The 54,482-nt window shown below is 63.3% G+C and carries 59 protein-coding genes and 2 tRNA genes (1 of these 61 running past the window's edge); 36 read left to right on the plus strand and 25 right to left on the minus strand.

What is annotated here, in order from left to right; translation table 11 throughout:
• Window positions 1-196: DUF84 family protein (locus tag RH858_RS08425; protein ID WP_310561581.1), on the plus strand; the 196-nt coding region annotated here is incomplete at its 5' end.
• Window positions 197-495: 299 nt separating this feature from the next.
• Here the strand turns inward: RH858_RS08425 and RH858_RS08430 are convergent.
• The 4 genes from RH858_RS08430 to RH858_RS08445 form a co-directional block, all read right to left on the minus strand.
• Complete coding sequence (locus RH858_RS08430) at window positions 496-972, minus strand: GIY-YIG nuclease family protein (RefSeq protein ID WP_259534020.1); 477 nt, start codon at window positions 970-972, stop codon at window positions 496-498.
• A gap of 20 nt (window positions 973-992) precedes the next feature.
• Window positions 993-1,448, minus strand: a complete 456-nt coding sequence (locus tag RH858_RS08435) for a DUF393 domain-containing protein (protein WP_259534019.1) — start codon at window positions 1,446-1,448, stop codon at window positions 993-995.
• Between the two features lie 65 nt (window positions 1,449-1,513).
• On the minus strand, window positions 1,514-1,978 hold the full coding sequence (locus tag RH858_RS08440; RefSeq protein WP_259534018.1) for a hypothetical protein: 465 nt from the start codon (window positions 1,976-1,978) through the stop codon (window positions 1,514-1,516).
• Window positions 1,979-1,995: 17 nt separating this feature from the next.
• Entirely contained in the window at window positions 1,996-2,535 is a 540-nt protein-coding gene (locus RH858_RS08445) for a CBS domain-containing protein (protein ID WP_259534017.1), read from the minus strand.
• 98 nt (window positions 2,536-2,633) lie between these two features.
• Here RH858_RS08445 and RH858_RS08450 point away from each other — a divergent pair, with 98 nt between their 5' ends.
• The 5 genes from RH858_RS08450 (at window position 2,634) to RH858_RS08470 (ending at window position 6,552) form a co-directional block, all read left to right on the plus strand.
• Window positions 2,634-3,155, plus strand: coding sequence for a multiprotein-bridging factor 1 family protein (locus RH858_RS08450; RefSeq protein WP_259534016.1), 522 nt, complete (start codon window positions 2,634-2,636; stop codon window positions 3,153-3,155).
• A 99-nt stretch (window positions 3,156-3,254) separates the two neighbouring features.
• On the plus strand, window positions 3,255-4,544 hold the full coding sequence (locus tag RH858_RS08455) for an alanine--tRNA ligase-related protein (RefSeq protein ID WP_310561582.1): 1,290 nt from the start codon (window positions 3,255-3,257) through the stop codon (window positions 4,542-4,544).
• Window positions 4,545-4,606: 62 nt separating this feature from the next.
• Window positions 4,607-5,755 carry an acyl-CoA dehydrogenase family protein gene (locus RH858_RS08460; RefSeq protein WP_259534014.1) on the plus strand — a complete coding sequence of 383 codons (1,149 nt, stop codon included), beginning with the start codon at window positions 4,607-4,609 and terminating at the stop codon, window positions 5,753-5,755.
• Window positions 5,756-5,834: 79 nt separating this feature from the next.
• Window positions 5,835-6,413, plus strand: coding sequence for a GNAT family N-acetyltransferase (locus tag RH858_RS08465; protein WP_259534013.1), 579 nt, complete (start codon window positions 5,835-5,837; stop codon window positions 6,411-6,413).
• Between the two features lie 68 nt (window positions 6,414-6,481).
• Window positions 6,482-6,552: transfer RNA gene (locus RH858_RS08470), tRNA-Gly, on the plus strand.
• Window positions 6,553-6,873: 321 nt separating this feature from the next.
• Here the strand turns inward: RH858_RS08470 and RH858_RS08475 are convergent.
• Window positions 6,874-7,704: an LLM class flavin-dependent oxidoreductase gene (locus tag RH858_RS08475; protein WP_310561583.1), complete on the minus strand. Its 831-nt coding sequence runs from the start codon at window positions 7,702-7,704 to the stop codon at window positions 6,874-6,876.
• A 452-nt stretch (window positions 7,705-8,156) separates the two neighbouring features.
• On the opposite strand from RH858_RS08475, the gene RH858_RS08480 reads away from it, so the two are divergent.
• Both RH858_RS08480 and RH858_RS08485 read left to right on the plus strand, forming a co-directional pair.
• Complete coding sequence (locus RH858_RS08480; RefSeq protein ID WP_310561584.1) at window positions 8,157-9,989, plus strand: acyl-CoA dehydrogenase family protein; 1,833 nt, start codon at window positions 8,157-8,159, stop codon at window positions 9,987-9,989.
• A 203-nt stretch (window positions 9,990-10,192) separates the two neighbouring features.
• A complete protein-coding gene (locus RH858_RS08485) occupies window positions 10,193-10,387 on the plus strand; it encodes a cold-shock protein (RefSeq protein WP_259534011.1) in 195 nt (64 codons plus the stop codon).
• Between the two features lie 8 nt (window positions 10,388-10,395).
• Here RH858_RS08485 and RH858_RS08490 read toward each other — a convergent pair whose 3' ends face one another.
• Together RH858_RS08490 and RH858_RS08495 are read right to left on the minus strand one after the other, a co-directional pair.
• The gene (locus RH858_RS08490) at window positions 10,396-10,785 is read right to left on the minus strand and encodes a helix-turn-helix domain-containing protein (protein WP_259534010.1); all 390 of its coding nucleotides are present in this window, start codon (window positions 10,783-10,785) and stop codon (window positions 10,396-10,398) included.
• A 201-nt stretch (window positions 10,786-10,986) separates the two neighbouring features.
• Entirely contained in the window at window positions 10,987-11,670 is a 684-nt protein-coding gene (locus RH858_RS08495) for a helix-turn-helix domain-containing protein (protein WP_310561585.1), read from the minus strand.
• A 124-nt stretch (window positions 11,671-11,794) separates the two neighbouring features.
• Between RH858_RS08495 and RH858_RS08500 the strand changes: the two genes are divergently transcribed.
• The gene (locus RH858_RS08500) at window positions 11,795-11,941 is read left to right on the plus strand and encodes a hypothetical protein (protein ID WP_259534008.1); all 147 of its coding nucleotides are present in this window, start codon (window positions 11,795-11,797) and stop codon (window positions 11,939-11,941) included.
• 260 nt (window positions 11,942-12,201) lie between these two features.
• On the opposite strand, the gene RH858_RS08505 is transcribed toward RH858_RS08500, so the two are convergent.
• Window positions 12,202-12,477 carry an amphi-Trp domain-containing protein gene (locus RH858_RS08505; RefSeq protein ID WP_259534007.1) on the minus strand — a complete coding sequence of 92 codons (276 nt, stop codon included), beginning with the start codon at window positions 12,475-12,477 and terminating at the stop codon, window positions 12,202-12,204.
• Between the two features lie 219 nt (window positions 12,478-12,696).
• Between RH858_RS08505 and RH858_RS08510 the strand changes: the two genes are divergently transcribed.
• Complete coding sequence (locus tag RH858_RS08510) at window positions 12,697-12,969, plus strand: PadR family transcriptional regulator (protein WP_259534006.1); 273 nt, start codon at window positions 12,697-12,699, stop codon at window positions 12,967-12,969.
• Between the two features lie 53 nt (window positions 12,970-13,022).
• On the opposite strand, the gene RH858_RS08515 is transcribed toward RH858_RS08510, so the two are convergent.
• Window positions 13,023-14,297, minus strand: coding sequence for an AI-2E family transporter (locus RH858_RS08515; protein ID WP_259534005.1), 1,275 nt, complete (start codon window positions 14,295-14,297; stop codon window positions 13,023-13,025).
• Between the two features lie 133 nt (window positions 14,298-14,430).
• Between RH858_RS08515 and RH858_RS08520 the strand changes: the two genes are divergently transcribed.
• The 3 genes from RH858_RS08520 to RH858_RS08530 all read left to right on the plus strand — a co-directional run bounded on the left by RH858_RS08520 (window position 14,431) and on the right by RH858_RS08530 (window position 18,318).
• Window positions 14,431-15,732 carry an MgtC/SapB family protein gene (locus tag RH858_RS08520; protein ID WP_310561586.1) on the plus strand — a complete coding sequence of 434 codons (1,302 nt, stop codon included), beginning with the start codon at window positions 14,431-14,433 and terminating at the stop codon, window positions 15,730-15,732.
• Between the two features lie 109 nt (window positions 15,733-15,841).
• Window positions 15,842-17,182, plus strand: coding sequence for an aminotransferase class III-fold pyridoxal phosphate-dependent enzyme (locus RH858_RS08525; protein ID WP_310561587.1), 1,341 nt, complete (start codon window positions 15,842-15,844; stop codon window positions 17,180-17,182).
• A gap of 155 nt (window positions 17,183-17,337) precedes the next feature.
• A complete protein-coding gene (locus RH858_RS08530) occupies window positions 17,338-18,318 on the plus strand; it encodes an AIR synthase family protein (RefSeq protein ID WP_310561588.1) in 981 nt (326 codons plus the stop codon).
• A 190-nt stretch (window positions 18,319-18,508) separates the two neighbouring features.
• On the opposite strand, the gene RH858_RS08535 is transcribed toward RH858_RS08530, so the two are convergent.
• The 4 genes from RH858_RS08535 to RH858_RS08550 form a co-directional block, all read right to left on the minus strand.
• Entirely contained in the window at window positions 18,509-18,904 is a 396-nt protein-coding gene (locus RH858_RS08535) for a PIN domain-containing protein (protein WP_310561589.1), read from the minus strand.
• Entirely contained in the window at window positions 18,901-19,149 is a 249-nt protein-coding gene (locus RH858_RS08540) for a hypothetical protein (RefSeq protein ID WP_310561590.1), read from the minus strand. Before RH858_RS08540 ends, RH858_RS08535 begins: the two co-directional genes overlap by 4 nt.
• 216 nt (window positions 19,150-19,365) lie before the next feature.
• On the minus strand, window positions 19,366-19,689 hold the full coding sequence (locus tag RH858_RS08545) for a hypothetical protein (protein WP_310561591.1): 324 nt from the start codon (window positions 19,687-19,689) through the stop codon (window positions 19,366-19,368).
• Window positions 19,690-19,782: 93 nt separating this feature from the next.
• Window positions 19,783-21,378: a S8 family serine peptidase gene (locus RH858_RS08550; protein ID WP_310561592.1), complete on the minus strand. Its 1,596-nt coding sequence runs from the start codon at window positions 21,376-21,378 to the stop codon at window positions 19,783-19,785.
• Window positions 21,379-21,980: 602 nt separating this feature from the next.
• On the opposite strand from RH858_RS08550, the gene RH858_RS08555 reads away from it, so the two are divergent.
• Both RH858_RS08555 and RH858_RS08560 read left to right on the plus strand, forming a co-directional pair.
• Complete coding sequence (locus RH858_RS08555; protein WP_310561593.1) at window positions 21,981-22,838, plus strand: hypothetical protein; 858 nt, start codon at window positions 21,981-21,983, stop codon at window positions 22,836-22,838.
• Window positions 22,839-22,979: 141 nt separating this feature from the next.
• Window positions 22,980-23,132, plus strand: coding sequence for a hypothetical protein (locus RH858_RS08560; protein ID WP_259533995.1), 153 nt, complete (start codon window positions 22,980-22,982; stop codon window positions 23,130-23,132).
• A gap of 671 nt (window positions 23,133-23,803) precedes the next feature.
• On the opposite strand, the gene RH858_RS08565 is transcribed toward RH858_RS08560, so the two are convergent.
• Entirely contained in the window at window positions 23,804-24,346 is a 543-nt protein-coding gene (locus tag RH858_RS08565; protein ID WP_310561594.1) for a DUF3368 domain-containing protein, read from the minus strand.
• The gene (locus RH858_RS08570; protein ID WP_310561595.1) at window positions 24,343-24,633 is read right to left on the minus strand and encodes a UPF0175 family protein; all 291 of its coding nucleotides are present in this window, start codon (window positions 24,631-24,633) and stop codon (window positions 24,343-24,345) included. Before RH858_RS08570 ends, RH858_RS08565 begins: the two co-directional genes overlap by 4 nt.
• A gap of 487 nt (window positions 24,634-25,120) precedes the next feature.
• Between RH858_RS08570 and RH858_RS08575 the strand changes: the two genes are divergently transcribed.
• From RH858_RS08575 to RH858_RS08610, 8 genes are all read left to right on the plus strand, one after another.
• Entirely contained in the window at window positions 25,121-25,684 is a 564-nt protein-coding gene (locus tag RH858_RS08575; RefSeq protein ID WP_310561596.1) for a hypothetical protein, read from the plus strand.
• Between the two features lie 96 nt (window positions 25,685-25,780).
• A complete protein-coding gene (locus RH858_RS08580; protein ID WP_310561597.1) occupies window positions 25,781-26,281 on the plus strand; it encodes a hypothetical protein in 501 nt (166 codons plus the stop codon).
• A gap of 138 nt (window positions 26,282-26,419) precedes the next feature.
• Entirely contained in the window at window positions 26,420-27,616 is a 1,197-nt protein-coding gene (locus tag RH858_RS08585) for a LamG domain-containing protein (protein ID WP_310561598.1), read from the plus strand.
• Between the two features lie 132 nt (window positions 27,617-27,748).
• Window positions 27,749-28,258, plus strand: a complete 510-nt coding sequence (locus tag RH858_RS08590) for a zinc finger AN1 domain-containing stress-associated protein (protein WP_310561599.1) — start codon at window positions 27,749-27,751, stop codon at window positions 28,256-28,258.
• Window positions 28,259-28,575: 317 nt separating this feature from the next.
• The gene (locus RH858_RS08595; RefSeq protein WP_310561600.1) at window positions 28,576-29,196 is read left to right on the plus strand and encodes a DUF6338 family protein; all 621 of its coding nucleotides are present in this window, start codon (window positions 28,576-28,578) and stop codon (window positions 29,194-29,196) included.
• Window positions 29,197-29,482: 286 nt separating this feature from the next.
• Window positions 29,483-30,820, plus strand: coding sequence for a S8 family serine peptidase (locus tag RH858_RS08600; RefSeq protein ID WP_310561601.1), 1,338 nt, complete (start codon window positions 29,483-29,485; stop codon window positions 30,818-30,820).
• Between the two features lie 78 nt (window positions 30,821-30,898).
• Window positions 30,899-31,330, plus strand: coding sequence for a nucleotidyltransferase domain-containing protein (locus tag RH858_RS08605; RefSeq protein WP_310561602.1), 432 nt, complete (start codon window positions 30,899-30,901; stop codon window positions 31,328-31,330).
• A complete protein-coding gene (locus tag RH858_RS08610; RefSeq protein WP_310561603.1) occupies window positions 31,323-31,751 on the plus strand; it encodes a DUF86 domain-containing protein in 429 nt (142 codons plus the stop codon). Before RH858_RS08605 ends, RH858_RS08610 begins: the two co-directional genes overlap by 8 nt.
• 55 nt (window positions 31,752-31,806) lie before the next feature.
• Here RH858_RS08610 and RH858_RS08615 read toward each other — a convergent pair whose 3' ends face one another.
• Window positions 31,807-32,868: a zinc-dependent alcohol dehydrogenase family protein gene (locus RH858_RS08615; protein WP_310561604.1), complete on the minus strand. Its 1,062-nt coding sequence runs from the start codon at window positions 32,866-32,868 to the stop codon at window positions 31,807-31,809.
• Between the two features lie 64 nt (window positions 32,869-32,932).
• Window positions 32,933-33,367 carry a universal stress protein gene (locus RH858_RS08620; protein WP_310561605.1) on the minus strand — a complete coding sequence of 145 codons (435 nt, stop codon included), beginning with the start codon at window positions 33,365-33,367 and terminating at the stop codon, window positions 32,933-32,935.
• A gap of 122 nt (window positions 33,368-33,489) precedes the next feature.
• On the opposite strand from RH858_RS08620, the gene RH858_RS08625 reads away from it, so the two are divergent.
• A complete protein-coding gene (locus RH858_RS08625) occupies window positions 33,490-33,936 on the plus strand; it encodes a universal stress protein (RefSeq protein WP_310561606.1) in 447 nt (148 codons plus the stop codon).
• 20 nt (window positions 33,937-33,956) lie between these two features.
• On the opposite strand, the gene RH858_RS08630 is transcribed toward RH858_RS08625, so the two are convergent.
• The 4 genes from RH858_RS08630 to RH858_RS08645 form a co-directional block, all read right to left on the minus strand.
• Window positions 33,957-34,502: a GNAT family N-acetyltransferase gene (locus RH858_RS08630; protein ID WP_310561607.1), complete on the minus strand. Its 546-nt coding sequence runs from the start codon at window positions 34,500-34,502 to the stop codon at window positions 33,957-33,959.
• Window positions 34,499-34,870 carry a universal stress protein gene (locus tag RH858_RS08635; RefSeq protein ID WP_259533975.1) on the minus strand — a complete coding sequence of 124 codons (372 nt, stop codon included), beginning with the start codon at window positions 34,868-34,870 and terminating at the stop codon, window positions 34,499-34,501. Before RH858_RS08635 ends, RH858_RS08630 begins: the two co-directional genes overlap by 4 nt.
• Before the next feature lie 95 nt (window positions 34,871-34,965).
• Window positions 34,966-35,529 carry a GMP synthase subunit A gene (locus RH858_RS08640; RefSeq protein WP_310561608.1) on the minus strand — a complete coding sequence of 188 codons (564 nt, stop codon included), beginning with the start codon at window positions 35,527-35,529 and terminating at the stop codon, window positions 34,966-34,968.
• A gap of 98 nt (window positions 35,530-35,627) precedes the next feature.
• On the minus strand, window positions 35,628-36,971 hold the full coding sequence (locus RH858_RS08645) for an alkaline phosphatase family protein (RefSeq protein ID WP_310561609.1): 1,344 nt from the start codon (window positions 36,969-36,971) through the stop codon (window positions 35,628-35,630).
• Window positions 36,972-37,071: 100 nt separating this feature from the next.
• Here RH858_RS08645 and RH858_RS08650 point away from each other — a divergent pair, with 100 nt between their 5' ends.
• Window positions 37,072-37,974 carry a PhzF family phenazine biosynthesis protein gene (locus RH858_RS08650; protein ID WP_310561610.1) on the plus strand — a complete coding sequence of 301 codons (903 nt, stop codon included), beginning with the start codon at window positions 37,072-37,074 and terminating at the stop codon, window positions 37,972-37,974.
• Between the two features lie 36 nt (window positions 37,975-38,010).
• Here RH858_RS08650 and RH858_RS08655 read toward each other — a convergent pair whose 3' ends face one another.
• A complete protein-coding gene (locus RH858_RS08655) occupies window positions 38,011-38,553 on the minus strand; it encodes a KH domain-containing protein (protein WP_310561611.1) in 543 nt (180 codons plus the stop codon).
• 228 nt (window positions 38,554-38,781) lie between these two features.
• Between RH858_RS08655 and RH858_RS08660 the strand changes: the two genes are divergently transcribed.
• A complete protein-coding gene (locus tag RH858_RS08660; RefSeq protein WP_310561612.1) occupies window positions 38,782-41,262 on the plus strand; it encodes a histidine kinase N-terminal 7TM domain-containing protein in 2,481 nt (826 codons plus the stop codon).
• 22 nt (window positions 41,263-41,284) lie between these two features.
• Here the strand turns inward: RH858_RS08660 and rio1 are convergent, their stop codons facing one another.
• Together rio1 and RH858_RS08670 are read right to left on the minus strand one after the other, a co-directional pair.
• Complete coding sequence (gene rio1, locus RH858_RS08665) at window positions 41,285-42,154, minus strand: serine/threonine-protein kinase Rio1 (protein ID WP_310561613.1); 870 nt, start codon at window positions 42,152-42,154, stop codon at window positions 41,285-41,287.
• A 160-nt stretch (window positions 42,155-42,314) separates the two neighbouring features.
• Entirely contained in the window at window positions 42,315-44,669 is a 2,355-nt protein-coding gene (locus tag RH858_RS08670) for an amino acid permease (RefSeq protein ID WP_310561614.1), read from the minus strand.
• 213 nt (window positions 44,670-44,882) lie between these two features.
• On the opposite strand from RH858_RS08670, the gene RH858_RS08675 reads away from it, so the two are divergent.
• From RH858_RS08675 to RH858_RS08715, 9 genes are all read left to right on the plus strand, one after another.
• A complete protein-coding gene (locus RH858_RS08675) occupies window positions 44,883-45,221 on the plus strand; it encodes a hypothetical protein (RefSeq protein WP_310561615.1) in 339 nt (112 codons plus the stop codon).
• A 223-nt stretch (window positions 45,222-45,444) separates the two neighbouring features.
• A complete protein-coding gene (locus RH858_RS08680) occupies window positions 45,445-45,891 on the plus strand; it encodes a universal stress protein (protein ID WP_310561616.1) in 447 nt (148 codons plus the stop codon).
• A gap of 136 nt (window positions 45,892-46,027) precedes the next feature.
• Window positions 46,028-48,367: a DEAD/DEAH box helicase gene (locus tag RH858_RS08685; RefSeq protein ID WP_259533968.1), complete on the plus strand. Its 2,340-nt coding sequence runs from the start codon at window positions 46,028-46,030 to the stop codon at window positions 48,365-48,367.
• Window positions 48,368-48,534: 167 nt separating this feature from the next.
• The gene (locus RH858_RS08690; protein WP_310561617.1) at window positions 48,535-49,110 is read left to right on the plus strand and encodes an amino acid-binding protein; all 576 of its coding nucleotides are present in this window, start codon (window positions 48,535-48,537) and stop codon (window positions 49,108-49,110) included.
• Window positions 49,107-50,084 (plus strand): homoserine dehydrogenase, encoded by a 978-nt coding sequence (locus RH858_RS08695; RefSeq protein ID WP_259533966.1) that lies wholly within the window; start codon window positions 49,107-49,109, stop codon window positions 50,082-50,084. Before RH858_RS08690 ends, RH858_RS08695 begins: the two co-directional genes overlap by 4 nt.
• Before the next feature lie 176 nt (window positions 50,085-50,260).
• Complete coding sequence (gene tuf / locus RH858_RS08700) at window positions 50,261-51,526, plus strand: translation elongation factor EF-1 subunit alpha (protein WP_259533965.1); 1,266 nt, start codon at window positions 50,261-50,263, stop codon at window positions 51,524-51,526.
• A gap of 3 nt (window positions 51,527-51,529) precedes the next feature.
• Window positions 51,530-51,838, plus strand: coding sequence for a 30S ribosomal protein S10 (rpsJ, locus tag RH858_RS08705; RefSeq protein WP_259533964.1), 309 nt, complete (start codon window positions 51,530-51,532; stop codon window positions 51,836-51,838).
• 197 nt (window positions 51,839-52,035) lie between these two features.
• On the plus strand, window positions 52,036-52,578 hold the full coding sequence (locus RH858_RS08710; RefSeq protein WP_310561651.1) for a rhomboid family intramembrane serine protease: 543 nt from the start codon (window positions 52,036-52,038) through the stop codon (window positions 52,576-52,578).
• 23 nt (window positions 52,579-52,601) lie between these two features.
• Window positions 52,602-52,673 (plus strand) — tRNA-Ala (locus tag RH858_RS08715).
• A gap of 334 nt (window positions 52,674-53,007) precedes the next feature.
• On the opposite strand, the gene RH858_RS08720 is transcribed toward RH858_RS08715, so the two are convergent.
• Window positions 53,008-53,130 (minus strand): hypothetical protein, encoded by a 123-nt coding sequence (locus RH858_RS08720; RefSeq protein WP_310561618.1) that lies wholly within the window; start codon window positions 53,128-53,130, stop codon window positions 53,008-53,010.
• Between the two features lie 118 nt (window positions 53,131-53,248).
• Here RH858_RS08720 and RH858_RS08725 point away from each other — a divergent pair, with 118 nt between their 5' ends.
• A protein-coding gene (locus RH858_RS08725) for a RimK family alpha-L-glutamate ligase (RefSeq protein WP_310561619.1) crosses the window boundary here: on the plus strand, window positions 53,249-54,482 show its 5' portion. It continues 116 nt past the right edge of the window; only the first 1,234 of its 1,350 coding nucleotides appear in the window; its start codon is at window positions 53,249-53,251; its stop codon lies beyond the right edge, outside the window.

A 54,482-nucleotide genomic window follows, 5' to 3' on the forward strand; every position in this document is an offset into this window, starting at 1 on the left:
GACGCGGATCGCCGACCGGATCGACGCCGGCGAGGAGCTGGGGCCGGTGATGGACGACGTCCTGGGAACCAGCGAAATCGCCAAAAAGCAGGGCGCTGCGGGTGTGTTCACCGGCGGCAGGGTCGACCGCGCCGAGGCGCTCTCGCAGGCGGTCGCCGGGGCGCTGGGACCGTTCGTCTGTTCGCTGTACGAGTAGCGCCCGGACGTGTGGTATATATCTACCCTTGAATACGGCTACTAAACATAAATAAAAGGGAACAGTTTAGTAGTAGTTTCACAGCCTGATACGATTTGCAACAGATAACGTAAATACGAAGAATACCATGTTCACCGATGCCGGGGTGCCTCTGACATCCGGCAGTCGACGACGGGACGTTCTTCCCGACCGCCCTGTCGTTCCCGGCGTGCGATCGTTTGCCCGGACGATCGCGTCTCCAAGCGCCGACCGGCCGGGCTGTGTGCCCGACACCCGGTCGCGTCGGTAGTTTTCAGGTATCACTCGAATCGCTCGACAGTGACGGCTGCAGCATCGACGGCTTCGGCGTGGACTGTTTGCACTTCTCGGCGCGCGGCGTCGAAATCCTCCCGGGAGACGAGGTGGCTCGGGCAGTCGCAGTCGGACGCCCCGAACCCGGGAATCGGTCCGTCGCCGAGCCGGCCGGCGACGGTGCACTCGACGTCCTCGCCGTGGGCTTTGACGACTGCCGAAAGCGACGTCGCGGGATGGCCGAGCAGGTAATCGACGTGCCAGTGCCGTGCGTCGCTCTCGCCCTCGGCGAGCCGTCGATGTCTGTCGATCCGGCTGAACCCGCCCGTGCCGAACGCGCTTCCCGTGTAACAGTAGACGGGCGCGTCGAACCGCTGCTCGCCCAGCGCGCCGACGTCGGTCTCGAACCGATCGTCGACGTCGACGAGGAGCGTGTACGTTCCGTTCGACGGAAGTTTCCCCTCCGTCCGACTCCGTCCGGTCATCGTCGACGGTCGGTCCCGCGCTACCGTAGTTCCTCCGGCATCGCCTCGCGTGCGGCGGCCGCGAGCGCGTCGAACTGCTGCGCCGCCGGCTCCTCGATCCGGTACTCCTCGTGATACGGATCCGCCTCGCGGTCGCGGCCGCTGGCGCGACCGACAGCGGAGGCGATCCGCTCGTAGTTGTCCCGAAGCAGCGATCCGACCAGGTTGGGGGTGCCCGCCCGGTCGGCGAGCTCCCGGGCCGCAGCCCGGCCCGCGTAGACGCGGCCCTCGTCGGCGTCGACGAGCACCATCGCGAAGGGCGCCTCCCCGAACTGCGCCGCCAGGAACTCTTGGGCGTCATCGTCGTACCACGAGACCACCGCGACGTCATCGAGCCGGCGGACTGCCGTCGCCGCGATCGAACAGTACGGACACTCGCCGTCGTAGATGAGGACTGTCCGTTCCTCGGATCTCTCCTCTGCCCCCGGATCGTCCATGCGGAAACTACGGGCGCTGGACGGATAAGTCGCTCAGGTGATCGACCGCTCGTCCGGGCCGTCACTCAGGTAATTGCCTCGTACGTCTCCGGGTCCTCTCCGGACGTCAGCGACAGCGCGGTGATCGCCACTACGTCCCGGACCGTCCGGGCGGAGTCGATGTCGGGTGCGAGCAGCCGGGGGGTATCCTGCCAGTCGTCGTCGAACTCGTCGTCGTGGCCTCGATCGATCTCCGCACAGACGAAGCCGACCAGACCGTCCAGCGTCGGCCCGATCTCGATGCACGCCCGGTGGCCGTCCCCTCCTGTCGCCAGCACGTGTGTCGTGTCGTCCGGGAACCCTGCCGCCTCGATTACGGGTCCGAGCGGAACGCCGGCCCAGCGGCCGGTGACGATCCGGCCGGTGTGACAGTGGATCGTAAACCGTCGGGACTCCCAGCCGTACTTCTCGCGCACTGTGGGCGTGTTCGAAAGCAGTATCGTCCGGTCGCCCCGGACCGTCACCGTCGCAGTCGGGCTGTCGCGTGTCATTGGTCTCGAGGAGTCGCTCACGAGAGGTGGGCGGCAATGTCGGCCTCGGTGATGATTCCGACGGCTTCGCCCCCCTCGGTGACGACGACCGCCTTGTAGTGGTCCAGCAGGTTGCGAATCTCGTCGACGGTCACGTCCTGTGACACCGTCGGGAACGATTCGCTCATAATCTCGCTTACGGGTTCGTTTCCGACGTTCCCGCCGGCGTGGATGACGTCGCTCTGGCTGATCGAACCGACCGGCACGCCGTTTTGCAACACCGGCAGCTGGGAGTACGCCTCCCGCTCCATCAGGTCGACTGCCTCGCTTACGGCGTCGTCCGGCTCGACGCTCACCACGGACTCGTGCATCAGGTCCTTTGCACGAACGACCTCCCCTTCCGCCTCGTCGAGGGCGGCCACGATCCGTCGGAGCGTCGACAGTCGTGGGTCGACGTCTCCGCCTTCGATCCGGGCGATGAGCGGCTGTGAAACTCCGGCGGCGTCTGCGAGTTCGCTCTGGGTGAGTTCGAGCTCGGTCCGCCGCTCGCGCAAGTCCTGCGGCGTCGGCAGTTCCATGTCCGTAAATAACCAGGAGTTATTGATAAGGGTTTGGGCTGCGGTGTCGCCGTGTCCGGCGACCGACCCTTTAAAAGGACGGGCGCGTACCCCGACACATGGCCAAGTATTCCACGGGCGGGGGTGGCGGCGGCGGCGACGGCGACGCCTGCGAACTGTGCGGGCGGGAGACGGGGAATCTCCGACTCGCCAACGTCGCCGGCGCGGAGCTTCTGGTGTGTCGCGACTGTGAACCGCACGGCAGCAACCGCAAGCAGACCGAAAAGAAACACGAGCGGGAAGGCTCTCGGGACGACGACGGGCCCAGCCGGAAGAAGCGGGCGGCCCAGCGGGCGGCCAAAATGTACGACGCCGGCAAGGGCGATTCGAGCCACTGGGAAAAGGAGGGCACTGATTACGAGAAAGACCGGCTGCCGTATCTCCTCTCCGACTACGGCGAGCGCGCCGAGCGCGCCAGGCAGGACGCCGGGCTCCGCATCGAAGAACTCGCCGCAGAGCTCGACGTCGACGAGGACGACCTCCTGGCGATCGAACAGGGCCGTGCCGCCCGCGCGAACGTCGGCGGGTCCGTCGTCCGCGCGGTCGAAGAACACCTCGACGTGGAACTGGTCGACGAGTAGCCGTCTCGTCCCGCCGGGTCCCGTCGGAAGCAGCGCCGGGCTCCGGCAGGTACCGCCATCGCGGACAGTTTTATCGAACCGGACCACGTTCCGACGGACATGACCGGCTCTCGCGCACCCGAAGACCCGTCGGTTCGATCGTTCTCCGCCACCGTCGACCGCGTCACCGACGACGCGGTCGTGCTGGACGAGACGTACTTTTATGCCGCCTCCGGCGGCCAGCCCGCCGACCGGGGCTTCATCGACGGAACCGAAGTGACCGACGTCCGGGACGTCGACGGCGAGGTTCACCACGGTGTCGCCTCACCGGAGGACGGTCTCGCATCCACCTTCGAGCCCGGCCAGGAGGTCGAATGTATCGTCGACGACACGTTCCGCACGTACTGTATGCGCGCCCACACGGCGAGTCACGTGCTGTACGGCGCCGGGCGGCGGCTGTTTGACGACCTGGGATACGGTGGCTTCGACATCGACGACAGGAAGGTTCGGGTCGACTTCGCGACGCCCTCCGACGTCGACGACGAGGCGCTCGTCGAACTCGAGCGGTTGACCAACCGGGCGGTGTGGGACTCGCTTCCGGTGTCGTGGGGTGAAGTCGACGTGGAGACCGCCCGCGACCACGAGTCGGTGGCGTTCAACACCAAAACCGAGGAGGGTGTCATGGCCGGTGCCGACACCGTCCGGATCGTCACCGTCGGCGGCGACACGCAGGGGAACCTCGGCGATGTCGACCCCGAGGAGGCAGTCGAGGCGCTCGCGCTCGACGGCTCGGCGTGGGACGCCGCCGCCTGTGGAGGGACCCACGTGTCGAACACAGCCGAAATCGGGCCAGTAGAGGTGCTCTCGCGGTCGAACCCCGGCGAGGGGCTCACACGAATCGAGTTCGCGGTCGGGCCCGTTGGGATCCAGCGGGACGCGACGGTCCACCGGGCAGCGCTGTCTGCCGCCCGGGAGGTCGACGTCGGGGTCGAGGAACTGCCGGAGGCGGTCGCCCGGCTGGCGGACGAAAACGAGGAGCTGTCCGCAGAGCTCGAGTCGCTGAAAGGGGACGTACTCGACGCCCGGCTCTCGTCGCTCGAGACGATCGATCGGGACGGCGACCGGTGGCGAATCGGCGCGGTCGACGGGTTCGGTCCCAACGAGGTCGGCGACCGGCTCCAGGCACGGATCACAGGCGGGGACGACGCCCCGGACGTCGCGGCGGTCGTCGGCGACGGCGACGCGCCGTTCGTCGTGGTGGCGACCGACGGCACTCCCGCAGCTGGCGACGTCGTCGAGGAGATCACCGATCGGTTCGGCGGGGGCGGGGGTGGCGGTCCGACGTTCGCTCAGGGGGGCGGCCTCGACGCCGACCCGGAGGACGTCCTCGCCTGGCTGCGCGGCGAGTGACCTGAGATCGGAGTCTGCGTTCGGGGAGTGAGTTTTTTCTTCGCCGGAGCGAAACGGCGCCCATGTCACTGCCACCCAGCGACTCGGCGCTCACCGACGAACAGCGGGCGATCCGGGACCTGGTTTTCGAGTTCGCGTCCGAGGAGATCCGGCCGGGCGCCCGGGAGGCCGACGCGACCGAGACGTTTCCCGAGGACGTCTGGGACGGGCTCGCCGAGCTGGATCTCACCGGGTTGACAGTCCCCGAGGAGTACGGCGGATTCGACGCCGACCGCCTCACCTACAGCGTCGTCAACGAGGGCGTGGCCTACGGGCAGCTGGCGGTCGCGACCGCACTGTCGGTTCACTGTCTGGCGACCTCCTGTATCGCGACGTTCGGCACCGAGGCCCAGCGCGAGCGGTGGCTCCCCGAGATGGTCGACGGCCGGCCGGTCGGCGCGTTCGCGCTCTCGGAGCCCCACGCCGGCTCCAACCCCGCCGAGATGTCGACAGTCGCCCGACGAGACGGTGACGAGTACGTCCTCGACGGCGAGAAGATGTGGATCACCAACGGCGAGCGGGCGGGGGTGTACGTCGTCTTCGCGAAGACCGACCGGGACGACCCCGGAAGCGTCACGCAGTTCCTGGTCCCCGGCGACACGCCGGGGGTGACCGTCGGCAAGAAAGAGGAGAAGCTCGGGTTGCGCGCTTCGGACACGACATCGCTGGGGTTCGACGGGGCGCGGATCCCGGCCGAGAACCGCCTCACAGAAGAGGGGAAGGGGCTGTCGGCGGCGTTCCGGATTCTCACGGGCGGTCGGATCGGCATCGCCGCCCAGTCGGTGGGGCTGGCACAGGCGGCGTTCGACGAAGCGCAGGAGTACGCGGGGGAACGCGAGCAGTTCGGCGGTCCGATCGCGGACATCCAGGCGATCCGGCACAAGTTCTCCGAGATGGCGACCCGGATCGCCGCCTCGCGGCTGCTGGTCCGGGAGGCGGCCCGGCAGGCGGACGCCGGCGAGGACAACCGGGTCGCGGCGTCGATGGCGAAGTACCACGCCAGCGAGACCGCGATGGCAGTCACGAACGAGGCGGTCCAGATCCACGGCGGCTACGGCTACACCACCGAATTCGACGTCGAGCGCCTCTATCGCGACGCCAAAATCACCGAAATATACGAGGGAACCACGGAGATTCAAAAGGAAATCATCGCCCGGGGCGTGCTCGAGTAGCCTCGGCCGGGGTGGGACGGCGGGGGTCGACGGTTCGAGTCCCACAAACGATTTCTCCCGTGGGGGAGTTAGGTGTACCATGTACGTCCGCGATGCGCGAAACCGGGAGGAGGTCTGGCTTCTGGACCACATCGAGGCGATGGGCCTGGACGACGCCGCGTTCCGGTCGCGCGATTACGTCATCGCGGTCGACGAGGAGTCCAACGACAGGGCGGGGTTCGGGCGGATCCGGATCCACAAGGAACCCGACGCCTGCGAGATCACGGGGATCGGCGTACTCGACGGCTGGCGCGACCAGGGCGTCGGCGCCCACGTGATCGAGCGGCTCCTCCAGAAAGCCGGCGACGAAGGGTTCGAGGAAGTCTACTCGCTCACGGATCAGCCGGAGTATCTCGTCCAGTTCGGCTTCGAGTTCGCGGATCCCGGGGAGCTCCCGGCGCCGATCGCCGAGCGAATCAGCGAAAAGCGCGAGACGGTGAGCGACGAGGTGCAGCCGCTCCGGATCGACGTCGACGGGTTCGAGATGCCCGACCGGCTCCGCGAGCGGTTCAAGTCGGCTGCAGAGCGCGACGCCGAGGATGAGGGTCCCGAAGAGACCCCGGAAGACTTCGGCATCGACCCCGACGAGGCCACTTATAAGTACGATCCACGCGGTTGACGCCCGTTATCGGGGGCGGAACCGGAAAGAGTAACACCCTTAAACCGCGACCGGCTGGTTGTACGTGAGCGCCGGTGGTCTAGTGGTAGGACCTGAGCCTTCCAAGCTCATGGCCCGGGTTCAAATCCCGGCCGGCGCATTCCTGCGGCGAGCAACACCGCGAGCCGCAGGAATGCGCCGGCCGTAGTCCCACTCGCACTGCTCGCGGGACTCCCGGCCGGCGCATACGACGGCTACCCGTCGAATTGTTTTTTTTTTTCGGTGCTCTCGGGAGTGACCAAACATGAGAGTCGACGCTTAGGATCCCGGTCCAAGAGCGGATCCCGACGTCATCGTGGGACGCGTAATCGGCTTCAACAACTCGAAGAAGGTGGTGAACTCGCGAGGAAGGAGATCGGAGGACGTATTCGAGTGTGGTGGATTATACAGCCGCTGTATCGAAGGCGAAGCTCAGGGAACCTCAGTCCTTACGCGGCCCCTCGCGGATGCGCTCCGCAACGGCATTTAGGTCCCCGCCGAGATCGGTCGCCAGCTGCCAGGTCGCCCCCAATTCCGCTGCGGTCTCGGCGAAGGCCGTAGGGTCCTCGCTGGGGACTGTCGGCAACACGACCTCACCCGGTTCGTCGGCGACATCGCGGTAGAACGCCAAGGCGTCCCGCACCTCCTCCTCGGGGGACCCCGTCTCCTCCTCGCCGTGGGGTCCCGCTTCGGCATCGATGAGCGATGGGAAGAACGGCATGATGCCGTCCCAGCGAGCTCCGCGGTGGATGGGTTTCTTGTTCGGCCACCAGCACCCCAGCAAGATGGGCACGTGTGGTTCCTGGAGTGGAGTTGGGTGAACCTCCGCATCGTCAAGTTGGAAGTACTTCCCATCGTAGCTGAACGGTTCCCCGGTCCAGAGACCGGTAACGATGTCGAGCGTCTCGTCAAGCCGCTCGCCGCGCTCGCGGGGCTCGTAGGGCATTCCGTAGTCGTCGTAATCGTCGCTGTTCCCGATTCCGGCACCGAGAATGATGCGGCCTCCCGAGAGCCGGTCGAGGGTTCCAACCTCCTGTGCGACCTGCCAGGGTTGGCGCCGGGGCAACGGAACGACCCACGTGCCCAAGCGGATCGTTTCGGTCTGTGCGGCAATGCCCGCCAGTACAATCCACGGATCAGGGTGCTCCGTAAAAGGAAGCGAGTCGCTGACGAACACTCCGTCCCAGCCAGACTCCTCGGCGAGAACTCCGAGTTCGACCATCCGCGCCGTGTCTATCTCGTCACTTGCCGTTATCCAGACACCGTTTTGCATACTACGAGCTACTCTTTGTGAGTATATACGTCTCGTGGGCCGTTTATACGGTTTCACGAGGATTTGGACGTATCCTCCACTACCGATCAGATCATCCTCGCCACCACTCCACCAGAGAGAAACCCGTGCTGCATAGATCCTCTATATTGGTCACTTCAGTTTCAATGGTCTTGCAATATGCTCCCCCCGGAGAATATGAATACTATTGCTAATTCTTCTAGACGATACTTCGTTTTGCAATTAGCTTGAATCTATGTAACCGGACGATCGGCCCACCAGGTGGCCGATCGCCCGTAACTCGCTATAATAATCAGTGTGAGTGCTATACACGACAGACCGTTCTCCGGCTGTGGTGGGATCGAGAACCGGAGGTCGAATCAGGGTAAACGAGGGTGAACTTTCCAGGGATTCACCAATATTCATCATCACTGTGTGTGTTGGTATTGTAACACATGGATGGTCCACCGTTCGAGTACGCCGACTACGAGGAGGGGAGAAACGTCAACTACTGGCGGTTGAACCCGGCGTTGCAGGCGGCGGCACGCCGGGTGTATCCGGACGAGGAGTTCGAGTGGGCAAACGAACGCCTCGAGGAGTTCGGCGGGGTAGTTGGGCACACGATCGCGGACAACGCGGACCTGATCGACGAACACGGGCCCGAGCTCCGAACCTACGACAAACACGGCGACCTGCTGAACGAGGTTCGGTATCATCCAAAACAGTTCGAGAACGAGGAGCTGATCTACGAGCGCGGAATCCTGGCCGATGCGTTCGAACCACCGCCGGGTCGGGACGAACCGCTGGGGTTGCTCCACACACTGACGATGCAGTTGTTGCTGTCGTACGCCGACACCGGTCTGGTCTGTTCCCAGTCGATGACCGTCGGGGCGGCGCTGGTGCTCCGAAACCACGATCACGGGAACCACTACGAGGAGTACTTCGAGGAGCTCACCGCCCGGGAATACGACGAGGTCATCGAAGGGGGAATGTTCTTGACAGAAGAGCAGGGCGGAAGCGATGTCGGGGCCACCGAGACGGTCGCGGAACCCGTTGGCGTTCCCCGCGAAGGAGAGGGTAGCGAAACCGACGACGCTGACGGGATCGAGACCGACGACTCGATCGAGGCGCGGACCTACGAGCTCACCGGCGAGAAGTGGTTTTGCTCCAACATCGACGCCCAGGGGACGCTCGCTCTCGCCCGACGCCCGGGCGCCCCCGAGGGCACGAAGGGGCTATCGCTGTTTCTGGTCCCGCACGAGCTCCCGGGCGGCGAGTTGAACCCCCAGATCTATCGACGACTCAAGGACAAACTCGGCACCGAGAGCGTCCCCACCGGCGAGGTAGAGTTCGACGGGACGGTCGGGTATCTCGTCGGGGAGCCCGAGCGGGGGTTCAAATACATGACGACGATGCTGAACTGGGAGCGGGTCACGAACTCCGTGGGCGCGGTCGGGATCATCGGGCGACTCCTACTGGAGAGCAAGATCCACGCCGCAAACAGGGAGGCGTTCGGGCAGCCGATCGGGGAGTTCCCGCTTTTACAGCGCGACCTCGTCGAGATGGCGGTCACCCACGAGGCGGCGCTTTCGTTCGCGATGGAGGCCGCCCGGTGGTTCGACCGGTACGAACGCGACCACGGCGACGACCGCGCGTTCCGGCTCATGCGGCTCCTCGTTCCGGTGTCGAAACACGTGACCACCCGCGCCGCCGTCGACACCGCCTCCTACGCGATGGAGATCCAGGGGGGCAACGGCTACGTCCGCGAGTTCGTTACCCACCGGCTCTACCGTGACGTCCAGGCGCTCCCCATCTGGGAGGGGACGGCCAACATCCTCTCGCTGGACGTCCTCCGGGCGATGGAGAAGGAACGCGCCCACGAGGAACTGCTCCCGCTCGTCGAGGGGTATCTCGACGACGTCGACCACCCGCTCCTGGCGGAGCAGGTAAAGGCGGTGCGCGGAGAGTTCCGCGAGCTTCAGGAGGCGCTCGTGGCGCTCGCGACCGCGGACGGCGACTACGCGCAACACGAGGCGAAGGAAGTGACCGAGTACGTGTACGACGTGGTCTCCGCCACCCTGCTTTTGTCGCGCGCCCAGCGATCGCTGGCGGAGCGCGAGGACGCACGGGGGGCCGTCGTCGCCCGACTGTTCATCGAGGAGACGTTCTCCGAGTCGGACGCCCGGGGTGTCACGACCGGAGAGGCACTCCCGATGCAGTATTTCGATGCGGTCGTCCGGTACGACAGCGTCGATCCCGACCGGCTGGTAGAGTCGTCGTTCGGGTGACGGATCTGGGGGGCCGGGAATTCGCAGAACCTCGAAACACTCGGCGTTCAATGACCGGTCGAACGAGTTTGTGATAGAGAACCCAACAAACGAGAAAATACACATTAAAATACGACGTTTAGTGAATATCTGTTTGAAATATAGCCGATTTTGAAAATGAATACGGAACCCTTATGCGTGTCACCGACCTTTGTCTATTTGCAATGGCAAACGGAACGGTTGATTTCTTCAACGACACGGGCGGTTACGGTTTCATCGCGACTGAGGACTCCGACGACGACGTTTTCTTCCACATGGAGGATGTCGGCGGCGAAGATCTGACGGAGGGACAGGAGATCGAATTCGATATCGAACAGGCCCCCAAGGGCCCGCGCGCAACGAACGTCGTTCGCGTTTAATCACGGTTTCAATCGTCGCCTCGCGGCGACACTGACTGATTGCGGTTTTCTTCGACACATGAGTCGATTAGCTCTATCATCATCTTGCGTTCGAGGGCTCTGAGTCGCTGAGAGACGGCCGACTTGCTCACGCCGAGTTCGTCGGCGACGTCACCCAGATCGGCTTCCTTCGGTTTCTGATAGTATCCCATTCGAACGGCCAGTCTCGCCGCTTCCATCTGTTTGGCGGTGACCTCGTCCACGCTGAGGGTGCACGGTCTGGGTCCGGTTTCTCCGAGCGAGTCGACGGTAAACGTCACGTCGTCGACAGCGCCGGTGAGATACTGGAAAATTTTTTGGCCCGCCTCGCGGTTCGGCACGGAGACGGTCATCTCGAACGGTGACGATTTACCACTCATTGTTCGGCTCTCTGACGGCAGTCGGCAGTTGACGTGGCCGTTCGGGATCGTTTTTGCCTCTCGCGTTCCGAGGCCGCGGTACCACGCTCGGTACGGAGATCGTCTGTTCTCATAGTCGTTCATACGGACCGACCGACGATAGGTGACACTCCGGACTTATGAAGGCTTTAAGTAACGGACGGGGTGTTCCGTCGAGGTCGTCTAGCGTTCTTCGTTCCAGCAGTCACACCCGCAGGAAAGCTGTCGGATGACGTTCGCCTCAGCACGCTGCAGTCGCTGGGAGAGCGCAGACTTGGAGATGCTCATCTCCGTCGCCAGCTCCTCGAGGGGGACTTTCGTGTCCGGATCGTAGTAGCCGGCCTGTTTGGCCCGATGGACCGCCTCGCGCTGCTTTGGCGTCAGTGCCGAGACGTCGATCGTGCAAGTTTCGGGGTATTCGAGCCGCTCCGTGGAGGTGATCGACCGGACGACAACCCGATTGCACCGTTCGCGCACGTCGCTTACGATCGAGGAGACTGTTTCGGTGTCCGGGACGTACGTCTCCATCACGAACGATCCGTCGCCGATCCGAAGGTACCGCGGGATACAGCCGTACTTGACGAAGACGATTCCGGGACAGTGATCGCAGATACTGTTCGAGAAGTATTTGGTTTCGGTCTGTTCACCGTCCTCGGTTTGTTTCTGAACGCCGATGTCACACTGGCAGTCTCCGTCGTCGAACCGAACGTCGATGTCGACGATGTTGCCGTCGGCGTAATCCATGGTACACGGTCCGCCACGTTCGATCTCGAGTTCGACGCGGAGTCTCCTGTTTTCCATCGACGGTGGTTCCTCTCCCGCCTCCGTGGTGGTTTCATCGCGGGCCAGCTGGGGGGCGCCACTCATGATGCACCCTACGTCTTCGCGACTTAAGCCACGTCTCTTTGTTCTTACTGGCTGAGAACCAGCCGAGACCGGGGCGTCGTGGCCGCCGGGGAAACTTGAACTGACTCCCGCCCCGAATCGGCGTATGCGCGAGGAAGACGAGATCAGGGAGCAGTACGAGTTTCTCGAAGAGCAACTCGAAAGCGAGGAGATGCGTCACGAAGGGGTCAGACAGATGTTCACATACTACAAACGGGCGCTGGGATGGGTGCTCGAAGAGGAGTACATCTAGCGGCGACATCCGACACTGCCCTTCGACACTGAACGGGATGGCCGGTCGTCGGTCGGATACTGGTTGGCCGCGGATCGGATACCAGTCGGTTCAAAACCCCTTCGGGGTTCCCAGCCGTCGAACACTGGCGACATCTTTAAGTCGATCCCATCGGTAGAATCGGGTGACGCTTCGCTTGGAGGGCCGAAGCGTCAGCGGGGACCAATTTAGGGCGGCACAGCCGCGATCTTTCGCGGCTTGCTACCTTTTCGAACGATCGATCACTCGATGGAGAGCGACTCGTCCGTCTCGGGAGCGCCTTCCGGCCACTCCAGTTCGAACTCGACGCTCAACTCGGCGGGACCGCTTCCGGTTTCTCGTTCCGCCTTGACCTCGAAGGTCGGCCGCGGCGGTACCTCGAGGGTGACCGACTGGTCGCCGGCCGCAAGCGTCACCGGCTCGCCGGTCTCGAGTTTGTCGGCAACCGATCTGAGCATCGCCGCGATCTCGGACCGCTCTGTGCGCCGTTCCGTCGAGAAGATCACTTCTTCGGGCATGTCTGAATGGTGGATCTGCGACAAGATAAATTCATGCTCTCGGAGAGATTCACTCTGGAGTGGCCAACCTTTCTGCCGATAGTATATCTGTTTTACATGAATCTCTATTTCGATAACACAGCAGTAGCACCACTCTATCCACAGTTACCTGGCTATACTCAAATCCGAGTCGACATCTTTATTGATATGCGATATTGTATCTATAGCTGGATATAACCGATGTACGATCTGACAGGCTTTCAGCGAGACCTGCTGTACGTCATCGCGGGACTCGACGAACCGCACGGACTCGCCATCAAAGAGGAACTGGAGAACTACTACGAAAAGGAGATCCACCACGGGCGGCTGTACCCCAACCTCGACACACTCGTCGACAAAGGCCTCGTCGAGAAGGGCCAACGCGACCGCCGGACCAACTACTACACGCTGACGCGCCGCGGTCGACGGGAGATCGAGGCGCGTCAGGAGTGGGAAGCGCAGTACATCGACTAACCGACTCGAACGCTCGAATCGACCCGATCGGCAGTCAACTCCCGATCGCCCGGCTACTCTTCGGTATTGCTGTTTTCTTCGGACCCTTCGCCGTCGTCGATTTCGTCCCCGTCGTCGGCTGTTCCGTCGCCAGAGCTCTCGTCATCAGGAACCGCTTCCGAACCGGCGCCTCCGGCGGTGTCTCCGGGTTCCTCTCGTCCGATGTCGGCTGCGGAGACGACGTACGGATCCACGGGGGGCGGTTCGGGGGAATCCTCGCCGAGTTTCGTGGGTAGAACGATCCTCGCAAACTGGACGACGAGTACCAGCAGTATCGGCAGCAGGAACAGCCCGTACCAGCCGAAAAGCAGCGGGCCGAGCGTGTACGCCAGCATCACTGCCCCGACGTGGAGGCTCCGTCCGGAGACGTACGGTCGCAAGATCAGGTCTGGAATGCTGTCGACGAACACGAACGAGACGACGAGAAACAGCCCCACGAACCACAGCGTCTCCGTTCCGACTAGGAACGCCGCCCGGAGCCCCAGATAGATCGCCACCGGAACGTACACCAGCTTCATGCCCACGACGGGAATGAGGCTGGCGACGCCGGCGATCAGTCCCAGAAGCGCCGCCGCGGGGATCGCAACGCCGGCGGGAGCGAACCCGTTCAGTCCGGAGAAGACGATCGCGGCGATCGCGCCGGTGATGAACGCGTTGAGGATGTTGCCGAAGAAGATCGACCGGAGATCGTAGTCGACCGCACGGAGGTACGCCCGCAGGGTCCCCTCCTCGTCGTCGAACGTCTCGAGCACCCATGCGACCAGCTTTCGATCGTCTCGGAGGAGGTAAAACGCCAGCACCACCATCACGAACAGCTGGATCAGCGCCACCGCCAGCACCAGGGCGGTGTCGGCGACCGAGGTGAGCGACTCCAGGAGCCGTACCGGGAGATCGCCCGTAAGTAGCTCTTCCCCCAGTCTGTCCAGCAGCGCACCCGGATCGTCGATCTCTTCGAGGAGGCGCCCCAGTTCGGGGTACGCACCGAGATCTACGCCGGGAATCTCCCGGAGTTCCTGGATCTCGCGGATCGCGATCGCGACCGCGTAGCCGACCACGAGGATCGCCGGCAGCGCGAGCACGAGGAGTGCGACTGCGGCTGCGACGGTCGGATGTCCGGTTCGGACGACGATCCGGCGGTACACCGGCCGCGTCGCGTAGTACAGGAAAAGACCGAACACGAAGACCCCGACGAAGGAAGCGACCACGTAGCCGATGAGGGCGAAAAGCAGGAGACCGAACGCGAGCCAGCCGTACTCCGACGGCGTCGATGCTCCCTGCAGCCGTGACATACACACTGTGGCGGCCACGTGATGCAAAAGACTGCCGGCACACCATCGTCCGTTCGGATCCGAACACACCGAATTCAGTATATATTTCTATATAGTACAATATATGTATCCGGAGATCCTCTCTCCACCCGAGATGAGTATCGTCGTAACGCCCGCCCAGGTGTTCTTCGGGGTGCCCTTCGAAGAGCCCGTGGTCCGTATCGGGCTGGCGGCAGCACTGGGGCTGTTTCTCGGGCTCGAACGGGAGTGGTCCGACAAGGCGGCCGGCATTCGAACGTTCTCCTTGACCGCGATCCTGGGTGCGGTGTTCACCGTCGTTGCGACCGACGGTGCCATCGGAGAACTGCTCCCGGTCGTCGGCGGGCTCCTCGTGATCGTGATCGGGGCGTTGTTGTCCATCGAGGGACTCACCAACGTCGACTCGAACGGCGAGGACCCGCTGGCGCTCACGACGGCGGTTTCGCTCATGGTCGCCTATGGGGTCGGCGTACTCGTCGCTCTCGGATTCATTCTCGAGGGGATCACCGTCGCCGTGGTGTCGTCGGCGCTACTGGTGCTCAAACGTGAACTCCACGGACTCGCCGGCAACCTCTCCCGGCGGGAGCTCCGCTCGACGACGGAATTTGCCATCCTCGCGTTCGTGATTTATCCGCTGTTGCCGCCGGGACAGATGGAGTTTCTGGGCGTGCCCCTGGAGCCACGGATCGCCTGGCTGCTCGTCGTGTCGGTCGCAGGGATCGGGATCGTGAACTACGCGCTCGTTCGCTCGTACGGCGGTCGCGGGATCGCCGTCACCGGCTTCTTCGGCGGGCTCGCTTCGTCGGCGGCGGTCGTCGGCGCAATGTTGGATCACGTCCGCCAGCAGCCCGAGGGGATCCAGTACGGCGTCGCGGGTGTACTGCTGGCAAACGCCGCGATGGCGCTGCGAAACCTGGCGCTCGCGCTGGTGTTCACCTTCGGCGCCGCCGGTCCGCTGTTGATCGACGCGGTCGTCCCGCTGGGGATCATCGTCGTCGGGAGCGTTCTCGTCGCGTACGTCGTCGCCGACTGGTCGGCCGAGATCGAGATGGAACTCGAAAGTCCGTTCTCGCTGAAAAACGCGCTGGCGTTCGGCTCGGTGTTCCTGTTCATCCTGGCCGGCTCGTCGGTCGCGGAAGCGCAGTTCGGAACCAGCGGACTGTACGCGAGCGCGCTGATTTCGGGGCTCGTCTCCTCGGCGGGTGTGACTACCTCGGCGGTGCTGCTGTTCCGCGGGGGAACCATCACCACGACGGAGACGGTCGTCGCGATCCTGCTGGCGACTGCAGCGAGCATCGTCGTCAAGGCGGCGCTCGCGACCGGCGGCCCCCGGGAGTTCGCTCGGCGGGTCGCGCTCTGGAGCGGGATCACCCTCCTCGTCGCCGGGATTGGAACCGTTCTGATCATCGTGGTCTGATGTCGACAGACGGGTGTTCGGGAGGAGGGCCCCTGGCCGGCCTCGCAATATTTTCCCGATCCGAAACGAATCGGGCGGATTTAACATCCCGCTGGTGGTGGATACACGTATGGATCGGGACACTGCCGAGCCACGGGTCGACGAGTTGCCGGGAGAGCGAGCAGAACAGTGGGTTGAGTATCACCACGAGTTCGCCGCCCCCAGCACGTACGTCTACGAGTTCGTGTGGGACCGCACGAGGCCGGCGGAAGGGCCGTTCTGTACCGACGTCGACGGCAACGTCCTCCTGGATTTCACGAGCCACGTCGCCGCCGCCCCGCTCGGATACAACAACCCGAAGATCATGGAGCCCCTCCGGGAGTTCGATCTGGTCGATCCACTGAAGATCGCGGGCCAGGACTTCTACGTCGCCGGCGGCGACGCGCCGGGCGAGGGGATCCCCGGCCCTTCGGAGCTGATGGATCGGCTCACCGACGCCACCGACCACTACGACATGGACACGGTGTTCCTCTCGAACTCCGGGGCGGAGGCGGTCGAAAACGCGCTCAAGATCTCGTACGACCACGCCGACGGCGCGAAGTACGGGATCACCTTCCAGGGTGCCTTCCACGGTCGGACGCTGGGTGCGCTGTCGCTCAACCGATCGAAGGAGGTGTACCGGCGTCGGTTCCCCGAAATCTCGTCGATTCACGACGTCCCGTTCTGTCAGGACCGCGACTGTACGGCCGAAACGTGTTCGTGTGGATTCTTCGTCGACGGCGTCTCCCGGCTTCGCGAGAAGCTTCACCCCGACCGGGGGTACATAAACCCCGAAGAGATCGCGTACCTCATCCTGGAGCCGATCCAGGGCGAGGGCGGCTACCGCTTCCCGAGCGACGCGTTCGCGGACGAGATCGCAGCGCTCACCGACGAGTACGACATCACGCTGGTCGCCGACGAGATCCAGTCGGGGGTCGGCCGCACCGGGAAGATGTGGGGTGCGGATCACTACGCGATCGAACCGGACGTCATCGCGAGCGCGAAGGCGCTGCGGGTCGGGGCGACGGTCTCCAGATCGGACGTGTTCCCCGACGAGCGGAGCCGGCTCTCCTCGACGTGGGGCGCCGGCGACATCCTCTCGTCGGCACAGGGGGCGCTCACGTTCGACGCGATCGAGGAGTACGACCTGCTCTCGAACGCCCGGACGAGGGGCCGACAGTTCCTCGAGACGATGCGGGACGCCGACCTCGCGGGCGTCGAGGACGTCCGCGGGAAGGGGCTGATGCTCGCCGTCGAGTTCGAGTCCAAGGAACTGCGCGACGAGGTCCACGAGGCCGCGTTCGCGCGGGGACTGTTGACGCTCTCCTGTGGGTACAAGGTGCTCCGGATCCTGCCGCCGCTGGACGTGACGGAACGCGAGATCGAAATCGGGTGTGACCTGCTGCAGAAGGCGGTCCGGGACGTGAGCTAGCGGCCGTCCGGAAACCTATTCGATTGAGAGACATTCAGGCTTTTCCAGACGAAGTCACACGGTTCAATGAGACGACGAGTCCGGGGACTACCGGGGACAGCGAAGTCGAAGAGTCCTTTTCAGTGCGCGTCGAACCGAACGGCAGTGACCGGACTGTGACCGGAAAACTCGACCCCGAGACCATCTCGCGGCTGGTGTACGGACGCACCGGCGCACCCGCGCCCGATCTGATTCAGGGTGCGGCGTTCGGCGAGGACACCGCCGCCGTGCCGATAGGTGACGAGATACTGGTGATCAACGCCGATCCCTGTTCGCTGGCCGCCGAGCACGTCGGCACGATCGCGGTCCACGTCGCCTGCAACGACGTCGCCGCCTCCGGCGCGCACCCGCGGTGGCTCACGAGCACGATTCTGCTTCCCGAAGCGGACGCCGTCGAGACGCTCGACCGGGTGACCGCCCAGCTCGATTCGGCGGCCCGGGAGGTCGGTGCCACCATCGTCGGCGGCCACACCGAACGCTCCGCGCAGCTGGATCGTCCCCTGCTCGCGATGACTGCCATGGGGTTGACCGACCGCTACGTCGCCACCGGCGGCGCCGAGCCGGGCGACCGGCTCCTGCTCACGAAGGGTGCCGGCGTGGAGGCCACCGGCATCATGGCGACCGACTTCCGGGCTGAGCTTTCGGGGGTCGTCGACGAGGCGACGATCGACCGCGCCGCCGACTTTTTCGACTGGCTCAGCGTCGTCCCGGACGCCGAGGCCGTGGGCCCGTTCGCAACCGCGATGCACGACCCGACAGAGGGCGGCGTGCTGGCGGGACTCGTCGAACTCGCGCTGGCGGGGGCGGTCCGGTGTGTGGTGTCGCGGGAGGACATCCTCGTCCGGGATGAGACGGCGGCGCTGGGGGACGCGCTCGGGGTCGACCCCCTCCGGACGTTCGGCTCCGGGGCCTTGCTCGCGTCTGTTCCCGAAGAGGCCGTCGGCGAGGCGCTTCGGGCCGCCGACGAGGCGGGGATCGAGGCCGCCGAAATCGGTCGCGTCGAGGGTGTCGAGAAGGGAGAAGACGCCGGCGTCGAGATCGACGGCGACCTCCTGACCGAGGTGCCGAGAGACGACATGTACGCGCTGTGGTCGTGACCGTTGTCGACTGAGTTCCCCCATGGGGATTACATCATTTCGGCGCTGTTGAAACCCTACGCAACTGACAGAACCGGCCTGCTGAATATAGAGACTGTAGTCAGCAGGTCTAACTCCAATACATCTGACCAGGTTGTCGCCCGAAGTCGTCGAAAAAGCGAAGTGAATCCTGTTTTTGTACGTGTGGGATTCAATAGGTTTCGACAGTCGCACCGAGAGCCTCGAAGTCTTCGACATTGTCCGTTAGGACCGCGTCGTCAAGGACATCGGCCATTGCGGCGATGTACCCGTCGTTCGCCCCGACGCCGGCGTTCCCTCCCACACGGTCATCTGTCGCCGCGAGTAGTTCACCGGCTTTCCGCGCGATCTCTTCGTCAACATCGATGCGGGGGTACCCGAGGATGCGATTGCGTACCTCCTGTTCCGTGGTGTTACTGCGAGCCGTGGCGACGCCGTAGTAGGCCTCAGCGACCACCGGAGTCGGTAACCACTGCATCTCGCCGTTCTCGACGAGTTCCGTGCCCTTCGAGAACGCGTCCGGGTCCTCAGCCATCAGGTCGAAGAGATACGAGGAATCGATAATCATTCCCCCGCGTCCTCGCTTTCGAAGGCGCTGCGGGCGGCATCAAGCCGATCGCGGTCACCCCTGCGCAGACGGTTCACCGCTTCCTTGGCGTTCTCGGCTTCTTGTTCGGTCAGGAGGCCGGCAACGTCGCTCGGATGAGGGCCACGCGTCATCCGGCGGAGCGTCTCCTCCATCGTCTCGTCGCCCTCCTTGTGGGCGCTGAGCCACTCGTGGTACTCCTCTGAGACTCGAATAGTTTTGACCATGAGATATATTGGGATATATGGGATAAAGAGTCTTATGGGGCTATTTTCGGTCGTGTTCACCAGGACTGCTGTAACCTGTCAGCGGTTGAGGGGTTCAACAAGGCCATTATTTCACGTATCCCATGGGTGGATACCCTTCCCGAACCACCCACCTGCAATACACGACCCCGCAACCATCGCAACTTAAAAGCCCCCGATCGAGTCCCCCGCACCGGACTACATCTGATACCGGCGTTCGTCGTCCCGCTGGGGGAACTGGTCGGCGCCGGTCATCTCGTCGTAGGTCATGCCGGCGAGATACTCGTCGTAGGTTACATCGTACGACTGCCGGAGGTGAAAGTCGAGGTCGCCGGTGTCGACCGTCGATCGGAAGAGGGCGTGGATCCCGCGCCGGATCAGTTCGTCGGTGTCCTTGCTGTCGAAGACGGCGGCGAGCATCGCGAGTTCGTTTTTCGTCTCCCGGTCGAGTTCGAGCGGGTACTCGTCGTCGAGGTCGCCGTATTCTGCAGTGATGTCGTCCGTGAGGTCGTCGAGTCCCATGTTCGTCAGGGGGACCGCGCGTCGGATACGGGTTTCGAACTCGCGTCTCAATTTTAGACTATCGAATGGAAATCGATAGGGTTCCGGACGTTATTATGGCGGTCCGCCGGCGTTTCCGGGACCATTTCCACTGTCGCTACCGCCTCCTGAACCGGCTATTTCTTCGACCGTGTTGAGAGCGTTTATCCGTCCAGCACCGAGGACGGGATCGCTTCGCCCGGTACCGCTCTCGGCGCCCTTCTTGATGTAGCTCTCGACTTGCGAGGGGTTGGCGTCCGGATCGAGTTCGCGCACGAGCGCGACGAGGCCTGCCGTATTCGGCGCCGACATCGACGTTCCGGCCTTCCAGCCGTACGGTGCGCCCTCGTTGAGTGGCGACGTCGTCGAGAACACGAGATTGAACGGATACGGCCAGGCGGGGCTCTCGAATTCGATGACTTCTGCGACTTCCTCCGGATCGAAGACGACGTTTCCGTCCTCGTCCAGCCAGAGTTCGCCCTCGTCCCCTTCCTCGAGTGGATGTTCGCTTCTCCGGAGCGGTGCTCCTGCAAACACCCACTCTCGGATTCCGAAGAGGGTCTTCAACGACGTTTCGTACGCACCCCCGCCCGCACCAACGTCGATCTCGCTCGTTCCGTAGTTCGAGAAGAAGGCCCGTTTGTCGTTCGGACCAAGCGCGCTGATGCTCATCGCCCCTTTGGTACTGTTTGGCAGGGAGAAAAGCCCCTGTCGCTGGAGGTCGGTGTCGGCGTTCCCGGCACTGGCGACCACGACGGTACCGCGGTTGACGGCCGAGCGAACGACCAGTTCGTACGCGAGTTTTATTGTTCTGAGCTCCTCGTCTCGATGGACTCGGGGATGGAAGGGCGGTGTTCCGAGACTGAGGTTCACAGCGTCGACACCTTGTTCCGCTCCATACTCAATCGCATTCCAGATGTCTGCCGACGTGGTGGTCAAGTTCCAATCGGGGTCCTCGTCTTCGTCACTGACATCCTCCCACCAGAATACTCGATACGAGTGGAGGTCTGCTCCGGGCGCGACGCCCTGAACGCCGGTTCCGAAACCATTGAATCCTGCCTCGGGATCCGCCGCGGCGATTCCGGCGACGTGGGTACCGTGGCCCTGCACGTCAGAGGCGACGTTCTGATCGACGCGCTGGATCGGATCTTCTCCCGGATCGTTGACGACAATGTCTTCACCTTCTCCGGACAGCACCTCTCCAAACTTGAACAATCGTCCCGCGTCTTCATCCAGGTTCGGAGTGAGATCCGGATGCGAGTAATCGATACCGGTGTCGATGATTCCGATCTGGGTACCTTCACCGGTCGCGATATCGTTCGCTGCCACCGTCTCACTGTTCTGTTTGTCCCACAGGTTCTCGTACCAGTCCGACTTGACGCCGCCAGTCTCCCCGTGATCTTCGACCAGTTCGGTCCGTGCAGGTTCCTCCAGTTCGAACCGCACGTCCCGGGCGGCTTCCTGCACGCCGCCGAGTCCCCGGAGGGTTTCCCCCTCGCCTTCGGGACCGTGGACGACGAGCACGTCGCCTTCCGCGAGTACCTGCCTGATTTCGAATCCCTCTCGTTCCAGTCTCCGCGCAGTACCGTTTCCGCTCGGAATCACGATGTACTGCGCTCGGCCGTCGCTCGCGGTCGCCTGTCCCGCGAACGAAAGGGAGAGTCCTGCCACACCGATACCTTTCAGAAGTGAGCGTCTATCTAGTCTCATGGTAACTACCCTCGTGAGGGCGGTGGATACCTAGGACTACTATCATATGAATATTCACCTCATACTCTCGATGCGGGATTGGTGACTGCCGTGTTCTCGATCTACTGTTTCTCGTGAGGTTCAAAAACCACGTTCGAGAAAGCCCAACTATCGGTGAGTAAAGGACGAATGATCACCTGCTGCTCGGGTCGACGGTCGACTGTGTCCGGACCGTCTCTGGCGAGTTGGTGCATCCGTTCCGGGTTGTCGAGTTCAGGCCGAACTCGACCAATTGAATGTGTTCGGACGCCGACAAGCCGACATACTTGTGGGGGACATGTTCGTTGCCCCGGTTACGTCGAGAGCGAGACGAGGCTCGAGACGGGAAACGACGTCTTTTGGAATAGCCGTTCTCGCATCTCTCTACCGGTTTCAGGGCGACCCTGAACTCGGTCTCATCGCTGAAAGCTGATTTCTAACAGGGGCCTTACCGTTTCAGGCACCCCAATACGATGTGGAACGGTCTCCTATTCGAATCTGAAGAGACACTCGGCTGGGGGCTGTCGTGACCGACCGGGGTGAGTATGAAACGCCGCAAACTCCTGCTGTACGGGGGTGTCGCCGTCGCCGGGAGCGGCACGCTCGTCGGATCCGGTGCGTTCTCGTCGACGCAGGTCGAGCGCGGGGTGCACGTCTCCGTCGCGGACGACGAAGACGCGTATCTGGCGCTGACGGGCGGCGAGGACGGCGTCGGACTGTACGGCGCCGACGAGGCATTTTCGGCACCCGCCACGATCACCGTCAAGAATCAACTACACACGGGCGTGACTGTCGGGATCCAGGGCAGTGCCGCCGGAACTTCGGTCAGGCTCGACACTGACGATGACCGCGATGATTCCACGAACGCGGTCGAATTCGAGATCGGCATCGGCGAGGCGCAGGACGTCAAGGTCGACGTCGAGGACTACGGAACGTTCGAGGTGACCCTCGACATCGAGGCGACGGGCGAGGGCGTGAGTATCGACGCGACGCGAACGATCGACCTGGACAATCCGAAACCGATGCCGGAGGTCGACAGCGTGACCTTCAAAGGCGGCGGGAACGCCCAAGTGTCCGCCACTGTGCAGACGATGGACGCCGAGGTGATCGTTCTGCCGGCGGGGTCGCAGAACAGTTCGGACGTTGGGGATCTCGAACGACGATTGGTCGACGACCTCGACACGAGCCAGTCGGTCCGCGGACAGCTCTCCGGGATGGAAAACCAGAACGGAACCGGAAGCGGAAACGGCGGTCGGATCGTCGCAATCTACTTCCCGGACCCCGGAGTCACGTACGTTCACCCCGACTACGATTTCGACGAGGACGAACTCCCAAAGAGCTGGGGTGGCGGAGACGGCGTGCGAAAAGAAGGCGATTTCTTCGCGCGCGTGCACGACGTGTGAATCCACGCTCGAACGCCACGCGACTCTTATGAGGGGGTAGAAATCCCACCGGAATCTCGCTTATAAGGACACAAAACCGCAGTACAGCGCGGTCCTGAACGATCCCTCATGCTTATCCGTATCCGACGTCTGGCTTCATATATGGGTGGGCTCACTAGCGGGGACTGGTTCGGGCGTCGGGAGCAAACGGCGGTGGTTTACGAGTGTCGTCGATGCGGGCGGACCCTTGACGAAGAGGTCTCGGAGTGTCCGGAGTGCGAGACGGAGTCGGTCGTTCGGTACGAGATCGCGTGAGGGGGTTTTTGAGTCGCGGGGTCGAACCGCGGGCAGTGTTGAGATAATACCTTGAGTACTCTCGCGAGAACGAAGACCACCTCGAAAGCCCCCGCCCTCGCAGCCGCCGCGCCTCTCACGGCTCCCAGCGGGAGCCGTTCGAGCGCGTTCGCGCTCGCTGCGCTCCTCGGCGTTCGCCTGCGGTGCTTGCGTCGGCGGGGCTGGCTGCGAGGGCGGCCCCTTTCAGTCCCGCCCATGCCGGGTGAGCAACTGACGCGGGTGGGACTGAAAGGGGTCGAGGAGCTCTCGAGGTGTTCACAGTCATTTCAATGCATCCGAGGGTGTAATCTGAATAGTGCCGTTCGACCGAAAAACCGCAATGTCGGGGGGCCACTCTCCCCCGACTTGGATCAGTCGAGGCGCAGAAGCCGCGTCATTTTGGCGATCAGTCCGTTTTCGTCCTGTTCGCCGTGATCCGAAGCTGCGGGAGTTTCCTGCGCCATACGGTGAAATCGAATCGACGCATAGCTAAAAAAACCAACGGGAAACCGCCGGACTGAGCGGTGACGAGATGGTAGCTAAAACGTGTGTCGTGGGGTGGAAAATAGCATATCCCCCGGGGGCGAGTGTGAACCCATTTTCGAGTCTGCGCCGAGAATTCCCCTCCCGACTGTCGCTGACTCGAACGTTTCCTATTCGAACGACTCCAGTTTCCGGACGACCGCAGCGTACAGGTCCGGGGCGAGGTACCACCCGCGGTCGACCATCGCGTCGATCGTCTCCCGGCCCGCTTCGGGAGCGATTGCACCCTCCTTCACGGCCGAGAGCACGAGGGAGGCGGTCCCGCGCGTCTCGATCCCCTCGACTTCGGCGACGGACCGGCCGACGTCCCCGTCCACGACGGCGACGGCGTCGCGTGCGTCCGCGCAGGCGAGGACTGCGACGTCGGCGTCGCTGGACCCCGGGTGGCGCGCCAGGCGATCGGCGAATGTGGAGTCGTCGACGTCCTCGTCGGCGTTGGCGTCGACGTCGGCGTCGACCACCTCGAGGAGGCCGTCTTCGACCCGGCGTTCGATCCGGCGGGCGTCGGCGTAGCCCCCTTCGATCCCGGTGGTCACGACCTCGCGGTACACCGGACGGGGGACGAGTCGTGGCTCTGCGAGCGTCTCGAGGACGGCCAGCCGGTCCGCCTTCGCGAGGTATATAAGCGGCGTCGCGTCGAACACCCAGCTCACAGCTCTTCGAGGTCGGCTTCCAGTCCGTCGCTCGACACCCACGCCTCGTCGGCGTCTTCGACCAGGCGTGCGAACTCCCAGACCGAGAGGTCCGCGAGGTCGGCCGCCTTCGAAAGCGAGAGCTCGCCATCGGTGAAGCGATCGATCGCCTGCTCTCTGCGCCACTCCTCGAGCCCCTCCGAGAGGAGCTTCCGGACGCCCGTGCTCCGGTCGAGGCGTTCCGCCTCGAGGTACGCCTCGAGTTCGGCTTCGAGATCCTCCGGGACCCGGGTCGAGATCGTTGGCATGGAGTATGCTATGTTTATATCGTATACAAAGGTTACGGCGGGGATCGCCACTGACAGTGATCTGGATCGTATGCAGTGACTCATGTTCCCGACGAAATCCGTCCCCCATGGCCCGATCCGTCCTCGTTCAGGGTGGACATCGAGTGGATTCGCGCTCTGGGGATCTGACGACCGGAAGGTACAGTTGTTTAAATGACGTGTTAATCGACTATACCGTCCGTAGAGGAGAGTTTTCGGCTGTTTCGTCGACATCCGAGACGCAGCAGTCGGCGACGTTATCAGACGTTCAGGAGGCGATTGTTGGGGCGTCGTCGCTCGTCAGCGGTGGCCTGAGGGGATCGGGCCGAATTTCAGACCGCTCCTGACAGATCTCAGGCACCTCACAACAACATCCCCCTGTGGTATAGGAGAAAGTGAGCGCACTCGGACGGCGCGGACGTAGTCTCCGTGTCCGTGCGGGTGGGCGACAAAACGAGGTAGTCCAACTATGGAACGACGCAAGTTCGTGATCGGAATGGGATCGCTCGCCGCCGGCGGGGCGGCTGCAATGGGTAGTGGTGCGTTCAGTACTGTTGAGGCTGATCGGACTGTTAGCGTCTCTACTGCTAACGATGCAGATGCCTATCTCGGCCTAACTGGAGACGACGATTACGTGACGGACGACTCTGGTACCGGAGCATTGACGATTGATCTCGGTGGACCGGATAATATTGGGGACGGTGATGGAGACGGCTTTAACCACGATGCGTATACCCTGGTTGAGGGTGTCGTTACTGTCGAGAATCAAAGTACTGCAGACGAGATTCTTGTCGGATTTGACCGTGGAGAAGACGGAGAGAACTACAGGGATGTGAAAATTAGACTCGATAATGCGGGAGTCCGTCTCTCATTCAAAGGGTGGCCAGAGGGCTACCGCAATCTTGCACCGGGAGAATCTGCAGGAATTGATGTCGAAGTTGATACTGCTAACCCCGACAGCAGGTGGAGCTACGATATTGATGCCAGCAGCTCTAGTGAAGGGGATGTCACGATTGTGGCAGATGAGGTCTAACTAGTACAGGTCGTAACCTCGACACCCGCCACAATTATGTATCGACGAAGATTCCTCGTTGGGCTCGCAGGAGCCTCAGTAGGAGCGGGTGCAGTCATGGGTTCTGGTGCGTTTAGTGAGGTAGAGGCCAACCGAACCGTTACCGTCGCGACTGAAGACGACAGAGATGCCTACCTCAAACTCGAGCCACATGATCCCTCTGGAAGTGGATTAGGGCGATCTGATTATCGACTCTTTGGAGACGACGAGATATTCCGATTCAACATACCCGGAAACTATGAAGACGAGGAGGATCCTCCTCAGGGAGAAGGTCCGGGTGTAGAGTCGGTATATTGGTTCGATGGATTACTCGAGATCCATAATCAAGGAACGAACAAGATCCAGGTGTATTCGAAATACTCCGGCGGTGAGTTAGCCAATGCTGCATTATACGCGGCAGATGACGCAGATCGCACTGCTCTGACGGAATCAAACCCGTCAGAGGGCTTCTCGCCGGGTCAAAGTCGTCTGTTCGGACTCATGATCGACACACACAGTGTGAGTCCGGACGCCGAATTCAATACGACATTGACGATCGGAGCGAAGAAACCGGAGTGAACGCGCCAACACATCTTACTTTCAAACGTTCGCTGAAGCGGCCACGACTAACCGCTTCAGATTGACCCACGCTGGTGCTCGAAGCCGGTCTCGAAAGGCGGTTCGATTCCGCCAGTGGGTTTCCCCGGGGAAAGAACCATGAAACGACGACGACTCCTCATCGGCCTCGGAAGCGCTACGGGACTCACGGGCGTGGTTGGATCGGGTGCGTTCACAAGCGTTAGTGCCGAACGCGATGTCACGGTCCAGACTGCGTCTGACGCCGACGCATATCTCAGAATGGAACCACTCCAGACTCCCAACGGCGAGGCCTACGCCACGACGACCGACGAGGATCTGATCGCGCTGGAGTTCACGGACACTGAAGCGGGGGGACAGGGAGTCGGTACTGACTCTATCTACGATTTCCACGACGTCTTTCAGATCACCAACCAAGGTACCCAACCCGTCTACGTCTGGGCCACCTTTGCGGACGCTCAGGGTGACTTCACTGTCGGCGATCCGGAGACGAACATCTGGCTCTACGCGAACAGCGATCCGACGGACAAACTCCGAGACAGCGAGGACGACGTTCTCTACCTCTCTGTCGGGGCGTCGGCGAACATCGGAGTTCACGTCGAAACCGACGAGCTGGAGCAGGATCAGGAGCTGACGATCACGATCAACGCCGACGCCGACAATCCCGCAGAGGGCGACGTAGTCGGCGACAACGGGACGACTATTCAGGGCCCGACTGACGGCCTCGTGAGCTACTGGCCGCTTGACGACATCACAAGTGGAACCACAGCGGACGTCGCCGGCACGAATAACGGATCCCTTGAGGGTGACGTCACAGGTGTGGATGGAAAGATCGATCAGGCGATCCAACTCGATGGAGAAGACGATTATGTGGACTGTGGGAATCTCGAGATCGGTAGTGGTCTAACTGTATCTGCATGGATCAAGCCTAAAACAAAAACTGAGGAGTATAACTGGCCAGAGAATCTGGGTGTGGTGGCGCAGTACCAGAGCGAGTGGATTTTCGAAGTACGTTCAAATCTCGAGGGTATCCAGTTCTGGGATGGTAACTGGCTCCAGTCTGAGAGTGACATTGCGGAGAACAAATGGCAACACGTAGCGGCAGTCTGGACTGCAGGTGGAGAGCGCGCCATATACATTGATGGTGAGAAGGACGTTTCCGACAGTAATGCGGATTCGCCTTTCTCGAATAACATAACGAGAATCGGATACTCCGGCGATCGTAGTCGGTACTTCAAGGGCAAAATCGACGACGTTCGACTCTACAATCGTGCTCTTTCAGATGACGAGGTAAGTGATTTAGCGGATATTTCGTAGCCTTGTTGGTGCTTTACTACACATCCCACTCCATTTCAGTATACACTATCTTGTCGGAAATACTTCTAAAGCACGGAGATAATACATAAAGCGATCATACACTTATTACCATACCACTTTCACATCAGAAAAATGACTGGCGTGTGCTCCGTCTGCGGTGAAAGCGTCACGGGGCAGTTCAGCTACACCTGCTCTTACTGCGATCGAACCCACTGCACGGACCATCGACTTCCCGAAAAACACGACTGCCCCTCCCTGTACGGCCGCAAGTCGTTCGAGACCGCCAGCGACGGACGGCCACCGAAACCCGCCGGCCACCGCCCGACCGAGCGTCCCGAATCGCGCTCGCGATTGAAGACGGAAGCGGGTATAGATCTCGTCGAACGCACGAAGGAAAAACAGCGACAGCGGAAGACCCGCCGCGACGAGCTCCGCGACCGACGAAAAGAGCGATACAGTAGCCCGGACGTGAACCCCGACGGATCGCTGCAAACGCCCGAGTACGAGGAGGACATCGAAGCGATCGGAGAAACGAAACGGACAGAAGGACCGACCTCGAATGGACTGCTGTCGCGTTCGACCTGGTTCCTGCTGGCGCTGGTTCTCGTCTCAACCCTGATCTTCGTATACGTCTGGCTTTGACCGACCGTTCGCGAATACGATATTCCCCTCCCGAACTGTCGCGAGTCCTGTTGTCTCTTCCCGAACTCATCTCGGCCCCTCTCGCAGTCATATCTGTTGTACACAGGCGCACTGTATCGGTTGCGTCGGTACCGCGCTTGTATCACCATGACTAAAATACGTGGGTGTGCATGGCACCCATATGGGATCTGATGGTGAAGATAACGGCGAGGACAGGGAACTCGGGAAATCAACGGAACACGATACGTCTGACAACGACCCCTTCGGAGAGGACGGGGAAGACGACGAATAGCGCGAAGATGACGAACGGCTAAGACATGATCGAGTTTTCGGACAACGTTCTCGAATGGGTAATCGGGTTTTTGTTTCTCATTCCTGGGTTTATCACCTACCAGGTTGCCCTATTTTATGGCAAAATATCTCCAGACTTGGATCGGTTTCAGCAAACTGCCTGGAGTCTCGTTGGAAGTGGCGTTTCGTTGTCTGTTACGTTCCTCTCGGGAGTGGTCGTATACAACATCATTTGGAGTCCAGAGACCTACAGCCTACCTAACGTCGGTGTGATAGAACTGATCATCGCATTCCCCGTTTTACTCGCCGTCGCACTCTCATTGGGGTACGTCTCCGGCCGGATGATAGACGGCCGATTGCGATCCGGCACGACGGATTTGCGCGAAACCACGTGGCGGTATACAAAGTCGCGAGCCGAAGAACCGATACAGGTCCGGGTTCATACAAAAACCGGCGTCGAAATCCTGGGTGAGATACTCAATTCGGGCTCTTCCGATTTCCGGAGGGACCTTCTGTTAAAATATCCGTATCGAGTTCAGCGATCACAGGGGAAAGAAACGGACCGGATTAGTATCGGGCGGTTCGCGTACGTTCCAGAGGAGGACATTGCACATATTTACTTCGAGAGCGAAATAGAGAACGACTAGAACGCTCGTGCCTGCGATACTTCTCGAATCTCTTCAACCACCGAGATCTCGTCATCCCGAAGCCGCTCATCGCATGTAGATCTCACCGTATCGCGTCGGAAACGACACACCACCCCGTCACGGTAGTGAGCCCAGTCTGGAAGTGCTGTCCGCGATCGCCTAACGTTCCACGAGTTTCAATGAATTCTCGACGGCCGTCAGCGCATCGGAGGGGTGCTGTCACCCCCTGCTTGCGTCGTATTCGGACCATACTTTTATAGATCAATCATACAACAATACCACGGGTATGACACCAGAGACCAGGCGAACCTTTCTCAAGGTGAGTGGAGCAGTACTGGGCGGGATCGCGACCGGAACGACGGTGACGGCTGCCGAGCGGACCGACCGGTTCATCGTAGAGACGAAGGGCGGATCGCTCCCAGGTGACCTGGAAGTGATTCACGAGATGCCGGGAGTCGACTTCGCGATCGTTCGCGCCTCCGAGCCCGAACTGCAGGACGCCCGGGGCGTCAGGGACTACGCGCCGGACGTCGAGATACGACTCGACGATCCGGACGTGAACGAGGAGGCGCCGACGGTCGACGAGACGTCGGTCGCGGACGAACCTTTCTATCCACTCCAGTGGGACAAACAGGCCCTCGATGTCGAGACGGCCCACGAGACGACGACGGGAGAGGGGACCCGGGTCACGATCATCGACACCGGCGTCGCGGCCGGTCATCCCGATCTCGAGGTCAACGAAGACCTGTCCCGGAACTTCACCGGCGACGGGCTAGGATCGGCCAACCCAGCCGGCGGCTATCACGGGACGCACGTCGGGGGGATCGTCGCCGCCCAGACGAACGGAGAGGGCGTCGCCGGCACGGCCCCCGGGACCGATCTCGTGGACTGCCGGGTGTTTTCGCCGGGCGCGCTGGCGTCGTTCGGCGACATCCTCGCCGCCATCGTGTACAGCGCGATGATCGACGCCGACGCGGCGAACCTCTCGCTGGGCGCGTATCCCGTTCCGCGTCAGGCTAACGGACAGTTCTACGGTCGGGCGTTGAACAGCACGATGACCTACGCGAACAAGGAGGGGACGCTCCTGGTCCTCGCCGCCGGAAACGACGCCGCCGACCTCCAGCACGACAAGAACTTCATCAGCCTGCCCAACGAAGGCGCCCAGGGGCTGTCGGTCGCCGCGACTGGCCCGGTTGGGTTCAACTGGGGGGACGAAGGGCTAGAGGAGCCGCCGACATCGCCCGCCTTCTACACCAACTACGGTACGAATGCGGTTGATCTCGCCGCCCCCGGCGGTGACGCGGACCTCGAGGCGGCAGAGGCGGAGGTGCCTGGCTGGTACTTCGATCTCGTATTGAACACGATCGCGGAGCCGGTCTACGAGACGGACGACGACGGCAACGTCACCGGTATCGACGGCAGTGTGTACTCCTACGGCTGGGCTGCCGGGACCTCGATGGCCGCCCCGCAGGTCGCCGGCGCCGCCGCGCTGGTCAAGAGCGCGAACCCGTCGTACGACGCCAATCAGGTCGAGTCGGCGCTCGAGAGAGCCGCCGACGTGCCCGACGGATACGACAAGACCTACTACGGAAGCGGATTCCTGAATATCGTCGACGCGCTATAGATCTGTCTCCGCGATCGTCCGATTCCACTCTGTCCCTCCGTGAGAATTCTTTAGTAGGACTTGGTCGTTAGTGGAACTATGAACGCGGACGACGGAACCCCGTCGATTCCCGATTCCGTCCGGGAGACGCTGTGCAGGGATCCGGACGTCGAGTTCGTCCTGGGGTTCGGATCGCGGATCGAGGGAGACCACCGTTCGTCGTCCGACCTCGACGTCGCCGTCAAGTTCTCTGACGACCTCTCCTCCGAGGAGCGCTTCCGGAAACGCTGTCGACTCTCGGGGAAGCTTCAGAGAAGTGATCTCCCATTCGTCGATCTCTCCGATATCGACGAACTCTCGCTCGAGTTCGCCCACGCTGCAGTGGGTGGAGATTTCGTGTGTGGTGACGAGGACCTCTTCCGCGAGCACAAGCGAACGATCGAGAGAGGGTTCGAGGATCGCCGGGAGGAGATCGAACGTCGACAGCGGGAAGTGATCAGTCGGATCGCGGAGGAAGGCCTCCATGGTTGATGCGGCAGTCGTTTCCAGAAAACTGTCCCAGATCGAACAGTACTACAGCGAGTTGCAGGCCAAACAGGACCTCTCCAAGGAGACGTTTCTGGGGGAGGTTACAGAACGTCGTGCTGTCGAACGAATGTTCGAAAACGCCATTCAGGCGTGTATCGATCTCTCAAAGCACATTGCGACCGAAGCATTCGGCTACACCAGCGACGAGTCGAGAGAGGCTGTCGAAATACTGGGCGAACACGACGTTCTCGACGACGGGACAGTGGCAACCATGACCGACGCCGTCGGGTTCCGAAACATTTTGGCACACGAATACGGTGACGTGAATCCGGGATTGGTGTACGACTACTTGCAGAACGAACTGGAACTGTACGCGGAGTTCAGCCGACAAATCGCTATTTGGTTTGACCGACGGGAATCCTGATCGGTGCGTTCGTCTGGCAGAGAAGGAACGCCAGGTGCGGAGGGGGACTCGGCGTTCAGAACTCCTCGATCACCGGAATCCCGGTCGTCCCGAAGTCGGTCATCGCCTCGAGTTTCGCGGAGACGTCCTCGAGCGCGACGGTCTCGGAGACGATCTCGGCGGGGCGCAGCTTCCCGGTCTGGACCATCCGGAAGATCTCGTCGTACCGCGTCGGCGGCATCCCCAACGAGCCGATGAACTCGATCTCCTTCATCACCATCCTGTCGGTCGGCAGCGACACCTCGCCCGCCTCGTCGTCGGTCGTCAGCCCGATCTGGAGGTGCTGCCCGCGGGTGCCCAGGCTCTCGACGGAGTTCCGGCAGGTCTCGGCGATGCCCAGCGCGTCGACTGACACGTCGGCGCCGCCGCCGGCGATCGCGGCCACCTCCCCGGAGACGTTGTCGACCTCGGAGGCGTTGACGGTCGCTGCAGCCCCCAGGTCGGTGGCGAGATCGAGCTTCTCGTCGGTCAAATCGACCGCGATCACGTTCGCCCCCAGCGCGTCGGCGATGTGGACCGCCGACAGGCCGATCCCGCCGCAGCCGTGGACGGCCACCCAGTCGCCGGCGTCGACGTCGGCCTGGTGGGCCAGCGCGTGGAAGCTCGTCATGAACCGACAGCCCAGCCCCGCCATCTCCGTCGAGGACACCCCGTCGGGCAACTGGACGAGGTTGTGATCCGCCGCCGGCACGTGGGTGTACTCCGCGAAGGCGCCCTGGACCGGCTCCACGAACCCCAGCGGGAGCACGCTCTCGCAGGTGTTTCCGTGCCCCCGTCGACACTCCGGACACGTCCCGTCGCCGATGTTGAAGGGGATCGCGACGTGATCGCCCTCCCGGACGGTTTCGACCTCCGCGCCGACCTCGACGACCCGGCCGGCGGGCTCGTGGCCGAGGATCTGCCCGGGCTGGGGCTGGATCCCGAGCCACGCCCAGTCGCCCTGCCAGCCGTGCCAGTCGCTGCGACAGATCCCGCACGCCTCGATCTCGACGACTGCCCCCTCCGGCTCCGTCGACGGGGCGTCGACCTCCTGGATCGCGAGCGGTTCCCCGTGGGCTTCGAGTACAGCCGCCTTCATGACACCTGAGACTACGCTCACATGTCAATTAAGTGTTCTGACGCGTGGGGAAAACGCACTCCCGCTACTCGCCCTCTTCGGCCAGTTGCCGGACGGTCAACACCGGCATGGGGCAGGTCCGGACGACGCGTTCGGCGACGCTCCCGATGAGAAAGCGGTTCTCGCCGTGTCGCCCGCGGGTGCCGGTCGCGACCAGGTCGGCGTCTACTTCGCGCGCGTACGCGGTGATCTTCGATGCCGGGCGGCCCTCTCGGACCGCCGTGACGACGTCCCGGCCGGCGCGGGACTCGACCGCCGAGAGGGCTTCGTGGCCGCGCTCGGAGAGCGCGTCGCGGAGCTCGGATCGGATCTCCTCGGGCGAGGACTCGACGTCCCCGGCGTCGACGACGTACAGTGCGTGGACCTCCGCGTCGAACCGCGCGGCGAGATCCAGGGCGACGTCCACCGCGCGCTGGACGCTCTCGGAGCCGTCGGTTGCGATGACGACCGTCTCGAACATGGCGTGAGATACCGGGGGCACCGACTTCAAATGCCCCCTTCGCGCTGGCGAACCTGACACGACATCCATTTCTCACGCGGGAGGAAGTCACTCTTTTGAGGGCTGCGACCGCAGTCTTCTGTATGACCCTGGAAGTTGACCTCGTGCTGGTGCCGGTCGACGGCAGCGACGAGTCTTCCGAGGCCGTCGAGTACGCCCTCACTATCGCCGAGACGTACGGCGCTGCGATCCACGCGATGTACGTCCTCGGGGAGGAGGCCGTCCGGGCGATCGAAACCGGCGCGGTCGACGCCGACGAGGTGGCCGACGAGACCGAGTTCTACACCGAGGGGATCCGCCGGCAGGGCGAGGAACGTGGGGTCGACGTCTCCACGTCGATCGCCTACGGGTTCTCGACCCGGATCAAGACCCGGCATCCCGGCAGCGTCGTCCTCGACACCGCCGAGTCGATCGACGCCGACTTCATCGTCGTCCCCCGGGAGCCCACCTCGGGCGACCCGGGCGAAGTGCTCGAAAAGGCCGCCGAATACGTCCTGCTGTACGCCAGCCAGCCAGTCCTCTCGGTGTAGCCCTCGTTCGCCTCGCGGCATCACTCCTTCGGGGCGGCAAGCCGGATCGCCATCTCCAGTTCGAAGCTCTCCGCGTTGCTCGTTTCGAACCCCGTCTTCCGGTACAGTTCCACCGCAGCGTGATTCCACCGTTCGACCGTGAGCCACACCTTTCTGGCGCCTTCATTCGCCCCGTGGCCCAGCAGCGCTTCGATGAGTTCGGTGCCGATGCCCGCTTTCTGGTACTCCTGGAGCACGAAGATCGCGAGTTCGTACGCCTCGTCGTCCGGCACCAGCGTCGCGTGCCCAACCGCCGACTCGCCGTGCCAGGCGACCACGTTGTGACAGTCCTCGTCGAGGATCGTGTCGAGCCACGATCGGATCCGGGACTCCCGTGCCGGGGGGATCCCCTGGGCGCGGTCGGACGGATCGAAACACGTGTACATTTCGACGAGCGCGTCGTACTCCGCCTCCTCCCCTCGACAGGCACGGATTTCGATCTCCCGTCCCTCGCGGTCGGTGAAGATACGCGGCGGCTCCTGGAACGGTCCGGCCGGCTCGTCGGGATAGCGTCGGCTCCCAGTCATCGCACGAGAGTCACCGACGTCCTGGCGTTGAGCAGCACGAACTCGGCGGTGCTGCTGAGCTGTATCTTCCCCATCGGGCTCCTGTCTCCGCCCTCCAGGACGATCCTGTCGAACTCCTCCCGTTCTGCAGTCTCGACGAGATAGCCTCCCAGATCCTCGTCGCCGCCGATCGTCCGGACGTCGGCGTCGACGCCCAGTTCGGAAAGCTCCGACCGCACCCGCCCTTCGAGCTCCTCGATCGACGACAGCGGTCCGGGGCCGCCGACGGCGACCGACAACTCGTCGCCCGCAGCGTCTACCCGTCGTGCGGTGCGCGCCAGCGCGTGCATGGGGTCGTCACCTGTGCCCAGACCGAGGAGTATCTTCATGGGTGATCCCTCGGCGGGGACGATAAAAACGTTCCCGACCGCATACATCCCAGGTTCGGCCGTACGCGTTTCCGGCGGGCCGGCTGATCCGTTCGCTATCGGGATCCGTCCGTCTCACAGATCGCAAGGAAGTTCTCGAAGACCTCCTCGCCGCGCTCGGTGTGGGCGACCTCCGGATGCCACTGCACCCCGTAGAGATCCCGGTCGACGTCGGATATCGCCTCGATGTCGCACACCGACGAGGTCGCCGTCCGGGTGAACCCTGGCGGGAGCTCCCGGACCTCGTCGCCGTGGCTCGCCCACACCCGCGTTTCGGGCGCCAGCGACCCCACGAGGGGATCGTCCGGATCGAGGATCTCCACGTCGACGTCGGCGTAGCCGCCGTACTCTCCCGAGCCCACGGCGCCGCCGAGTTCGGCGGCCATCAACTGCATTCCCAGACAGATCCCCAACACCGGAATCCCGAGATCGAGATACGCCGGGGAGTTTCCGATCCGATCGATGTCCGGCCCCCCCGAAAGCACCAGGCCGTCGGCGTCGATCTCTTCGGGCGGCGTGTCGTTGTCTACGAGTTCCGTCTCCACACCCAGATCCCGAAGCGCTCGACGCTCCAGGTGGGTAAACTGACCGTGATTGTCGACGACGAGGATCCGAGTCATACTGCCCGTTCGGCACCGATCGGCAAAAGCGACTCGGAATATGAACAATTATGTGACTTTTTCCACCGTTTATATAGGAAAGATATCCACGGACGTGGTCACACGAGTCCTGCACCGTCGAACGCCGTCCGCTTGTAGTCGACATCCATGAGATCCAGGATCGTCGGCGCGATGTCGAGCAGATCTGCGTCCTCGGTAGTCGCGTTCGGACTGTCGATCAGCAGGCTGGCGTCGTCGAAGGTGTGCATCCCGTTCCGGGGGCCGGCGGCGAACAGTTCGTCTTTCGGCTTGAATCCCGCCTTCAGGTCGAATCCGTCGTTCGGGATCACCACCAGGTCCGGGGCGATCTCGCTGTGGTCGCCCCGGAACGCCGTCTCCCGGTCGACGACGCGTTTGCACACCGGCGTGCCGTCGGGTCCCTCGAGTGCCTTGAGGTCGGCTTTCAGCTCCGAGCGAACCGACTCGTAGTCGTCTTTCTTCACGCTCCCACGGGGCTCGCGCCCCTCGAGGTTGAGATAGAACCGCCCCGGGATCAGCGAGTACGCTCTCGTGTCGTCATCGATGTCCGAAAGCGAGTCGTGGTTGTCGTCCTCGTACTCGAGCCATCCTTCCCTGCGGAGCCACTCGTTGCAGTTCACCTCGTGTTCCAGCGTGGTGAACCCGTGATCGGAGGCGACGATCAGAGTGACGTCTTTGGGGAGCAGCGACCGGATATCGCCGATGTACTCGTCGAGCTGCTCGTAAAACTCCATGAACGCCTCGTAGTTGGGACCGTTCTTTTCGTAGTCGCGAAACAGGAAGTGGTTCACGCGGTCGGTCGTCATGAACACGCCGAAAAACAGGTCCCAGTCGTCGGCCTTCAGGTAGTGGGTGAACGCATTCTGGCGTTTCTCGAGCGTCTTGTGGGCGTGCTCCATGAACGCGGATTTGTCCTCTTTGTGCCCGAGCTTGGCGTTGACGTCGATGACGTAGCCGCCTTTTTGCAGGCGGTCCCGAAGCTCGTCCGGGCGCGCGGCCTTGTCGATCTCCGGGGAGAGAAAGCCCGAGACCATCCGCTGGACGTTGCGCTGGGGCGGGAACGTCACCGGGACGTTCATCACTGTCGCGTCGTGACCGGATTTGGTGACCCGGTCCCACACCCTGGTCGCCTGGACGTCCCGGCCCATCGGAACGTACGTGTCGTAGGATCCGATCTCGCGGTCTTGAAAGCCGTAGACGCCGGTTTCACCGGGATTCTTCCCCGTCGTGAGCGCCGGCCAGCACGCGCTCGACTCCGGCGGGACGATGCTCTCGATCGCCCCTGCAGTGCCGTCCGACGCGAGCGCGGCGAGGTTCGGGAATCGGTCGCCGTGGTTCTCGATGAGCCGGAACGGCACGCCGTCGATGCCGACGAAAGCGACCCGCGGGTTGTCCTCGCCGCGAAGCCGATCGAACAGTCCCATACCGGCCATAGCGGCGAACAACATATCAACCTTCCCGGTTCCGGCACGGGTCGCCTGCGGTTCCGTCCGGTTTTAACCGACCGGCTCTTCACGGGTGGGTATGGAAACCCGTCGCGTCCACCTCGTCGACGCCTTCGCCGAGGAACCGCTGTCAGGTAACGTCGCCGGCGTCGTCCCCGACGCCGACGGCCTCGTGGACGATCAGCTCCAGGCGATCGCAGCGGAACTCGGTGCCAGCGAAACCGCCTTTCTGTTTCCTTCGGCGGCAGCCGACCGCCGGATCCGGTACTTCACGCCCGAAACGGAGGTCGATCTCTGCGGACACGCGACGATCGCGAGCCACGGGCTCCTCGCCGGGAACGGCACTCTCGAGCCGGGCGTCTACACGCTCGAGACGAACGTGGGCGTCCTCGAGATCGAACTCGAGGCGGACGGTACAGTGTGGATGGCGGGCGAGGAGCCGTCCGTCCGGCAGGTCGACCCCGATTACGACCGATTCGCTGACGCGCTGGGGATCGACCCGGCCGCGCTGTCCGACATCGGTGCCGACCTCCCGATCGCGGTCGCCTCCACCGGGCTCGCGTTCCTCGTCGTTCCGGTGGCGTTCCTCGAGAGTCTCGGCGACGCGTCGCCCGATTTCGAGGCGATCGAGGAGCTGTCGGCAGCCTACGACGTCGCCGGCGTCTACGCGTTCACCTTCGACACACTCTCCGGCGAGTCGACGCTTCACGCCCGAATGTTCGCCCCCGCGGTCGGTGTTCCGGAGGATCCGGTCACCGGGACGGCGTCGGGTGCGTGTGGCGCGTATCTCGATCACGTCGGTGCGTTCGACGGCGATGCACCCGCGGAGCTACGCTTCGAGCAGGGCCACTTCCTGGATCGTGGCGGGATCGCCCGGGTCCGCCTCGAGAACGGGATCCACGTGGGGGGTACTACAGTCGAGAGTCTGGAGGGATCGATCGCGATCCCCGGCCCCGACGAGGACGACATCATCGAGCTCTGAACGACGAGAGCCGAGAACTGGATCGAAGACCGCTTTTCAGTGCGTTCGCTCGAACGACACGTCGTTCGTGAGTTCGTTGTGTTTGCGTTCGAGGAACGAGTACACCGATCCGTGGGGGGCTCCCTCGAGCAGCATCCCCACTGCGCGGCGGACCACTTCGACCTCGTCGGGCTGGCCGATGATGCCGACGGTCGTGCCGTAGACGACGACGTCGGCGCCGGAGAGCTCCTCCATCAGTTCGCGCGTTCGACCGTTTTCGCCGATGATTCGGCCCTTCTGTCGCGTGAGGTCGTTGTCGTTTCGGGTGTGATCCGCGAGGTCGATCAGATCGAACATCCGCAGGTCGTTGTCCAGGAGACTCAGCGCCGACTCGGGAGAGAAGCCGCGACCGATCGCCCGGACGATGTCGGGTGCCGAAAGCGCCGTGACGGGATCGCCCGTCTCCTCGATCCGGACCGCCCCGGTCTCGGAGTCGATGTCGAGCCGGACCTCCGTCCGGTCTTCGATCTCCCGCATCGTTTCGCCCCCCTCGCCGATGAGCGTGCCGATGCGGTCCTTCGGGACCTTCACGTGTTGCATAACTACCGTTTGTCGACGGAGACGTTTAAGGGTTTCAAGGTCGAGCGCGGCGCTTCTCCCGGACTGCCGGGATCGGGCGTCTGAATGGGTGGCTATCACCTTTTGTGACTGACCGATCGGTGTCCAAAACGGGGACTGAAGTGACCTCCAACGTATCAGGGAAATTGATTCTCACAAACGAAAATAGATGAAAACTGATTTGACCCCTCCCTGTGTGGTATTCGCTAGATGGGGTGGGACCCACACCTGTACGCCGTGCCGCTGGCCCTGGCTGGGGTGTCGTTGGCCGCGTTCGCGGTGTACTTCCTGCTGCTCGCCCGCGAACGCTCCGGACCGAAAACCGGGGCGTGGATAGCCGCGGCGCTGGTCGGAAGCGGGGCCGTCTGGGTGCTCGCCCACGCGCTCCAGGTGGTGTACGCCGGCCCGGCCGGTTCAGTGTTCCTCCTGAAGATGGAGTACGTCGGGACGGTACCGCTGCCGATCCTGTGGTTCGCGTACGTCTGCTGGTACACCGGTCGAACCGACTGGCTGACGGCGATGGTGTTCGTTCCCCTGGGTGCGATCGCGGCGCTGTTTCTGTTCCTCATCTCGCTGAACGAGGCCCACTGGCTGTTCTGGACAGGATTCGCCTTCGCGAGTGAGGGGCCCCACACGATCGCCGTCGAGTGGGGGCCGCTGTTCTGGCTGTATCTCTCGTTCGTGACGGTGCTTCTCGCGACCGCGACCGCCTTCCTGGTATCTGCTGTCCTCTCTACCCGTGGTGTCCTCCGCAAACAGGTTGCGACGCTGTTCGTATTCTCCCTTTCTCCTGCCGTCGTCGGTGGGATCTACCTGCTTGGCCCGGTTCCTACTCCCGGCGTGAACGTCGCCGCGCTTTCGACCGTTCTCGTCGTCGTCGCGGCGGGGACCAGCGTCTTCCGGTACCGCTGGTTCGATCTCACGCCGGTCGGGCGCGGGGACGTCGTCGATTCGATGGCCGAAGGGATGATCGTCGTCAACGACCGGTACGACGTCGTCGACTACAACGATGCCGCGGGTGAGCTGTTCGCGTCCAGTCAACTCGTCGGCACGTCCCTATCGGCGCTGTCCCCGCCGCTGGTTGACGTCGTCGAAGCGATCGTCGAAGACGAGTTCTCCGACCTCGCCGCCGCCGACCGGCCGTCCGGCGGCGATTCGACGGATGCTGTGGACTCACTGGATCCGCTTTCGGCGATCGAATCCGACGGCTGGGTCTCCAGTGACCGCCGGGAGGTCACGCTCGAAACGCCGTCCGGCTCCCGGACGTTCGCGGTGACGGTGACGTCCCCGGACCGACATCGAGGGTTCCTGATCCTCCTGCACGATATCACCGACCGGACTCGAGCGGAGACCGCGCTCGCGCGCCGCCGACACATGGCGGAAGCCCTGCTCGGCGTGACACACGATCTGGCGTCCGCCGACGAGCGCGAGGCGGTGTGTGACCGGGCGGTCGAGGGCGCGGTGTCGATCCTCGAGGTCGAACACGCCCGGCTGTTCCTCGCGTCCGACGGCGAACTCGAGGTCACCGCCGAGACGGGCCAGTGGGACGGTCCGTTGACCGGCGCCGTGAGTTCCGGTATCGCCAGGCGAGTGTTTTCCGCCGGACAGGCGCACGTCGTCGACGACCTCACGATCCGCGGTGCAGCCGCCGAGGGAGGGGCGGATGCGTGGCTTTCGGCGGTCGAATCTGCCGGTGGATCCCGGGAGGGCGTCGACGCCGGCGGATCCACGCTCCAGGCCGACATCACACCGGATACCGCCCGTACGCCCGGCTCGGGGACGCACAACCAGGTACAGTCTTCGACCGACGGCGGCGGGACGGGTGCCACACGCGGTGGGAGTCTCGACGACCTCTTCGAGTGGGTGGACGACGGCACGGCGGACCCACGACGGAACGATCCACTCATCGAGGACCTCTTCGCCTCCGTCATAACCGTCCCGATCGACGACCTGGGCGTCCTGCAGGTGTTCGCCGCCGAACGGGGCGCGTTCGATCAGGAGGACGCCGAGGTGCTGTCGCTTTTGGGATCCCACACGAAGATCGCGCTGGACCGGGCCGACACCGCGACCGAACTCAGGCGGGAGCGCGACCGGCTCGAGGAGTTCGCCAGCGTCGTCTCTCATGACCTCCGGAACCCGCTTTCGGTCGCCGCCGGCTATCTGGATCTCGTCCGGGAAAACCCCGATCCGGAACACTTCGAACGGATCGAAAACGCCCACGACAAGATGGAACGACTGATCGACGACCTGCTCACGCTCGCCCGACACGGGGACGTTGTCGGCGAGACCGAGCGGATCGACCTCGATACCTTGGTCGAACGGAGCTGGGAGACCGTCGAGTCACCCGAGGCGACGCTATCGATACCGGGGTCACTCGGCGAAGTCGATGCCGATCGGGAGCGACTCGAGGACCTCTTTGCGAACCTGTTCCGGAACGCCGTCGAACACGGTGGCGAGGACGTCACCGTCAGGGTGGGGCGAACGGAGGATCGGATCTACGTCGCCGACGACGGTCCCGGGATCCCCCCGGAGGAGAGAGAGGACGTGTTCGATCAGGGTTACACCACTTCGAGTGAGGGAACTGGATTCGGGCTCGCGATCGTCCAACGCATCGCCGAGGCACACGGCTGGGACGTCGCGATGACAGAAAGCAGGGACGGCGGTGCGCGCGTGGAAATTTTGATTTCGTAGGCGGCTGGCTGCGACGGATCGGCTACTCCGGTTCCTCGGACGGCTCCGGTTCGACCTCGGTGACGAAATCGAGCAGTTCCTCGCCGGTGACGTCCAGCCCCTGTCTGGTGAAGAACGTCGCGACGTTTCGGCAGTCGCGTTCGAGGAACTCCCCGGCGTTGGGGTGATGGACCGTTACTGCCTGTCCCATGTCGATGACGACGAGTTCGCCGTCGTGGATGATGAGGTTGTACTCGGAGAGATCGCCGTGGACGAGCCCCGCCGAGTAGAGCCGGCGCATGTACTCGCGAACCACCTCGTAGGCGGTCTGGGGGTTCTCGACGTGGACCTCCGCGAGCCGCCGAGCGCGCTCTTCGACCAGTCCGACGAGTTCCATCACGAGGACGTTCCGCTCGACGGCGATCGGTTCGGGGACTCTGACACCTGCCCGGCGCGCGCGCTTCAGGTTGGCGAACTCCTTGCGGGTCCACGCGAGCACGACCTCCTTTTTGTCGTTGCCGATCCCCTCGAACCGGGGGTCGCCCTCGAGGTAGTCGCGCATCTGTCTGAAGTTGGAGGTAGTGATCCGGTACACCTTGATCGCGACCTCGCGGTCGTCGCCCAGGGCCTCGTAGACGTTTGCCTCCTTCCCGGTGGAGATCGGGCCGCCGAACGCCTCGACGTAGCCGTCCTGAACGAGTTTGTAGATGGCCGCGAGGGTGGCGTCGTCGAAGACGTCGCCTTCGACTTTGAACTGCTCCGTGTCTTTGATTCGCTTGCGGAACTCGTCGAACGCGAGGTCCTGTCGGCGGACGATCCGGTCGGCCTCGGTGTCGTCGACGTCGATCGACTCCCACTCGTCGCCGAACGCCTCGCCCTCCTCGGGGTCGAGCAGCCCGAAATCCTCTGTCATTCGGACAACCTACGGTGGGACGCGTGAAAAGTGTGGAGACTCTCGTGGGTGGGCAGACATAATGAGACGAACGGCTGCCGGTTCGGTCGGTTCGACGTCTCCGGGTACGTGCTGGCTGGATCGCGAACCCCTGGGTTCCCCGTCGACCCACTCCGGTTACTCACTCGTTTTCCAGTAGACCTTTTAGCCGATCCCGTAGTGCTTCCCGGAGCGTTCTCGGAGACCGGTCAGCGTCCCGTGCGATAAGTACAGTTCCATCCGCCTGTGACACGATTGCCTGTGGAATCGAACCGTACAACGCCTGTGCTGCAACGCCCTCACCAGTCGCACCCACACTTACCGTGTCGTACTGTCGGACCGTCTCCAGAAGTGACTCCCGGACCGTCTCGCTCACGACCACCCGCGATTCGTACTCCGAGTCATCAAGTCCCGCAGCCGTCGCAACCGACCTGATCGCTTCGGTTCCCGTCTCTCTGGGGGTCACCGTTTCGTCGTCTTCGCCGTCCCCGGGTGTTTCGTCGTCCGCTGTCGGTTGCACATTCACCAACGTCAACGAGGCGTCTTCGAATGTACGCGCCAGTTCACCAGCACGACGGATGGCGATCGGCGCGTTCGGGCCACGACCTGCCAGGGCCACGATCCGTCCCGGCGATCGACTGGGATTCGTCACGAGGGTCACCTCACACGGCGCACGTTCGATTACCGGGTCGAGTGTGCTCCCAAAGATCACGTCACGGCGACGCCGCGTTCCGCCCCATCCCATCAGGACGTGGTCTGCCTTTTCCTCTGCAATAGTGGACAGGAGTGCGCTTCCAGCATCTCTCCCCACTATCGCCCGCGTTCGAAGCGGGATGTCCAGCGTTGCAGCCGTCCCGCGAGCACTGTCGAGTAACTCCTGCTGTCGTTCGACGCGCTCTTCTTCGAGTTCGATCTGCTCGGGTGACATCTGCGGTGGCACTTCGATCACGTTGACGGCAACCAGTTCTGTCGGTCCCTCGTGACCGTATGCGCTCGCCGCAGCATAGCGAATGAGCGACTCCTCGGTCGCCGGGTTCGCCACCGGAACGACGACTCGATAGACATCGTTTTCGGCGTCGTCGGCCTCGGTTGGGGCCACCGCTTCGCCGACAAGTGTTGTCGAAATCGCCTCTGATCGGGCGTAGTAGGCCCACCACCCGATAGAGAGCAGAATGATACCACCCCCGATAGCCTGGACGACGGAAAGGAGCGTGACCCCACTCACCATGACGAGCGGTGTATCGCCCATCTGAACGAGGATGGCAACACAGCCGAGGAATCCGACAATTGGAACCGCCGGATAGCCCCACGACGGGATCCGGAAATCCGGTTCGTAGTTGTCGGGATCGGCTCGGCGCAACACGACCACTGCGATGTGGACCAGCGCATACGTGATGAGAAACATGAACGCAGCGACGTCGGCAAGGGTAGCGATCGGGAGGGGGCTGGCAATAAGTGAGAGTATGACCCCGCCCGTTGCGAGGATTGCACGATACGGCGTTCGATACTCGCCGTGGATCTGATTGAGCCACTCGGTGAGGATTTTGTCACGCCCCATAGCGAAATTGACACGCGCCGCAGAGAGAATCGACGCGTTCGCCGACGAAATGGTTGCGAGAACTGCACCGACAATCATGATCCCTCCACCGATCACCGCGAACTGGATGGTGAAGCCAGCGATTGTGACTGTTCCCAGCGCCCCGGCGGTAACCCGAGCGACATCGGCGACAGGGACGTCTGACGTCGCAAGTTGGGGAACCGGCAGGACGCCTGTACTGACGAGCATGACGAAGACGTACAGCAGCGTCGGCGTGACGACTGCTGCAACCATTGCCAATGGGAGATTTCGCCCCGGGTTTTTGATCTCCTCTGCACTGGTTGCGATCACCTCGAATCCAATGAAGGTCACGAACACTGTCCCGGCGGTTACACCCACAGCGGCCCAGCCTTGTCCCGCAGTAAAGGGTGTCAGCAGGTCCGGATCTACCTGTGGCAACCCAACGATGATGAACACGAGAATCAATCCCACGAGAGCGATGACGATGAAGTTCTGGAACGATCCTGTTTCTTTGACCCCTCTGTAGTTGAGCAGGGTGAGCAACGCTGCCATCACCAGCGCCGCAACGACAACGCCGATGGCAGTCGATGGTTGATTGAGGAGGTACTGACCGAAGCCGAGCATATAGAACGCGGTGGCAAACATCAGACCGGCCCACATCCCCCAGCCGACGATGGTTCCGAAAAAGCTCCCGAGAGCGTGATTGATGTAATAATAGCTGCCACCAGCTCTCGGCATTCCCGTCGCCAGTTCCGACAGGGAAAGTGCTGCAAGCAGCGCAACGATTCCGCCAATCGTGAACGAGACCATACTCGCCGGCCCTGCAGCCTCGGCGACGATCCCGGGGAGCACGAAGATCCCCGCCCCGATCATCGTCCCCAATCCGAGGGTATACGCTTCGAGGAACCCGAGGTCACGGGCCAGTTCCTGGTCAGCCATCGTATTTCACCGTCCGCATTTCAGAACAACTGACCCGGGAAGCCAGAACGACGAGCGGTCCACGGTCTGTTCATACGCATCAACCCAACTGGCATAATATAAAAACATCGGTATAATTAGTAAATCGGTAACCTAGTGGGTTTCAAAATTAGATCCAACAATACCAGGGTATTATATTGGTGAATCAGTAATCCCTTGCGTAGAGGTGGTGGCGTGTCAAACGTTCAATCCAACTATCGGATCGACGAGCTGGACTTCGAACAGGGCGAAGACAAACTGCCGTCCCTCTCTGAGTGCACGGCACCACCAACGGAGGTAGCGATCGAGATCGTCGATAACAATCTGGTTCATCATTCCCTGACAGCGGCTGCGAACCTGGGTGTGCGTGATGAAGCTGCGCTCTTGGTTGCGATGGACGGCGAAGGACGTCGCCGTTCACCTCGCAGTGAGGCCGTGATTCAACAGGAAAGTGGGATGACACTGGTTTCGAGAGGTGGAGATCCAGAAGAAGCCATCGAGGCATTCCAAACGTCCACCTCTCAAAGCGTGTGATTTCCGATGGTACGATGTTCCCACTGTGGGGCGGCATTGGGTGGCCATTCCTATCGAACGGAGACTGCATAATGTTCCGACGAGTACTGCAACTGTTCCGGACCGGGAATGAAGTCGTCCACGAGTGTCGCCACTGCGGGACAACCGTCGACGATGTGGGGAGTGACTGCCCCAACTGTGAGGGCGATGAAATTGTGACGTATCAGATCAACGGGTGCCAGTCATGACAGCACTAACCAGCCGCATCCTGCTACCGGTGGCGAACGAAGAGGACGCAACGAGAACGTGCAAAGCACTCGTCGAACACCTCTCGGAAGAGGCGGAGACGACCGATGTGATTGCGGTTCACGTGATCGAGAAGGCGGGAGGGGCGCCGGATAAGGCACCGCTGGCGGCACGCGAGGAACAGGCCGAGCGCATATTCGGCATCGTCAAACAGTATTCGAGCATCCTTGATTACACTCTCGAGACTCGACTCGTGTATGGGACAGATGTTCTCGAATCGATACGTGATCTGGCGGTCGAAGAAGACGTGACATCGATTCTGTTTGTTCCTCGTCCGGACGGACGGTTGACGCGCCTGTTGACGGGAGACCTTTCAGCAAAGCTGGTGTTGGAATCTCCCGTACCGGTGATTTCACTCCCACAACCAACCGCAGTCGAGGAATGAGACCCACTCTCTTCGCTGATCGATACGTGAACTCCCAGTCCTTGTCTTTCCGTAAATCGCCGCGGGAGAAATCCTAACGCCTTTGGGGGGCAGGCCCCCCCACGCTACTGATGGGAACCCGCGCTGGTGATCGGCGGTGAGAGTCGCGGAGGCCGTCCCCGAATTCGCCGACGCCTTCGAGTTCGACGAGTTCAATCGGATGCAACGCGAGGCGCTGCCGGCGCTTCTGGAACGGGGGGACAACGTCGTCGCCGCCGCGCCCACCGCCTCCGGCAAGACCGCGCTCGCGGAGCTTGCGATCTGTCGCACGCTCGCCGACGGCGGCACCGCGCTGTTTCTCGCTCCCTTGCGCGCGCTCACCAACGAGAAGGAACGCGACTGGGAACGGTTCGAGCAGTTGGGCTACTCCGTCTACGTCGTCACCGGCGAACGCGACCTGAATCCGCGTCGCGCAAAGCGGGCCGACATTCTGGTGATGACTCCCGAGAAGGCCGACTCGGCCACTCGGAAACACGAGTCGCCGCGATACGCCTTTATCAGGGACATCGACTGCTGTGTCATCGACGAGGTTCACCTGCTGGATTCGGACCGCCGCGGAAGCGTGCTCGAGGTGACCGTCTCTCGGCTCCGCCGGCTGTGTGACCCCCGGATCATCGCGCTGTCGGCGACGATGTCCAACGTCGAGGACGTCGCCGACTGGCTCGACGCTCCGCCGGCGTGTACCTTCCAGTTCGGCGACGACTACCGACCCGTGGATCTCCACACCGGCGTCAAAACCTACACCCACGGGGAGAACGCCTTCGCCGACAAGTACCGCCGGCTCTACCGTGCGCTGGACCTGGCGGAGCCGCACCTCCGGGAGGACGGCCAGGCGCTCGTGTTCGTCTCGTCCAGACAGGACACCGTCCGGGCGGCCGAAAAGGCGCGCGACGCACTGGCAGAACGGGACGTCCCGATGGGCGCACGTGGGGACTACGAGTTCCACCAGGAGGCGGAGGCGCTGTCGAACGACCGGCTCCGGAACTCCGTCCTCGACGGCGTCGCCTTTCACCACGCCGGGCTGGCGAAGGACGACCGCGACATGATCGAGCGCTGGTTCCGGGAGGGCCACGTCGAACTGCTGTTCTCGACGTCGACGCTGGCGTGGGGTGTGAACCTGCCGGCGCGGTGTGTGGTCATCAGGGACACGAAGTATCACGACCCGCTGGAGGGGGAGACCGACATCAGCCCGCTGGACGTCCTCCAGATGATCGGCCGCGCGGGGCGTCCCGGCTACGACGACGTCGGCTACGGCTGGGTGGTCTGTGATCGGTCGGACGCCGACCGCTACCGGACGCTGTTAAAACGGGGCAAGCCGATCGAATCGCAGCTCGCAGAGGACCTCCCGGCCCACCTCAACGCCGAAATCGCGATGGGGACGATCGGCGACCTCGAGGACGTGATGTCCTGGCTGGAGACCACCTTTTATTACGTCCGGGCGGCCTCCGAGCCGGCGGAGTACGGCTTCGACGGGCTCCGCGACCGGGTCCGGGAGACGCTCGACGACCTCGTCGAGCGAGGGTTCGTCGAAACCGAGGAGCTCGCGGTCGCACCCACGGAGCTGGGTCGGCTCACCTCGAAGTACTATCTCCGTCTGGAGACGGCTGTCCGGTTCCACGAACTCGGCGGCCGCGAACGGCTCGCGGTCGGGGACGTCCTCGAGACCGTCGCCGGAGCGGCGGAGTTCGACTCCGTGTCCGCCAGGCAGTCCGAGCGTGACGCCATCGACGCAGTGCTCTCGGACGTCGACAGCTCTCTCGAGGGCGGGAACCGGAAGGTGCTCGCGATCCTGTATGCGGGGACGAACGACTCGATTCCGGCAGACCTGAGCGCAGACGCGTGGGTAATCCGACAGAATGCGCTCCGGTTGCTCGCTGCGCTGTCGGAGTTCCTCCAGCGGTTTGCGGGCCCCCGTGCGGCGAACCTGGCACGGCGGATCGAGGCCAGGGTCGATCACGGGGTCTCCCGGCGGGCGGTGCCGCTTTCGGCGATCGAGGGGGTCGGCGCCGGCCGCGCAGAGCGGCTCGCGGACGCAGGCTTCGAGTCGCCCGCCGAAGTCGTCGCCGCCGGGACCGAGGAACTCTCCGCAGCGGGACTGTCCGACGGGGTCGCATCGCGGATCGTCGACGCGGCCCGGGAGCTGCCGCGGATCGTCGTCGAGTGGGGGGAGTTCCCCGACGACATCGACCGCGGAGCCCACGAGATGCACGAACTGACGGTCCGGAACGTCGGCGGAGGGGCCCAGGTCGGAATCCGCGTCACGGTAAACGGGACCGAGATGACCGCGAAGTCGGTGTACCTCTCGGACGCGTCGACCGTCCCCGCCGCGGTGTTCGGTGCGCCGGAAGCAGACGAACTCGAGTACGTCCTCGAGGCGACGTTTCCGGAGCTCCCGTTGATGCCGGTTCGCGCGACCCGGACCGTACAGATCCGCTGATCGGCACCAGCCTGGACCGCTTTCGGCGATCGTGTGTCCCGGTGACGGTGGACCCGAAGAGAGGCAACGCCTGCCTTCGACGAAGCCTTATACCGACTCGCCCGTTTCACTCCGAGTATGCACACGGACACGACCGCCGTCTCCCGTATCGTCTCGGAGGTGTCGCCGTGAACGCCCGTGACGGCCCGGAAGCCGGTCCGCAGGCCGACACCGACGGCGGCCAGGTGGCGTCGACGTCGACTCACACCGTTCGACTCGAGCTTGCAGACGAGCCGGGTGAGCTGCTCCGGGCGCTCAGCCCGATCGCGGACAACGGGGGCAATCTGCTTTCGATCTATCACGAGCGCGGAAACATCACCCCACGGGGGCGGATCCCGGTCGAAATCGACCTCGAGGCGCCGGACGACCGGTTCGAGGGCATCGTCGACGCGCTCCGGGACGCCGGCGTGAACGTCATCCAGGCCGGCACGGAACGGTACAGCGAAGAGCTCACGGTCGTCCTCGTGGGGCATCTGATCGACACCGATCTCTCGGATACGCTCCGTCGGATCGAGGACTGCGAGGCGTCCTCGGTGGCCGACGTTTCGCTTTCCGCACCGGAAGGGACCGAACGGGCCTCCAGCGCTCGGGTGCGCCTTGCGGCTCGGGCGGGCGAGACCGAGCGGGCACTGGAGACGGTGCGGGAGGTGGCCGACGAGAAGGGGTTCGACGTCGTCGAGCCGCTCGTGGGGGTGGAGCCGTGAAACTCGCGATCCTCGGGTTCGGCGCGGTCGGCCGGTCGGTTGCCGAACTCGCCGGCGACTACGGACACGCCGTCACGGCGATTGCGGACTCGACGAGCGCCGCCCTCGCAGGGGACGGAGAGGGAGGCGTCGACGTCGACGCCGTCTGCGACAGAAAGGACGATACGGGCGGTGTCGGCGACGCGGATCCCGACGACGTGCTCGCAGCCGACTACGACGTTCTGGTGGAGGCGACGCCGACGACGCTGGGCGACGCCGAACCGGGGTTCTCTCACGCGGCGGCCGCCCTGGATCGGGACAAACACGTCGTGCTCGCGAACAAAGGTCCCGTCGCGGAACGGTACGGCGACCTCGCCGAGCTGGCCCGCGAAAGCGCCGGTGACGTGCGGTTCGAGGCGACCGTAGGTGGTGCGATCCCGGCGATATCAACCGTCGAGGATGTCGGTCCCGCGCGCGTGTCGGCCGTCCGCGGCGTGCTCAACGGGACCGCGAACTTCATCCTCACCCGGATGGCCGCCGAAGGGCTGGATTACGACCACGTCCTCGCGGAGGCACAGGATCTCGGTGTCGCGGAGGCGGACCCCTCATTCGACGTCAACGGGACCGACGCGGCGCTGAAATGCGTGATCCTGGCGAACGTACTCTCGTTCGGCGTCGCCGACGATCCCGGCGACGCCAGGGAGTTTTCGCTTGCGGATGCGGACGTCGAGGGGATCGAAAACGTGCCCGGCAGCGCGCTGGAACTCGCCGCCGAGGACGGCCGAACCGTCCGGCTCGTCGGCGAAGCGAGCCGGGAGTCGGTCCGGGTCGGTCCCCGGCTCGTCCCCGAAAACGGGACGCTCGCAGTGACCGGCACTCAGAACATCGTCCAGCTGGACACCGACTACGCCGGTCGCCTGAACGTGAGCGGCCGCGGCGCCGGCGGGCCCGAAACCGCAAGCGCCGTGCTGGCGGACGTCGGCCGGCTCTCTTAGGGGCGGTCTTCGGTCGGCGACAGACGTAACAGATATATTATATTTGGTACCCTCCACCACGTCGTCTCGGAAAAAACCGCAAGAGGGCGTCGGGGTGTGCTGTAGTGCGTATCGAAACCGTTTTAGTGGAATCAACCGAAAGAACCCCTACACAGCGCCTTAGCGCGTGATTACCCATGAGTGACAAACCGCACCAGAATCTGGCCATCATCGGCCACGTCGACCACGGCAAGAGTACGCTCGTGGGCCGTCTCCTCTTCGAAACGGGGAGCGTTCCCGAGCACGTAATCGAGCAGCACCGAGAGGAAGCAGAAGAGAAGGGCAAGGGCGGATTCGAGTTCGCCTACGTGATGGACAACCTCGCCGAGGAGCGAGAGCGCGGGGTCACCATCGACATCGCCCACCAGGAGTTCGACACCGACGACTACTACTTCACCATCGTCGACTGTCCGGGTCACCGTGACTTCGTGAAGAACATGATCACGGGCGCCTCGCAGGCAGACAACGCGGTGCTCGTCGTCGCGGCCGACGACGGCGTCGCGCCCCAGACCCGAGAGCACGTCTTCCTGGCCCGCACGCTGGGGATCGGCGAGCTCATCATCGGCGTCAACAAGATGGACCTCGTCGACTACGACGAGGCGAAGTACAAGGAGGTCGTCGAGGAGGTCAAGCAGCTCCTCAAGCAGGTCCGCTTCAAGGCCGACGACGCCACGTTCATCCCGATCTCCGCCTTCGAGGGCGACAACGTCGCGGAAGACTCCGGCGAACTGGACTGGTACGACGGTCCGACCCTGCTGGAGGCGCTCAACGACCTTCCGGAAGCCGAGCCGCCGACGGACGCGCCGCTTCGGCTCCCGATCCAGGACGTCTACACTATCTCCGGCATCGGGACGGTCCCGGTCGGCCGCGTCGAGACGGGGATCATGCACACCGGTGACAACGTCTCCTTCCAGCCGTCGGACGTCGGCGGCGAGGTGAAGACGATCGAGATGCACCACGAGGAAGTGCCCGAGGCCGGCCCCGGCGACAACGTCGGGTTCAACGTCCGCGGCATCGGCAAGGACGACATCCGCCGGGGCGACGTCTGTGGTCCCGCCGAGGACCCGCCGTCGGTCGCGGAGACGTTCACCGCCCAGATCGTCGTGATGCAGCACCCGAGCGTCATCACCGCCGGCTACACGCCGGTGTTCCACGCCCACACCGCGCAGGTGGCGTGTACGATCGAGTCGATCGACCAGAAGATCGACCCGGCCTCCGGTGAGGTCGCCGAAGAGAACCCGGACTTCATCAAGTCCGGCGACGCCGCGGTCGTCACCGTGCGCCCGCAGAAGCCGCTCAGCATCGAACCGTCCTCGGAGATCCCGGAGCTCGGCTCCTTCGCCATCCGCGACATGGGTCAGACCATCGCCGCCGGCAAGGTGCTCGAGGTCAACGAGCGATAATCGATGCAGCAGGCACGCGTCCGCCTCGCCGGTACGAGCCCCGAGGACCTCGACGACATCTGCGCCGACGTCCGCGAGATTGCCGACTCCACCGGCGTCTCCCTGTCGGGACCGATCCCGCTTCCGACGAAGACGCTGGAGGTGCCGGCACGGAAGTCCCCCGACGGCGAGGGCACGGCGACCTGGGAGCACTGGGAGATGCGCGTCCACAAGCGTCTCATCGACATCGACGCCGACGAACGCGCGCTTCGCCAGCTCATGCGCATTCAGGTGCCCAACGACGTGAGCATCGAGATCGTCCTGGAAGACTGAAGCGCTAAGGCGTCACACGGGCGTCAGCCCGTCTCACACGCTATCTTCTCCGTTTATTTTCCGCCCGAGCGTCGCCGCTTCCGCGCAGTCGACTCCTCGGTCATGGCTCGGCCACTTATATACCGGGCGGCGTAACGAGAGGTGTGTCGTCGCTCCGTCGCAGCCCCACGCTCGAGACGCTCGCCGCGTTCGCCGTCGTGTACCTGCTCCAGCGACTCACAGCGCTTGTGGGGCTTGCAGCGTTCCTGTTCGTGCTGTCGGTACCGGTGACTGTCGCACCGTGGACAGTTGTCACGAGCGTGTACGCCCACGCGAGTCTCGCACATCTGTTCGGGAACGCTCTGGCGCTCGCGATCGTGGGACCGCTCGTGGCGCGCCGGACGACCCGGCTCCGGTTTCACCTGTTTTTCGTCTCCACGGGCGCGCTGGCGGGGATCGCGGAGGTGTGGTTCGGCGGCCTCGTGGGAGCGCGGGCGGTACTCGGCGCCTCCGGGGCGGTGTTCGCGCTGATGGGGTATCTCCTGGCCGGCAATCGGGTGTCGGCGGCGCTGTTCGACCGGGTCGAGGTGAGCCCTCGGCTGCAGCTGGCGCTGTTCGTCGTCGTCGCGGTCGTGGTCACGATCGCGACCGGCGGGCCGGGGGTGGCGCTTGTGGCTCACTTCACCGGATTCGTGCTCGGCCTGATCGCCGGACGGCTCCAGATCCTCTCGGTGGCGGATCGAAACAGAAGCTACAAGTGAGCCCGACGACTTCGATCGTATGCGGGCTCGTAGATCAGTGGTAGATCGCTTCCTTCGCAAGGAAGAGGCCCTGGGTTCAAATCCCAGCGAGTCCATCGGAGCGACCGAGTTTTACGAGGGAGCGAGAATGGACGAGCGGGATTTGGACCCCTACCGGACGCGCGCAGCGACCGGAGGGAGCGAGCACGTCTGCTTCCGGGTTCAAATCCCAGCGAGTCCACTCGTCTCGCTTCGCTCGACTCGTTTCCTCGCTGACTTCCCGTTCGCTTCGCTCACGGGAATCCCAGCGAGTCCATCCCACCTTTTTACTTCGGGTCCTCGCTCACTGCGTTCGCTCGAACCGCTCGCAAAAAGCTGGACCAAAATAGCCGGACGCTCGACCTCCGGTCTCGCGTCCGGTGAACCGCGCTGGAGTCGCTCGCACGGAGACTACGCGCCGTTCAAGAACGTCGCCACCGTGTCGTAGGTGAAAAACAGGATCGACCCGACGGCGATGAGCCCGACGACGACGAGCAGGCCCCACATCAGTATCGTGGTCAGTGTGCCCAGCATATCCTCCCGTTGGCGAAGCGGCCTCAAAATAGTTCCCACCCGACCGTGGTCCGGTCACCCGAGGTCGAAGTATATAATTGATAGTTATGGTTAACCTCGGGCGCCTCGAAGGACACATATGGTATCCGCTCCCGTGTCCGATCCCGTACGCGTGGGGGTGTTGAGCCTGCACGACAGCAAGGAATCGAAGGCGATCTGCAACGCTGTCGAGGCGCTGGGCCACCACCCCGAATGGCTCCGCGAACCCAACACTGCCGTGCACATGCACGCCGGAGAAATCCGACTCGAACCCGACGTCGACGTCGTCGCCAATCGACTTCTGCTTTCGAGCACGGAACAGCCCGCCGAACACGTCGGGATCGCGGAGACGATCGCCGCGTTGCGGCCGACACTCAACGATCCGCACGCGACGGCGCTTGCGACTCACAAGATCGCGAGCGCGGCGCGACTGGTGAACGCCGGCATCCCACTTCCAGACACCATCTTCGCACTGAGTGGGGAGCTACTCAACCGGCACCGCGAGCAGTTCGGCCCGGAGGCGGTGTACAAGACTGCGATCGGTACCCACGGGGGTGGCGCGTGGAAGGTCGACACGACCGAGTCGCTCAGCCCGGTGGTCGGGCAGCGCCGGGCGTTCCTGCAGGAACTGCTTTCGGTGGAGGGCCGGAGCCCTCGGGACCTCCGCGTGTACGTCGTCGGCGGGGAGATCGTCGGCGCGATGATCCGCCACGCCGCGGAGTCGGAGTGGCGAACGAACGTCGCCCGGGGCGGACGGGTCGAGGGGTGTACCGACACGGTTCCGGCAGAGGCGGCGGCGTACGCGCTCGAGGCGACGGCGGTTCTGGGGCTGGATTACGCCGGTGTGGACCTCATCGAGGGGGCGGACGGCTGGCACGTGCTCGAAGTGAACCCCACCGCGGGGTTCCGGGGGCTCTACGAGGCGACCGAAACCAGCCCGGCCCCTTTTATCGCGAAGCTGGCGATCGAACGCGGCGGCGGATCGGTCGACGACGAGCTAGTGGTCGACCTGGCGGCGACGCTCGACGACTCCGTCCCCACCTGTATGCCGGCGACCGAGCCGGAACGGTACGTCGATCCCGCCGTCATCGGATTCACAGAACGTGTCGTCGTCACGGGAGCCAGGGGAACCAGAACCGTCGTCGGGAAGTCGGACACGGGTGCCGATCGGAGTTCGATCGATCTCCAGTTGGCTGCCGACATCGGTGCGGGACCGATCCACACCGTAAGTAAGGTCCGATCCGGCAGCCAGAAGAAGGGCCGGTCCCGTCCGGTCGTGGATATCGTGCTCGGGATCGGCGGCACCCAGCACACCGTCGAGGCCAGCATCGTGG

This window comes from Halalkaliarchaeum sp. AArc-GB, assembly GCF_031432225.1.
Classification (GTDB): domain Archaea; phylum Halobacteriota; class Halobacteria; order Halobacteriales; family Haloferacaceae; genus Halalkaliarchaeum.

What these genes read in the sequence shown, in the direction of transcription:
- RH858_RS08605 (WP_310561602.1), top strand. Translation starts at nt 30,899, where the DNA reads ATGAACGCGGACGACGGAACCCCGTCGATTCCCGATTCCGTCCGGGAG.
- RH858_RS08505 (WP_259534007.1), bottom strand. Translation starts at nt 12,477, where the DNA reads ATGCCCGAAGAAGTGATCTTCTCGACGGAACGGCGCACAGAGCGGTCC.
- RH858_RS08670 (WP_310561614.1), bottom strand. Translation starts at nt 44,669, where the DNA reads ATGGCTGACCAGGAACTGGCCCGTGACCTCGGGTTCCTCGAAGCGTAT.
- RH858_RS08520 (WP_310561586.1), top strand. Translation starts at nt 14,431, where the DNA reads ATGAGTATCGTCGTAACGCCCGCCCAGGTGTTCTTCGGGGTGCCCTTC.
- tuf (WP_259533965.1), top strand. Translation starts at nt 50,261, where the DNA reads ATGAGTGACAAACCGCACCAGAATCTGGCCATCATCGGCCACGTCGAC.
- RH858_RS08650 (WP_310561610.1), top strand. Translation starts at nt 37,072, where the DNA reads ATGGAAACCCGTCGCGTCCACCTCGTCGACGCCTTCGCCGAGGAACCG.
- RH858_RS08655 (WP_310561611.1), bottom strand. Translation starts at nt 38,553, where the DNA reads ATGCAACACGTGAAGGTCCCGAAGGACCGCATCGGCACGCTCATCGGC.
- RH858_RS08445 (WP_259534017.1), bottom strand. Translation starts at nt 2,535, where the DNA reads ATGGAACTGCCGACGCCGCAGGACTTGCGCGAGCGGCGGACCGAGCTC.
- RH858_RS08535 (WP_310561589.1), bottom strand. Translation starts at nt 18,904, where the DNA reads ATGATTATCGATTCCTCGTATCTCTTCGACCTGATGGCTGAGGACCCG.
- RH858_RS08510 (WP_259534006.1), top strand. Translation starts at nt 12,697, where the DNA reads ATGTACGATCTGACAGGCTTTCAGCGAGACCTGCTGTACGTCATCGCG.
- RH858_RS08585 (WP_310561598.1), top strand. Translation starts at nt 26,420, where the DNA reads ATGAAACGACGACGACTCCTCATCGGCCTCGGAAGCGCTACGGGACTC.
- RH858_RS08640 (WP_310561608.1), bottom strand. Translation starts at nt 35,529, where the DNA reads ATGACTCGGATCCTCGTCGTCGACAATCACGGTCAGTTTACCCACCTG.
- RH858_RS08600 (WP_310561601.1), top strand. Translation starts at nt 29,483, where the DNA reads ATGACACCAGAGACCAGGCGAACCTTTCTCAAGGTGAGTGGAGCAGTA.
- RH858_RS08545 (WP_310561591.1), bottom strand. Translation starts at nt 19,689, where the DNA reads ATGGGACTCGACGACCTCACGGACGACATCACTGCAGAATACGGCGAC.
- RH858_RS08435 (WP_259534019.1), bottom strand. Translation starts at nt 1,448, where the DNA reads ATGGACGATCCGGGGGCAGAGGAGAGATCCGAGGAACGGACAGTCCTC.
- RH858_RS08460 (WP_259534014.1), top strand. Translation starts at nt 4,607, where the DNA reads ATGTCACTGCCACCCAGCGACTCGGCGCTCACCGACGAACAGCGGGCG.
- RH858_RS08570 (WP_310561595.1), bottom strand. Translation starts at nt 24,633, where the DNA reads ATGCCAACGATCTCGACCCGGGTCCCGGAGGATCTCGAAGCCGAACTC.
- rpsJ (WP_259533964.1), top strand. Translation starts at nt 51,530, where the DNA reads ATGCAGCAGGCACGCGTCCGCCTCGCCGGTACGAGCCCCGAGGACCTC.
- RH858_RS08525 (WP_310561587.1), top strand. Translation starts at nt 15,842, where the DNA reads ATGGATCGGGACACTGCCGAGCCACGGGTCGACGAGTTGCCGGGAGAG.
- RH858_RS08630 (WP_310561607.1), bottom strand. Translation starts at nt 34,502, where the DNA reads ATGACTGGGAGCCGACGCTATCCCGACGAGCCGGCCGGACCGTTCCAG.
- RH858_RS08430 (WP_259534020.1), bottom strand. Translation starts at nt 972, where the DNA reads ATGACCGGACGGAGTCGGACGGAGGGGAAACTTCCGTCGAACGGAACG.
- RH858_RS08560 (WP_259533995.1), top strand. Translation starts at nt 22,980, where the DNA reads ATGGGTGGGCTCACTAGCGGGGACTGGTTCGGGCGTCGGGAGCAAACG.
- RH858_RS08595 (WP_310561600.1), top strand. Translation starts at nt 28,576, where the DNA reads ATGATCGAGTTTTCGGACAACGTTCTCGAATGGGTAATCGGGTTTTTG.
- RH858_RS08485 (WP_259534011.1), top strand. Translation starts at nt 10,193, where the DNA reads ATGGCAAACGGAACGGTTGATTTCTTCAACGACACGGGCGGTTACGGT.
- RH858_RS08680 (WP_310561616.1), top strand. Translation starts at nt 45,445, where the DNA reads ATGACAGCACTAACCAGCCGCATCCTGCTACCGGTGGCGAACGAAGAG.
- RH858_RS08660 (WP_310561612.1), top strand. Translation starts at nt 38,782, where the DNA reads ATGGGGTGGGACCCACACCTGTACGCCGTGCCGCTGGCCCTGGCTGGG.
- RH858_RS08720 (WP_310561618.1), bottom strand. Translation starts at nt 53,130, where the DNA reads ATGCTGGGCACACTGACCACGATACTGATGTGGGGCCTGCTCGTCGTC.
- RH858_RS08580 (WP_310561597.1), top strand. Translation starts at nt 25,781, where the DNA reads ATGGGTTCTGGTGCGTTTAGTGAGGTAGAGGCCAACCGAACCGTTACC.
- RH858_RS08575 (WP_310561596.1), top strand. Translation starts at nt 25,121, where the DNA reads ATGGAACGACGCAAGTTCGTGATCGGAATGGGATCGCTCGCCGCCGGC.
- RH858_RS08465 (WP_259534013.1), top strand. Translation starts at nt 5,835, where the DNA reads ATGTACGTCCGCGATGCGCGAAACCGGGAGGAGGTCTGGCTTCTGGAC.
- RH858_RS08555 (WP_310561593.1), top strand. Translation starts at nt 21,981, where the DNA reads ATGAAACGCCGCAAACTCCTGCTGTACGGGGGTGTCGCCGTCGCCGGG.
- RH858_RS08590 (WP_310561599.1), top strand. Translation starts at nt 27,749, where the DNA reads ATGACTGGCGTGTGCTCCGTCTGCGGTGAAAGCGTCACGGGGCAGTTC.
- RH858_RS08540 (WP_310561590.1), bottom strand. Translation starts at nt 19,149, where the DNA reads ATGGTCAAAACTATTCGAGTCTCAGAGGAGTACCACGAGTGGCTCAGC.
- RH858_RS08480 (WP_310561584.1), top strand. Translation starts at nt 8,157, where the DNA reads ATGGATGGTCCACCGTTCGAGTACGCCGACTACGAGGAGGGGAGAAAC.
- RH858_RS08475 (WP_310561583.1), bottom strand. Translation starts at nt 7,704, where the DNA reads ATGCAAAACGGTGTCTGGATAACGGCAAGTGACGAGATAGACACGGCG.
- RH858_RS08450 (WP_259534016.1), top strand. Translation starts at nt 2,634, where the DNA reads ATGGCCAAGTATTCCACGGGCGGGGGTGGCGGCGGCGGCGACGGCGAC.
- rio1 (WP_310561613.1), bottom strand. Translation starts at nt 42,154, where the DNA reads ATGACAGAGGATTTCGGGCTGCTCGACCCCGAGGAGGGCGAGGCGTTC.
- RH858_RS08625 (WP_310561606.1), top strand. Translation starts at nt 33,490, where the DNA reads ATGACCCTGGAAGTTGACCTCGTGCTGGTGCCGGTCGACGGCAGCGAC.
- RH858_RS08490 (WP_259534010.1), bottom strand. Translation starts at nt 10,785, where the DNA reads ATGAGTGGTAAATCGTCACCGTTCGAGATGACCGTCTCCGTGCCGAAC.
- RH858_RS08615 (WP_310561604.1), bottom strand. Translation starts at nt 32,868, where the DNA reads ATGAAGGCGGCTGTACTCGAAGCCCACGGGGAACCGCTCGCGATCCAG.
- RH858_RS08515 (WP_259534005.1), bottom strand. Translation starts at nt 14,297, where the DNA reads ATGTCACGGCTGCAGGGAGCATCGACGCCGTCGGAGTACGGCTGGCTC.
- RH858_RS08635 (WP_259533975.1), bottom strand. Translation starts at nt 34,870, where the DNA reads ATGAAGATACTCCTCGGTCTGGGCACAGGTGACGACCCCATGCACGCG.
- RH858_RS08440 (WP_259534018.1), bottom strand. Translation starts at nt 1,978, where the DNA reads ATGACACGCGACAGCCCGACTGCGACGGTGACGGTCCGGGGCGACCGG.
- RH858_RS08495 (WP_310561585.1), bottom strand. Translation starts at nt 11,670, where the DNA reads ATGAGTGGCGCCCCCCAGCTGGCCCGCGATGAAACCACCACGGAGGCG.
- RH858_RS08645 (WP_310561609.1), bottom strand. Translation starts at nt 36,971, where the DNA reads ATGGGACTGTTCGATCGGCTTCGCGGCGAGGACAACCCGCGGGTCGCT.
- RH858_RS08610 (WP_310561603.1), top strand. Translation starts at nt 31,323, where the DNA reads ATGGTTGATGCGGCAGTCGTTTCCAGAAAACTGTCCCAGATCGAACAG.
- RH858_RS08500 (WP_259534008.1), top strand. Translation starts at nt 11,795, where the DNA reads ATGCGCGAGGAAGACGAGATCAGGGAGCAGTACGAGTTTCTCGAAGAG.
- RH858_RS08620 (WP_310561605.1), bottom strand. Translation starts at nt 33,367, where the DNA reads ATGTTCGAGACGGTCGTCATCGCAACCGACGGCTCCGAGAGCGTCCAG.
- RH858_RS08455 (WP_310561582.1), top strand. Translation starts at nt 3,255, where the DNA reads ATGACCGGCTCTCGCGCACCCGAAGACCCGTCGGTTCGATCGTTCTCC.